The 56184-nt window shown below is 65.5% G+C and carries 54 protein-coding genes and 2 pseudogenes (1 of these 56 only partly in view); 29 read left to right on the top strand and 27 right to left on the bottom strand.

Features of this window, described 5'->3' with window-relative positions; all coding sequences use genetic code 11:
* On the top strand, window positions 1–835 hold the 3' portion of the coding sequence (locus HY058_22800) for a hydantoinase B/oxoprolinase family protein (protein MBI3500132.1). The gene continues 956 nt to the left of window position 1, outside the view; 835 of the gene's 1791 nt are visible here — the last part of the coding sequence; the start codon falls outside the window, past its left edge; it ends in the stop codon at window positions 833–835.
* A 122-nt stretch (window positions 836–957) separates the two neighbouring features.
* On the opposite strand, the gene acpA is transcribed toward HY058_22800, so the two are convergent.
* From acpA to HY058_22780, 4 genes and pseudogenes are all read right to left on the bottom strand, one after another.
* Complete coding sequence (acpA, locus tag HY058_22795) at window positions 958–2325, bottom strand: acid phosphatase (protein MBI3500131.1); 1368 nt, start codon at window positions 2323–2325, stop codon at window positions 958–960.
* Window positions 2326–2621: 296 nt separating this feature from the next.
* Window positions 2622–3362, bottom strand: coding sequence for a HipA domain-containing protein (locus HY058_22790; GenBank protein ID MBI3500130.1), 741 nt, complete (start codon window positions 3360–3362; stop codon window positions 2622–2624).
* Window positions 3363–3431: 69 nt separating this feature from the next.
* Window positions 3432–4118, bottom strand: a pseudogene (locus HY058_22785) (HipA N-terminal domain-containing protein).
* Window positions 4115–4408: a helix-turn-helix transcriptional regulator gene (locus HY058_22780; GenBank protein MBI3500129.1), complete on the bottom strand. Its 294-nt coding sequence runs from the start codon at window positions 4406–4408 to the stop codon at window positions 4115–4117. Before HY058_22780 ends, HY058_22785 begins: the two are co-directional and overlap by 4 nt.
* A 173-nt stretch (window positions 4409–4581) precedes the next feature.
* Between HY058_22780 and HY058_22775 the strand changes: the two are divergent.
* A pseudogene (locus HY058_22775) lies at window positions 4582–4889 on the top strand (hypothetical protein).
* 307 nt (window positions 4890–5196) lie between these two features.
* Here HY058_22775 and HY058_22770 read toward each other — a convergent pair.
* Complete coding sequence (locus HY058_22770) at window positions 5197–5367, bottom strand: hypothetical protein (GenBank protein MBI3500128.1); 171 nt, start codon at window positions 5365–5367, stop codon at window positions 5197–5199.
* A 356-nt stretch (window positions 5368–5723) separates the two neighbouring features.
* Window positions 5724–6899 carry a pentapeptide repeat-containing protein gene (locus HY058_22765; protein ID MBI3500127.1) on the bottom strand — a complete coding sequence of 392 codons (1176 nt, stop codon included), beginning with the start codon at window positions 6897–6899 and terminating at the stop codon, window positions 5724–5726.
* An 834-nt stretch (window positions 6900–7733) separates the two neighbouring features.
* On the opposite strand from HY058_22765, the gene HY058_22760 reads away from it, so the two are divergent.
* The 3 genes from HY058_22760 (at window position 7734) to HY058_22750 (ending at window position 9782) form a co-directional block, all read left to right on the top strand.
* Window positions 7734–8066 carry a GYD domain-containing protein gene (locus HY058_22760; GenBank protein MBI3500126.1) on the top strand — a complete coding sequence of 111 codons (333 nt, stop codon included), beginning with the start codon at window positions 7734–7736 and terminating at the stop codon, window positions 8064–8066.
* Window positions 8067–8119: 53 nt separating this feature from the next.
* Window positions 8120–8416, top strand: coding sequence for a hypothetical protein (locus HY058_22755; GenBank protein MBI3500125.1), 297 nt, complete (start codon window positions 8120–8122; stop codon window positions 8414–8416).
* A 106-nt stretch (window positions 8417–8522) separates the two neighbouring features.
* Window positions 8523–9782, top strand: a complete 1260-nt coding sequence (locus HY058_22750) for a pentapeptide repeat-containing protein (protein MBI3500124.1) — start codon at window positions 8523–8525, stop codon at window positions 9780–9782.
* Between the two features lie 182 nt (window positions 9783–9964).
* On the opposite strand, the gene HY058_22745 is transcribed toward HY058_22750, so the two are convergent.
* From HY058_22745 to HY058_22730, 4 genes are all read right to left on the bottom strand, one after another.
* Complete coding sequence (locus tag HY058_22745; protein ID MBI3500123.1) at window positions 9965–10120, bottom strand: hypothetical protein; 156 nt, start codon at window positions 10118–10120, stop codon at window positions 9965–9967.
* Between the two features lie 152 nt (window positions 10121–10272).
* Window positions 10273–13461: a glycosyl hydrolase gene (locus tag HY058_22740; protein MBI3500122.1), complete on the bottom strand. Its 3189-nt coding sequence runs from the start codon at window positions 13459–13461 to the stop codon at window positions 10273–10275.
* A gap of 192 nt (window positions 13462–13653) precedes the next feature.
* Window positions 13654–13890: a hypothetical protein gene (locus HY058_22735; GenBank protein ID MBI3500121.1), complete on the bottom strand. Its 237-nt coding sequence runs from the start codon at window positions 13888–13890 to the stop codon at window positions 13654–13656.
* Between the two features lie 210 nt (window positions 13891–14100).
* Window positions 14101–15012 carry a hypothetical protein gene (locus HY058_22730; GenBank protein MBI3500120.1) on the bottom strand — a complete coding sequence of 304 codons (912 nt, stop codon included), beginning with the start codon at window positions 15010–15012 and terminating at the stop codon, window positions 14101–14103.
* Between the two features lie 158 nt (window positions 15013–15170).
* Between HY058_22730 and HY058_22725 the strand changes: the two genes are divergently transcribed.
* Window positions 15171–16445: an alpha/beta fold hydrolase gene (locus HY058_22725; protein ID MBI3500119.1), complete on the top strand. Its 1275-nt coding sequence runs from the start codon at window positions 15171–15173 to the stop codon at window positions 16443–16445.
* Window positions 16446–16466: 21 nt separating this feature from the next.
* Here the strand turns inward: HY058_22725 and HY058_22720 are convergent, their stop codons facing one another.
* Window positions 16467–17090 (bottom strand): TetR/AcrR family transcriptional regulator, encoded by a 624-nt coding sequence (locus tag HY058_22720; GenBank protein MBI3500118.1) that lies wholly within the window; start codon window positions 17088–17090, stop codon window positions 16467–16469.
* Window positions 17091–17275: 185 nt separating this feature from the next.
* On the opposite strand from HY058_22720, the gene HY058_22715 reads away from it, so the two are divergent.
* Window positions 17276–18559, top strand: coding sequence for an MFS transporter (locus HY058_22715; GenBank protein ID MBI3500117.1), 1284 nt, complete (start codon window positions 17276–17278; stop codon window positions 18557–18559).
* Between the two features lie 39 nt (window positions 18560–18598).
* Here the strand turns inward: HY058_22715 and HY058_22710 are convergent, their stop codons facing one another.
* The gene (locus HY058_22710) at window positions 18599–19861 is read right to left on the bottom strand and encodes a hypothetical protein (GenBank protein ID MBI3500116.1); all 1263 of its coding nucleotides are present in this window, start codon (window positions 19859–19861) and stop codon (window positions 18599–18601) included.
* A gap of 171 nt (window positions 19862–20032) precedes the next feature.
* Here HY058_22710 and HY058_22705 point away from each other — a divergent pair, with 171 nt between their 5' ends.
* A complete protein-coding gene (locus tag HY058_22705; protein ID MBI3500115.1) occupies window positions 20033–20725 on the top strand; it encodes a glutathione S-transferase family protein in 693 nt (230 codons plus the stop codon).
* Window positions 20726–20767: 42 nt separating this feature from the next.
* On the opposite strand, the gene HY058_22700 is transcribed toward HY058_22705, so the two are convergent.
* A complete protein-coding gene (locus tag HY058_22700) occupies window positions 20768–21109 on the bottom strand; it encodes a type II toxin-antitoxin system RelE/ParE family toxin (GenBank protein MBI3500114.1) in 342 nt (113 codons plus the stop codon).
* On the bottom strand, window positions 21072–21350 hold the full coding sequence (locus HY058_22695) for a type II toxin-antitoxin system ParD family antitoxin (protein ID MBI3500113.1): 279 nt from the start codon (window positions 21348–21350) through the stop codon (window positions 21072–21074). The genes HY058_22700 and HY058_22695 overlap by 38 nt, the downstream gene beginning before the upstream one ends.
* Before the next feature lie 232 nt (window positions 21351–21582).
* Between HY058_22695 and HY058_22690 the strand changes: the two genes are divergently transcribed.
* Complete coding sequence (locus HY058_22690; GenBank protein ID MBI3500112.1) at window positions 21583–22722, top strand: cobalamin-independent methionine synthase II family protein; 1140 nt, start codon at window positions 21583–21585, stop codon at window positions 22720–22722.
* 84 nt (window positions 22723–22806) lie between these two features.
* On the top strand, window positions 22807–24384 hold the full coding sequence (locus tag HY058_22685; GenBank protein ID MBI3500111.1) for an ABC transporter substrate-binding protein: 1578 nt from the start codon (window positions 22807–22809) through the stop codon (window positions 24382–24384).
* A gap of 31 nt (window positions 24385–24415) precedes the next feature.
* Here the strand turns inward: HY058_22685 and gltA are convergent, their stop codons facing one another.
* Window positions 24416–25750, bottom strand: coding sequence for a citrate (Si)-synthase (gene gltA, locus HY058_22680; protein MBI3500110.1), 1335 nt, complete (start codon window positions 25748–25750; stop codon window positions 24416–24418).
* Between the two features lie 88 nt (window positions 25751–25838).
* On the opposite strand from gltA, the gene HY058_22675 reads away from it, so the two are divergent.
* Complete coding sequence (locus HY058_22675) at window positions 25839–27101, top strand: MerR family transcriptional regulator (GenBank protein ID MBI3500109.1); 1263 nt, start codon at window positions 25839–25841, stop codon at window positions 27099–27101.
* A 35-nt stretch (window positions 27102–27136) separates the two neighbouring features.
* Here the strand turns inward: HY058_22675 and HY058_22670 are convergent, their stop codons facing one another.
* Window positions 27137–27568, bottom strand: a complete 432-nt coding sequence (locus HY058_22670; GenBank protein ID MBI3500108.1) for a VOC family protein — start codon at window positions 27566–27568, stop codon at window positions 27137–27139.
* Window positions 27569–27748: 180 nt separating this feature from the next.
* Between HY058_22670 and HY058_22665 the strand changes: the two genes are divergently transcribed.
* The 3 genes from HY058_22665 to HY058_22655 all read left to right on the top strand — a co-directional run bounded on the left by HY058_22665 (window position 27749) and on the right by HY058_22655 (window position 32084).
* Window positions 27749–28822 carry a substrate-binding domain-containing protein gene (locus HY058_22665; GenBank protein MBI3500107.1) on the top strand — a complete coding sequence of 358 codons (1074 nt, stop codon included), beginning with the start codon at window positions 27749–27751 and terminating at the stop codon, window positions 28820–28822.
* Between the two features lie 236 nt (window positions 28823–29058).
* Window positions 29059–31281 carry an ABC transporter permease gene (locus HY058_22660; GenBank protein MBI3500106.1) on the top strand — a complete coding sequence of 741 codons (2223 nt, stop codon included), beginning with the start codon at window positions 29059–29061 and terminating at the stop codon, window positions 31279–31281.
* On the top strand, window positions 31278–32084 hold the full coding sequence (locus tag HY058_22655; protein MBI3500105.1) for a sugar ABC transporter ATP-binding protein: 807 nt from the start codon (window positions 31278–31280) through the stop codon (window positions 32082–32084). Before HY058_22660 ends, HY058_22655 begins: the two co-directional genes overlap by 4 nt.
* Window positions 32085–32089: 5 nt before the next feature.
* Here HY058_22655 and HY058_22650 read toward each other — a convergent pair whose 3' ends face one another.
* Window positions 32090–32953: an MBL fold metallo-hydrolase gene (locus HY058_22650; GenBank protein MBI3500104.1), complete on the bottom strand. Its 864-nt coding sequence runs from the start codon at window positions 32951–32953 to the stop codon at window positions 32090–32092.
* 128 nt (window positions 32954–33081) lie between these two features.
* Window positions 33082–33483 carry a hypothetical protein gene (locus HY058_22645; protein MBI3500103.1) on the bottom strand — a complete coding sequence of 134 codons (402 nt, stop codon included), beginning with the start codon at window positions 33481–33483 and terminating at the stop codon, window positions 33082–33084.
* A 161-nt stretch (window positions 33484–33644) separates the two neighbouring features.
* On the opposite strand from HY058_22645, the gene HY058_22640 reads away from it, so the two are divergent.
* The 7 genes from HY058_22640 (at window position 33645) to HY058_22610 (ending at window position 39298) form a co-directional block, all read left to right on the top strand.
* Entirely contained in the window at window positions 33645–34457 is an 813-nt protein-coding gene (locus HY058_22640) for a helix-turn-helix transcriptional regulator (protein ID MBI3500102.1), read from the top strand.
* Window positions 34458–34725: 268 nt separating this feature from the next.
* Window positions 34726–35136, top strand: coding sequence for a response regulator (locus HY058_22635; protein ID MBI3500101.1), 411 nt, complete (start codon window positions 34726–34728; stop codon window positions 35134–35136).
* A gap of 80 nt (window positions 35137–35216) precedes the next feature.
* The gene (locus tag HY058_22630; GenBank protein MBI3500100.1) at window positions 35217–35867 is read left to right on the top strand and encodes a TetR/AcrR family transcriptional regulator; all 651 of its coding nucleotides are present in this window, start codon (window positions 35217–35219) and stop codon (window positions 35865–35867) included.
* Between the two features lie 47 nt (window positions 35868–35914).
* Window positions 35915–36547, top strand: coding sequence for a glutathione S-transferase family protein (locus HY058_22625; protein MBI3500099.1), 633 nt, complete (start codon window positions 35915–35917; stop codon window positions 36545–36547).
* Between the two features lie 33 nt (window positions 36548–36580).
* Window positions 36581–37390, top strand: a complete 810-nt coding sequence (locus HY058_22620) for an alpha/beta hydrolase (protein ID MBI3500098.1) — start codon at window positions 36581–36583, stop codon at window positions 37388–37390.
* Window positions 37391–37545: 155 nt separating this feature from the next.
* Complete coding sequence (locus tag HY058_22615) at window positions 37546–38721, top strand: gamma-butyrobetaine dioxygenase (GenBank protein ID MBI3500097.1); 1176 nt, start codon at window positions 37546–37548, stop codon at window positions 38719–38721.
* Window positions 38711–39298: an HD domain-containing protein gene (locus tag HY058_22610; protein ID MBI3500096.1), complete on the top strand. Its 588-nt coding sequence runs from the start codon at window positions 38711–38713 to the stop codon at window positions 39296–39298. Before HY058_22615 ends, HY058_22610 begins: the two co-directional genes overlap by 11 nt.
* A 40-nt stretch (window positions 39299–39338) precedes the next feature.
* Here the strand turns inward: HY058_22610 and HY058_22605 are convergent, their stop codons facing one another.
* Window positions 39339–40139 (bottom strand): hypothetical protein, encoded by an 801-nt coding sequence (locus HY058_22605; GenBank protein MBI3500095.1) that lies wholly within the window; start codon window positions 40137–40139, stop codon window positions 39339–39341.
* 320 nt (window positions 40140–40459) lie between these two features.
* Between HY058_22605 and HY058_22600 the strand changes: the two genes are divergently transcribed.
* Complete coding sequence (locus HY058_22600) at window positions 40460–42871, top strand: penicillin acylase family protein (protein ID MBI3500094.1); 2412 nt, start codon at window positions 40460–40462, stop codon at window positions 42869–42871.
* A gap of 8 nt (window positions 42872–42879) precedes the next feature.
* The gene (locus HY058_22595) at window positions 42880–43512 is read left to right on the top strand and encodes a LysE family translocator (GenBank protein MBI3500093.1); all 633 of its coding nucleotides are present in this window, start codon (window positions 42880–42882) and stop codon (window positions 43510–43512) included.
* A gap of 80 nt (window positions 43513–43592) precedes the next feature.
* Here HY058_22595 and HY058_22590 read toward each other — a convergent pair whose 3' ends face one another.
* The gene (locus HY058_22590; protein ID MBI3500092.1) at window positions 43593–43922 is read right to left on the bottom strand and encodes a FliM/FliN family flagellar motor switch protein; all 330 of its coding nucleotides are present in this window, start codon (window positions 43920–43922) and stop codon (window positions 43593–43595) included.
* A 309-nt stretch (window positions 43923–44231) separates the two neighbouring features.
* On the opposite strand from HY058_22590, the gene HY058_22585 reads away from it, so the two are divergent.
* Entirely contained in the window at window positions 44232–44786 is a 555-nt protein-coding gene (locus HY058_22585) for a hypothetical protein (protein ID MBI3500091.1), read from the top strand.
* A 49-nt stretch (window positions 44787–44835) separates the two neighbouring features.
* Here HY058_22585 and HY058_22580 read toward each other — a convergent pair whose 3' ends face one another.
* From HY058_22580 to HY058_22570, 3 genes are all read right to left on the bottom strand, one after another.
* Window positions 44836–45372, bottom strand: coding sequence for a hypothetical protein (locus HY058_22580; protein ID MBI3500090.1), 537 nt, complete (start codon window positions 45370–45372; stop codon window positions 44836–44838).
* 124 nt (window positions 45373–45496) lie between these two features.
* Window positions 45497–46291 (bottom strand): fumarylacetoacetate hydrolase family protein, encoded by a 795-nt coding sequence (locus tag HY058_22575; protein ID MBI3500089.1) that lies wholly within the window; start codon window positions 46289–46291, stop codon window positions 45497–45499.
* Window positions 46292–46300: 9 nt separating this feature from the next.
* A complete protein-coding gene (locus tag HY058_22570; protein MBI3500088.1) occupies window positions 46301–47008 on the bottom strand; it encodes an RraA family protein in 708 nt (235 codons plus the stop codon).
* A gap of 74 nt (window positions 47009–47082) precedes the next feature.
* On the opposite strand from HY058_22570, the gene HY058_22565 reads away from it, so the two are divergent.
* From HY058_22565 to HY058_22555, 3 genes are all read left to right on the top strand, one after another.
* Window positions 47083–47889 (top strand): hypothetical protein, encoded by an 807-nt coding sequence (locus HY058_22565; protein ID MBI3500087.1) that lies wholly within the window; start codon window positions 47083–47085, stop codon window positions 47887–47889.
* A gap of 89 nt (window positions 47890–47978) precedes the next feature.
* Window positions 47979–49346: a pentapeptide repeat-containing protein gene (locus HY058_22560; protein ID MBI3500086.1), complete on the top strand. Its 1368-nt coding sequence runs from the start codon at window positions 47979–47981 to the stop codon at window positions 49344–49346.
* Between the two features lie 20 nt (window positions 49347–49366).
* Complete coding sequence (locus HY058_22555) at window positions 49367–49813, top strand: MmcB family DNA repair protein (GenBank protein ID MBI3500085.1); 447 nt, start codon at window positions 49367–49369, stop codon at window positions 49811–49813.
* A 141-nt stretch (window positions 49814–49954) separates the two neighbouring features.
* Here the strand turns inward: HY058_22555 and rfaE1 are convergent, their stop codons facing one another.
* From rfaE1 to HY058_22540, 3 genes are all read right to left on the bottom strand, one after another.
* Window positions 49955–51421 (bottom strand): D-glycero-beta-D-manno-heptose-7-phosphate kinase, encoded by a 1467-nt coding sequence (rfaE1, locus tag HY058_22550; GenBank protein MBI3500084.1) that lies wholly within the window; start codon window positions 51419–51421, stop codon window positions 49955–49957.
* Entirely contained in the window at window positions 51418–51996 is a 579-nt protein-coding gene (locus tag HY058_22545) for an SIS domain-containing protein (GenBank protein ID MBI3500083.1), read from the bottom strand. The genes rfaE1 and HY058_22545 overlap by 4 nt, the downstream gene beginning before the upstream one ends.
* Before the next feature lie 77 nt (window positions 51997–52073).
* Complete coding sequence (locus HY058_22540) at window positions 52074–53018, bottom strand: SDR family oxidoreductase (protein ID MBI3500082.1); 945 nt, start codon at window positions 53016–53018, stop codon at window positions 52074–52076.
* Window positions 53019–53196: 178 nt separating this feature from the next.
* Between HY058_22540 and HY058_22535 the strand changes: the two genes are divergently transcribed.
* Entirely contained in the window at window positions 53197–53814 is a 618-nt protein-coding gene (locus HY058_22535) for an exonuclease (protein ID MBI3500081.1), read from the top strand.
* Here the strand turns inward: HY058_22535 and HY058_22530 are convergent.
* On the bottom strand, window positions 53811–54515 hold the full coding sequence (locus HY058_22530; protein ID MBI3500080.1) for a serine/threonine protein phosphatase: 705 nt from the start codon (window positions 54513–54515) through the stop codon (window positions 53811–53813). The two genes, HY058_22535 and HY058_22530, sit on opposite strands and share 4 nt — an antisense overlap.
* Before the next feature lie 290 nt (window positions 54516–54805).
* Between HY058_22530 and HY058_22525 the strand changes: the two genes are divergently transcribed.
* Window positions 54806–56047 (top strand): hypothetical protein, encoded by a 1242-nt coding sequence (locus tag HY058_22525; GenBank protein ID MBI3500079.1) that lies wholly within the window; start codon window positions 54806–54808, stop codon window positions 56045–56047.
* The last annotated feature ends 137 nt before the right edge of the window (window positions 56048–56184 follow it).

Raw genomic sequence — 56184 nt, 5'->3', positions numbered from 1 at the left:
GAGCCGATCGGTGGTATCGGCCGAGCGGCCGGCGCCGGTCTGCATCCGCTACCACACCATGAAACGGATCGCCGACACCCTGATGGGTGCCTTGGCCACGGTCCTGCCCGAGCGGATCCCGGCCGCGCCGCACGGCTCCGACCTTTGCGGCAGCTGGGGCATCGTCGACCCCGCCACCCATGAGCGGTTCGTGTTCATGGACATCTTCTCCGGCGGCGTCGGCGCCAGCCTGCGGAGCGACGGCGTCGATCAGCTAAGCTGCGACATGGGCAACGGGCGCAACATTCCAGCCGAGGCGGTCGAGCTCGAATACCCGATCCGGGTCTGGAAGCACAGGAAACGCATCGATTCCGGCGGCGCCGGCCGCTTTCGCGGCGGCCTCGGGGTGGAGCGTGAGCTCGAGCTGCTGCGCGGCGAAACCTCGATCAGCGCCCGCGGCGACCGGCACCTGACACCGCCATGGGGGCTTCATGGCGGCCGGCCCGGCGCCCGCAACGTCATTGTCATCGAACGCAAGGACGGCCAGCGGGAGATCGTGCACGGACGCATCATGCTACAGCTGAAGGCCGGCGACCGCTTCATCGGCATGACCGCCGGCGGCGGCGGCAATGGCCCCCCCTCGGAGCGCAAGATTGAGGCGGTGTTGGACGACGTCGCGGACGGCAAGGTCAGCCGGGGTAGGGCCGCGGAAATCTATGGCGTCGTCATCGCCGAAGACATGACGGTCGACCATGCGGCAACCGCCCGGCGTCGGGCCGAGTTGGCTGCGGCCGGCCAGGGCCCGGCGATCGACCGAGGGAAGGATGGCCTCGGCCTAGAGCTAGCGGCCGACTGATCGGGTGCCTCAAACCGTCAGTTTGGCGACCCAGTTCTCTCCTTCGACCAGCAGGGCACGCCATTTCCGAGCACGGGGCGGGAACCGCCGCCATCGAAGATGCGAGCGGTCGCGCTCGGACCTCAGAACTGGAACGCATTGAACATCCCGACGGCTTTGGCGTCGGCTTCGTTCAAAGGCACCAATCCGAACCGGCTCTCGATCAGCTTGAGCAGGGACAAGGTGTCGTATTGCGTGTGGTCGACGTAACCCTTCTTAGCAAAGGGTGAAATGACGATGGCCGGCACCCGCGTACCCGGCCCCCAGCGGTCGCGCTTGGGCGGCGGCACATGGTCCCAGAAGCCGCCGTTCTCGTCATAGGTGACGATCACCGCCATCTTCAACCATTGTGGGCTCTTCTCGAGCCGATCCAGAAGGTCCGCGGTGTGGGCATCGCTTGTAGCCATGTCGCTGGCGCTGGGGTGTTGGTTGATGCCGCGCCGCGGCTTGTAGATGGCGATCTGCGGCAGCGTGCCCTTGGCGATGTCGGCCATGAAGTCATCGAGATCCTGAATTTGCAGGGCGCGGTCGGGACGGCCTTTCTGGAATCGCTGGAAGAAGGCGAAGGGCTGGTGATGGTAGCTGAAGGTGCCCTCCTTCTCCGTGCCGGCCTCAGCCTCGTTCCAGCCGCCCGAGTACCACCTCCAGCTCACACCTTTCTCGGTCAATCGGTCACCGATAGTCGGCATGGTTTGAACCGGCAGCAGCAGGTCCTTGTCGATAGTCCGTCCGTGCGGACCGCCGATCGGCTCCATGGTGTTTACGCCATAGCCGTCGGGTGTAACGAAGCCATCCCGCAACAATTTACCGTTGGCATCGAGCCTTGCGACGATCTTCTCCGGTGCGTTCGGATAGACCGGCGTGCAGGCGCAGACGAGCCAGAAGTGATTAAGGAACGAGCCGCCGAAGGCTCCGTGGAAGAAGTTGTCGGCGAGCGTATAGCGTTTGGCGTAGTCGTAGAGGCGAAGGCTGCTCGTATCCCAATAAGCCATGGCATAACCGAGCGCGTCGGAGGCCATGGCAAATTTGTTCATCCTGCCGCCGTTGATCTGCTCCTGCTGCTGGTAGAAGGCGTGGATCAGGCTGCCCATGACTTCGTCCAGCTTGTAGTAGTCGTTCAGCTTGAACGGCTTGTTCGGCAGCGTCGGTGGTAGTTTCACGTAGCGGACATAGGGCTTCGTGCGGAGATCGAGCGGGTCGGGCAAGGCATCGTAAGGCTTGCCGTTGGCATCGACTTGGATCGCAGCTTCGCCGGCATTGGCGAGACCGTCGGCTCCCGGGAAATTGCCGTAGGCGTGGTCGAAGCTGCGGTTCTCCATGTAGAGCACGACGATGTGCTCGATCTTGCTCAAGCCTGCGGGCGTGCCTTGCGCGACGGCGATGCCGGGCGATGACAGGCAGGCAGCGAGAACGAAGATCGGTGCGATACGCCACCCCGTCCCTGACGACATGAAGCGCCTCCGAATGTCCAATCGGGATTCCCGGCAGATTAGCATTCGACTGCGGTACGCCGAAGTCCAGAAACGGTAGTCAGGGCGCATCGGGCGCCGGGCACGGCCCCGATTGCTCTTCGCAGGCACTGCAGAACGGTTACTGCAGCCTGGCTTTGCCATTGCCTTGACCGAGTCGAAAGCTGACGCGCGCGGTGAGGCACTGTCACACCCTGAGGGTTGCGATCCAGTTCTCGCTTTCGACCGATACGCCAGGCCATCTCAATTTAAATTTTCGTTCTCGCGGGCACTGCTGCCTAACTATCGCTCTCGAATGGCGTCTGCGAGAGGCGTCGGGAACACTCCTTCGCCCTTTCGACCAAGGCGTCAGTGAGCCTAGTAAAAATGGGATGGTTTAGCCCATTCTCTGCGGCGTGCCTTATTTCGGTCGAAAGATGGTCCGGTAATGAATCGGCCATCGCGCGCACCCGTTCAACGACTGTCCCCACATCCAGCCGCAGTTCTGCCACCAGTTTCCGCCACTCTGCCGGGCCAATGTCGCGCAGCCGATATGCGCCTCCGATTTTCATCGCGAGCTTCGCTTTCTTCGGGTCGATGTCTGGATAGGCGAGGATGCTCGCCAGATCGTACAAGGGGGCAAGTCGCACGAGCCCACTGGCGCCAAGGAGGATAGAATAGTTCTTGGCATGGGCATCCGTTCCGCCGATGAGCCAGTTGAAAATCAGGGCGTCGACGAACGTCGTGACATCTTCGTCCGCTGCGGATTTGTCACCCCGTTTTCGGTCGATCTCGCCGCCAAACGCAGTGACGCGAAGGAGATTGACGATCTCGGATGGACCTGGACCTCCCTCGCTCTGGTATTTGTCGCTAGGAAGCCTGCCAAGGGCTTGGCAGAAATCCTCTTGGTGAACACGATACACTTTGGTCGTGTTTGCAAATGCGCTGAGGCTTCGGGCGCTTGCGGCAGCCTCGACGGCTTCGCCAGCCGCACGCGCCGCAAGCGCGGCGCGCTCTGGTGAATCGGAGGCGGCATGCATTGCCGCTTCAGCCGCCTTCGCTGCCGCCCTGGCGGCGGTCGCGGCCGCGAGTTCGGGAATGCGGACACGATCGTAGCGTTCCACGACGATGGCGCTGATGCCGTCGAAACGGCGTACCTCCGAGCGAGCCGCCGGCAATCCGAGCGCCCGTGCAAGCTCGAGGCATAGATGTTCGTTCTCGACGTGACCATCGAGATCGCCTGTGGGCGGTTTGAGAATGTGGGTTGTCGGTGTGCGGCCGGAAGGAACACCCCAGCGCTGCCCATCGAAAAAGAGTGCTGTCTTTGGCTGCGCTCCAGCGAGGCTGAATTGGCCCGTATCGCGAGGCGCTCGCCAGGCTGCGACGTCGGCTTGAAGTCCATGCAGTCGTTCCGCGACCTCGGCCTCGGTCAACCACGCGATGTCGCTGTCTCCTTGCACCTTCCACAACCTGAGCCGATCGGGCGTCACGAACTGAACTGCTCCGGCACAGTCTTCGCCAACCGCGCTGATAAGAGCAAAGGGGTTGCGTGCCGAAACGTGAAAGCGCTTGGCCCAGCGATCCAGAACGAGTTCATTGTCGGGGAGCAGGCCCCATAGAAATGCATTGATCGCCGTGTGGCCATGGTCGCGTGCGGCAAGTGGTAGTGAGAGCGAGAGCGGATAGGCGCCGGGCGCGGAACGCCAAGATTCTTCATAGCGAAACGAGAGGCGACCTTGTGCTTGTCGAACCACGCCGACTTCACGGCCTTCGAGGAGCGCGACCAGAATGCTCATGGCAGCTTCTTGGTTCGCGCTGCTTGCACAATAGCGTTGATGTCTGGAGTAACGACGGTGTCGGCGTCTCCGCGTAGGTGTTCGCCGGCGTCCGCGGTCAGCTCTATTCCCACCGCAGCAAACGTGCGAAGCACGAGGTTGAGGCTCGCCCCCGGCTTGCCGCGCTCCACCTGGTTGATCCAAAGTCGGCTAACGCCCACTTTCTCGGCGAGTTCGCCTTGATCGAGCCCAAGCGAGCGACGACGTTCCCGGATGACAGCGCCAATGTCTCTTGGGGTGCGTAAGCGCATGTTTTCCCGGACAAACAAGCAACGTCTACGATCGCTTACATTTCTGAATGTATGCGATAGCATACAAATATAGATGTAATCAAGAGCTTACATTCCGAGGGTCGGCGGCGAGGGGATGGCAAGCTTAAGGCTTCGATGGACACCTTGCGGCGTGTTAGCTGCTCAGGCCGGTAATCGCACTTCGATCCCGAAATTCGATCGCGCGCGGCGCCCCACCGCCGAACGCCGACCCTGCGCTGGCGCCCTGGTTCCAGGGCCTCCGCCAGCCCGAGACAGGGATCTCATGCTGCTCGATCTCCGATTGCCGGCAGGTCGACTACCGCATCGTCGACGCAACTATGAGGTCCGGATCGAGGACAAGTGGATGGTCGTGCCGCCGAAGAAGATCCTCATGCGCAAGGACAACCCGCTCGGCCGCGGCGTCGTCTGCTATACGCCCCAGCAGGGCATCATGTGCTTCGTGCGGACGACGGAGACATAACCCAGGCGATGGGATGAGACCGGCCTTGCTTAACCCGACGACAGTGGACATACGTGACGTGGGGCCGGCTCAATCCTGAAGGAGTTGACCATGCCGAGAAATTCAGAGATCGCTCGCCTCGAGCGCGAGCTTGTAGCGACGCGAGCGTGGGGAGCGATTGCCCGGCGGATGGATGCGACGGCAAAGGAAGATCTAGTAAATCGAGACGCCGCGTGGGATGCTTGGTGCGCTCTCGAGAGCGCGCGGAGACGACGCGCCAGCGAGAGATAGTTTGATCGCCGCGCCGCGCCGTTGTTAGGCGCCGGGTTTACTGTTTCAGCGGCCGCCAGCCGTTCTGGAAGAAGCAGGCGCGGATATCCTGGCCACGCGCATCCTCGCTGTCGTCGACGATGATGATGGTCGGCACTGCTCGCAGGCGTTCGACCAGGCTGAGCAACGCCCCGTGTCGGAGCGAAAGCGCCACATGCGAACACCACATGCGCCGGCATCTCGTTGATGCTCCTCGTTAGCCCCTCACTTCCTAATCCTGGGGCCGTGGGTTCGAATCCCGCCGGGGACGCCATCCCAAAACGCCCAATTTTATTGGCGTTTTGCATGCCGCTCTTGGCACGGAGCGACAACCTGGCCACTCCCAGCTTTGGTTTCCGCTGCTATGGATTCCAACGACTGCGGCGGGGTGTTCCGGGCAAACGTCCCCACGCGAAAGGCCATTGGTCCGCGAACGCCTGGTCGCGCGCCATCGCCTGAACCGGCCGGTGCTGAGCCGAGCCGATCGCCGCACCGATTCACCATCATCGACAGGTCGAGGGGAGCGCCCTGTGGCGAGAGCGCGTCTTAGCGAGCGGCTTCTTCTTCCATGCTGAACGCCGTGCCGTCCTTGATGGCATTGTCGAGCTTGGCGCCGGTCAGATTGGTATCGAGCAGGTTGGCTTTGGTCAGGTTGGCACCGGTCAGGTCTGCGTGGCTCAGATTGGCGAAGCGCAGATTGGCCCCGGTCAGATTGGCCTTGTTGAGCTTGACCCCGGTCAGGTTGGCGGGCCAACGCCGGCCGGTGGACTTGCCGTAACCGTCCTTGAGGTCGACGGCGCCGAAGATGGCGCCGACGAGGATGGCGCCGCTCATATTCGCTGCGGCGAGATTGATCCCGTCCAAGGTGGCGCCGCTCAGGTTCGCCTCCTTGAGCGAGGTGGCGGATAGATCGGACATGACCAGGAGCGACTTCGCGAGCTTGGCGCCGTCGAAGATCGAGCCGCGCAAATCGGCGCCCGAGAGATTGACCCCCGACAGGTCGATATGGCTCAGATCCGCCTTGACCAGGCTGGCGCGGGCGCCGGTTTTCCCGCCGGTGCGGATCCAGTCATAGTGGTTTGCCAGCACCTCGCGGATGTCGGGGGGAAGCGAAGCCTCGCTGCGCACGATATTGGCGCCGGTCATATCGGCCTGAGAAAGGTCGACGCCATCCAGCTTGGCGCCGTTGAGGTCGGCATGCTTCAAGATGGCATTGGCGATCACCGCGCCGGCGAGGTTGGCCCCCTTGAGCGAGGCGCCGGTCAGGTCGGCATCGACCAGCATGACGCCGGCGAGGTTGGCCCCGGCGAGATTGGCGGCTCTCATGCTGCAGCCGGAGAGATTGGCCCCCGCCAGGTTGGCCCCCGCTAGGTCGCAGTTGTTGAGCTCGGAATGCGCCATGTCCGCGCCGTCGCGATTGGCGGCGCGGAATTTCGCCGACTCGTCGGCGCTGTCCGGCCCGGCGGAAAAGAGCGTGCCGCCGCGGAAATCCGCACCCTTGAGCGAGGAGCCGGAGAAACGCACCTCCCGCAGCCGCGAGCCGCGCATATCGGCATTGTCGAGCTTGGCCTTGCGGATCGCCGCTCCTTCGAGGTTGACGCAGAACAGATCGGCATTCTCGAGATTGGTGCCGTCGAGCTGAGCGCCGTGCAAATTGGCGCCCGAAAGCTTCGCCTGGCTCAGGTTCATGCCGGCAAAGCTCACGCCGGCCAAATTTTTCATGGACAGATCCGCCCTGGACCCGCCCGGTTTGCGCTTCAGCCAGAGATCGTGGCGTTTGATGGATTCGAGTATTTGCTGCGGCGTCATGGCGAGGTCTTATCGGTGCGGCCCCATTGGCGCCGGTGATCGGCATCCACACTACCCAAGCCCGCAAGTATACCCGCGTATGCCTGGCTAAACCGCATGTTTATTGGAGATGTCGTGGGCAATACGGCGCCCGCCGGAAGCGGCATAAGGTTAACGCCGGAAGGGTTACCGACTTCTTGCCGCGGCTATCCCGAGCCCGGGCGCCCGGGCGGATGTGGGCTTGCCGCGATCCCGGCCTCTCCCTCTGCGGACTTCGGACCCGATCGACCGGGACAGCGAATGCCCACCATTCCGACCCGATACGCTGGCATGTCGCTGAAGGTGCAGGTCAGTCTCTCAGCGTCCTGATCCTGGGGCCGTGGGTTCGAATTCCGGCGGGGACACCATCTCGAAGTTACTGATCGTCGAGATCAGGCATGCGACGTCTGTAAGGATTCGTGTCGTGCTGTCTCACGCAGGTCCGATCAGCACGCGACCCAGACCGCCGGCAGCCTCGGTCGAGAGCAGCACTCGCCCGGAGAAGTCGATCGTTGTCGTCCCCTGTCGATCCGATGTTCGCCGGACGAGCAACATCGAGGAGGCGACTATATAAAGTTTTCAACAAATGCTAGCCACTCCTGCGAGCGGATGTTAGCGTTGCTGCCGCGACCGACGCCGAAAGGCGAAGATCGCGTCACGGAAACTCGTTCCCAGAACCACTCATCGGCATTTGGAGGCTTTGTAACCATTCGAAAGAGGGAAGACTTCATGGCTTACTATTTGTTGAGCTTTGGCTTCGCACCCGAAACCATCAAGAATCTCGTCGCCAAGCCCGAAGACCGGCGGGCGGCCGCTTCGAAGGCGCTCGAAGCGCTTGGCTGCAAGCTGCACCAATACTTCTTCGCCTTCGGCAAGCATGACGCGATCGTCATCGTCGAATGTCCCGACAACACAGCAGCAACCGCCGTTGCCATGCTCACGGGATCGACGGGCAGCTTCAGCCACGTGGAGACCACGCCGCTCATCACCATGGATGAAGCGGTCGCGGCCATGAAGAAGGCCGGCAAGGCGTCCGCTTCCTATCGTCCGCCCGGACGCTAGCATCCTGTGCTCAGCAGACTCTCAACCACATACAAACATCGGGAGGAAGAACAATGTCGGTCACGATTCTGTCGCGTTGGAAAGGCAATCCGAAGGATGCCGCGCGGGTCGGCAAGAAGACGAAGCCAATCTTCAAGAAACATGGCGCCGAGATGATGCGCATGGCGACCTTCTACTCCGGCCCATACACCGGGCAAATCTTGGTGGCGATCCGGTATCCGGATTGGAAGACCTATGGCAACGCCATGCAGGCGCTCTCCACCGACGCGCAGTATCAGAAGATTATCGAAGAAGTGCGCAAGGTTGCTGAATTGCAGAGCCGCAGCATTGTCGTCGGCCTCGATCTTTGATGAGCGGTTCGGCGAACATAGCCGCCGCACTGGGCATGTCGGGCGTTGGTACGCCCGACATGCTGCGAGGGGTGGTCCAAGCCATTAGAACGATAGGTACCCCAAAATGACCAGCACGAGGTCGTATAACAAAATATCGTCCACACTCGAGATGTTCCTGACGCAACACGCTCAATACCTCGCATCGCGTCAGGGCGCGCGGTTAGTCGCCAAGAATCACAATTTTACCGGCCTCCTGCTGAACGACATCAATTTTTCCGATGCCGTTGTCGCGGGTGCCGTATTTCGAGAGTGTTCGGCCGTCGGCGCCAAGTTTGTCCGCGTCGATGCCTTTGGCGCCGATTTTGGCCGCGCGAACCTCATGAAGACCGACTTCACCAATGCCGACCTGCGCGGCTCGAATTTTCAAAAGGCGCTTCTTTGGGCTGCCGTTCTCAGTCGGGCCGACATGCGCTCCGGCATCATCATGGACCATGGCGGCAAGAAGACGCCGCGGGTCGTCAATTTGTTTCGGGCGGACCTTGGGCAGGCATCGCTCAAGGGCTCGCTGCTGGACGAGGCGAACATGGCGGAAGCCAGTCTCAGGGATGCCGATCTGTCGCGCGCGTCGCTCGGAAAGGTAAACCTGCGTGGTGCCGTCCTCGTCAACGCCGTGCTGACCGGCGCCAAGCTCGTGGGCGCCATTCTCGATGAAGCCAATCTCAAGAACGCGAAGCTCGCTCAATGCGACCTGCGCGATGCATCTCTCCTTCATGTCGACTTGACCTCGTGCGATCTCACCGGTGCCGACCTCAGAGGTGCGACGACCGAAGGGCCGAAAAAGGCGGATCGAGTGACCCGCGTGAAGGAGATCACGACTTCACATGCCGAGTGGCTCGCGACAAATGGCAATGCCGGACAGCAAGCGAACTTCAGCGGCTTCGATCTGTCCAACTTGGATCTGTCGGCGCTCGATCTCAGCGCGGCGATCCTAAAAGACGCCAATATGAAGGAGGCAAATTGCCAGAAGACGAACTTTAGAGGGGCGGACATGTCGAACTGCGACGCCAACGGCGCGAATTTCAAGAACGCCGATCTTGCCGGTGCGAGGCTGCGAGGCGCTCGTCTATCGTCGGCGATGCTCGATGGAGCCGATCTATCGGCTTTGGATATTTTGACCGGCGCCGGTCAAAAGACCGGGCGCATCTTGGCGACGGATTTGAGTGAAGCCGATTTTTCGCACGCCAGCCTGGTCGGCGCCAAGCTTCGGCACGCCATCATTGATGGCGCTTTCTTCGTCGATGCCAACCTCAGCAACGCCGAGCTTGGCGACACCCAGACGGCAAACGCCGACTTTCTTGGCGCGAAATTGGACAACACGAAATAACGCACTTCGATTTCGAGTGCGCTGCCGGTCAATTTCGAGAAAGCCGACCGCCGCCGCGGTCAATGGCCCGAGGAGGATAGGCTCGATACGATCCGCGCCGGGGCAGCCGACTCTCTGGCACAGCCGCCCGGCAGCGATGTGGCGTCTAACCGACGTCCGCCCTTAGCCCCGACGGGCTTCGGCTACTGCGCGGCCTTCTTGGAATTGCCGCGCCGTGTCTTGATCCGGACCGCGACCACCATGGCGACGGCCGCAAGGATGGCGATGATCCACATCATTTCCGTGGAACCGTCGCCTCCGTCCGGGGATACGCCGAAAATTCGCTCGATGAAATCCATGACCGTCTCCTCATTGGAAGGGCAGCCGTCGACCCGGTTTGCCGGTGGGGTGTTTAGTCAGTGACCCAGGCTCCACGAGGGAGCCACCATGCAATCGGCGCTCCTATCCAGTCAAGTCTCCGGCCCAATGCGGCTCTGCCGGCCCGGTCGCGTCACGTCGCGATGCCGAGGAGCTCGATGCCGGCGGATCTGAGCAACGCGTTCACCGCGGCCACGTCCTCTTTGATCGCGGCGTCGAGCTTACCGATCTCGGCATCGGCCTTGGACATGATCTCGTCGGCAACCTGGCGGGCTTGCTGCGTGGGTTCCGCATCGGCGATGGCGACGACGCCGATCACATCGACCAGAGTATCGTTGAGACCCGCCGGGTTCCGAAGCACGTCTCTTGGCGTTTCCCGCTTGATGTCCACCAAGACCCCTTCGATCGCTTCGAGCCGTCCAACCAGCGCTACCGCCTGATCGCCAAGGGGCTTGTCTTTATCGCCGAGCCGCTTCTGCAGCTCGCCCGCTTGCCGCTTAAGGAGACGGATCCGGTTGACCGCGTCGTTCACCGCCGAGAGCTTTCCGTAGAGCGTCTGCAGCAGGGCGAACTGCTCGGCGAAGGCCTTCTCCGTAGTCTCGACGCGCGGATCCTTCACCACGGCGAAGCTCGCCGCATGGGATTCGCCGCCGGCCTCCAGCACCACGCCATAGGAGCCGGGCACGACCACGGGTCCGCTGGGATCCTCGCCTTCGCTCGCGAACGGCTTGTACTTCCTGACCAGGAGCGACGGGTCCAGCTTATTCGGGCCCTGATGCTTCAGGTCCCAGACGAAGCGGTTGAGGCCCGCCTTGGTGCCCGGCCGCTTGTGGTGCGGGGCGTCCTTGTTGTCGCTCGCGAAGCGAATGACGGTCTGGCCTGCTGCATCCCGGAAGGAGAGGCTGACCGGCCCGTCCGCGTCCTTGGGAAGCCAGTAATAGACGATGGCGCCGTTGGGCGGGTTCTCGCCGACGTCGAGATAGGTGCGAAGGCGGCTGCCGTCCGCCTTCTCGAACGATTCGGTGCTGGCGCCGATGCCGAAGGCGGGACTGTAGCTGATGCCGGTCTTGGTGAAGTACAGACCGGCACTCCAGGCGAGCTTCGTGCGAATGGTGGGGCGCGGGGTCAGGAGCCGCATCGCCTGCCGATCTGCGGCCATTTCGCGCAATGGCGTCACATCGTCCAGGATCCAGAACGATCGGCCATGGGTCGCGGCCACGAGATCGCTTCCCTTCAGCTTCAGATCGTAAACCGGGGCGACCGGAAGCCCTCCGCCCATCCGCGACCAATTGACGCCATCGTCGAGGCTGAAAAAGATTCCGGTTTCCGTGCCGACATAGAGAAGCCCCGGCCGAACCGGGTCGGCGCGCACCACGCGGGTGATCTCTCCCTTGGGAAAGTCGCCGTCGATCGACTGCCAGCTCTTGCCGCCGTCCTTGGTTCGGAAGAGGTAGGGCTCGTAGTCGGCGAGCTTGAAGCGCGTGGCGGAAACGTAAACGGTGTCCGCATCGTGCGGCGAAATCTCGACGCAGCCGACATAAGCCAGCTCCGGCATGGTCTTCGGCGTCACGTTCTTCCACTGGGCGCCGGCATCCCTTGTCACGTGCACAAGACCGTCATCGGTGGAGGCCCAGATCTCGCCCTGGCGATGCCGGGACTCCACGACCGAGGCACAGGTCGCATGCACCTCGGCGCCGGCCGTGTCGTGGGTGAGTGGTCCGCCGGAATAATCCTGCCGGCTCAAATCGTTCAGGCTGAGATCGGGAGAGATGCGGGTCCAGCTCATGCCCTCATTGCGGGTTCTGAAGACGCAGTTGCCGCCGGCGTAGAGCGTCTTCGTGTCATGGGGAGAGAAGACCAGCGGAAACGTCCAAGCGAACCGGTATTTCATGTTCTTCGGCGCGATCCCGGTCGATTCCTCCGGCCAGACGTTGACGAGCTGCATCTGCCGGGTTCGATGATCGTAGCGCTGCAGCGCGCCGGCGCCGCCGGGACTGGAGCCGACCGCCCCGCAATAGACGATGTTGGGGTCGTCGGGGTGAACCGCGATGAAGCCGCTCTCGCCGGTGCCGGGATAGGTGCAGTCGCCGAGCGTGATGACGCTCCACTCGGACGCGCTCGGCACCGAGATCGAGGTGTTGTCCTGCTGGGTTGCATAGACCCGGTAGGGATGCTGATTGTCGATGTCCATCCGATAGAATTGAGCGGTCTTCTGGTTGTAGATCGACGACCAGCTGCGGCCGCCGTTGAAGGACACGCAGGCGCCGCCGTCATTGCCCTCGATCATCCGCTTCGGATCGGCAGGATCGATCCAGAGATCGTGATTGTCGCCGTGCGGCGTCGTCACCTCGAAGAAGCTCGCCCCGCCGTCGGTCGACTTCCACATCTGATAATTGGTCACATAGACCGTATCGGCTTGCCCGGGATCCGCGAACACATGGGTGTAGTACCAGGGCCGGTGCATGAGATCGCGATTGGGCGAGATTTGGACCCAATTGTCGCCGTAGTCGTTGGTTCGGTACAAACCGGTCTTCTCGCCTTCCGCCTCGATCAGCGCATAGACGCGGCCCGACTGCGCCGGCGAAACGGCAACGCCGAGCTTGCCGAGAAGGCCCGTGGGCAAGCCGTAGCGTCCGGAGATCTCTTCCCAGCTATCGCCGCCGTCGAACGACCGGAACAGGCCGCTTCCGGGGCCGCCGCTGTTCAGGTTCCAGAAGCTGCGCCGAGCCTGCCAAAAGGCGGCGAACAGAATCCTGGGATTGTTCGGATCCATGGCAATGTCGACGGCGCCGGCATCGGGGCTTCGATACAGCACCTTTTCCCAGGTCTTGCCGCCGTCCTTGGAGCGAAACACGCCACGCTCCTCATTGGCCCCGAAGGCGTCGCCCAAGGCCGCCACATAGACTAGATCCGGATCATTGGGGTGGACGCAGATCTTGCCGATGTGCCGGGTTTCCTTGAGGCCGACATGGGACCAGGTTCGCCCCGCATCGGCCGACTTGTACACACCATCGCCGTAGGAAACATCGAGACGGATCGTGGTCTCGCCGGTGCCGGCGTAGATGACGTTCGCATCCGATCGGGCAACCGCGATGGCACCGATCGTGGCGCTGGTGAAATACCCGTCGGAGACGCACCGCCAATAGACGCCGCCATCGACGGTCTTCCACACGCCGCCGGCACAGGCGCCGAAATAGAACACCATGGCATCGCTTGGATCGCCGGCGACCGCCACCACGCGGCCGCCTCGGGGGGGCCCGATGCAGCGCCATTTCAGGGCCTCGAGGCGTCCGGAATCAGTCAAATGGATTTGCGTCGACATCTGTTTCCTGCCGATGTTTGGGATTGCGGTTGGAGAACGGCATTCGGGGCGTCAGGCGCAGCCCACGGGCTGTCATCGCCTGCAGGGAGGGAGCTCGATCGGCCTCCATCGGGAGGTCCGGGCGGAATGTTAGTTCATGGTCGGACTTTGATCCAGCCGTCGCGTGGCCGGCGGGCTGGGATTCTGGGCGCTTCAGCCGCCCGGTCGTGCCGAGGGCCCGTCCTTGAGCTTGGACCGCAGCGTCTCCAGGATCTCCTCGGAGAGCGCCAGGTCGGCTTCCTTGACGCCGCGCGCCCGTTTCTTCGCGCGCGACGCCGTCCGTCCCGATAGCTGGCGCCCCGATGGCCGGATCGCCTGGCCGAGGGCATCGAAGTAGCGCCGCACCCCTTCGGCGAAGCGCCGGCGGATGACGACAGCAAATCGACGCACCGCGGCCTCGATCTCGGCACGATCAACCCGATGACGCTGAAATACGATCGGGGGTCCGATACGGCGTCCTACGTCACCGATCGGGCCCGGGGCCGTCGCCGGCAGACTTTCGATGTGAACCGGCGCGGCGCTTTGACCGGGTTGGGGTCGAGCGCCGCGCCGATCCGCATCGTTCGGGTTGAAGACCGTCCCGTCCGCCGGCTTTCCGCCTCAGCAGAAGCCCGGCGCGATCTGCTGCAGTTTGGCGCCGCTTTCCGGGCTGAGCGCGCGGACGGTTCCGAGATAGTTCGGATGGCTCATGCCCGACCCGATGAACGTCCAGCGCTGCGCCTGGTGTTGCTGCTGGGTTAGCTCCTCGCGCTCCGCCTCGCTCAACAGCCGGCCGGTTGCCTCGGTGAAGGCTTCGAGATCGAAAGCGACCTGCTGCTTGAGGCCGCCATCGATCATGCCGCCGATCTCGAGATAGCCGTCGACCGCCTTCGCGATCTCCTCCTTCGAGCAATGGCCGGCCAGCTCCTCCACCATCAGAGTGTCGAGCTTGGTGTGCTGCGCCTCCTCCATCCAATGGTGCTTGAGCAGGCTCTTGAATTGCGCGTCCAGCGCCGTGTCGTCCTTCACGCTGTCGACATAGTGCCGCTGGGTCATCCATTCGATGTGCAGGGTCAGCAATGCGACCGATAGCGGGTGGTGGGCGAGCACCGCCTTGGCGATCGCGTCGGGCGGCCCGATCACCTTGCACATGGTGCCGAAGCCGGCCTCGAACTCGGACCGGAACCGCTTGAACAGATCGATATGCTTTGCCTCCTCGCCGGCGAACTGCAGAAAGGCGCGGGTGCGCATGTCGTCGCCCGCGAGCCGCGGGCGCGTATGGTCGAGGACGAACGGCAGGATGAACTCCTCGACCAGCCCGAAGATGTAGAGATAGCCATTGCCCCGGATCTGGTTCAGGACCACCTTCTCGTCTTCGCCGAGGAAGGCGATGGGCGCGATGCGCGCCAGCGACTCCGGCAGGAACGGATTGCCGAAGCTGAGCCGCTTGTCGCCGCCGATGATGTCCTCGATGCGCCAATTGATGCGCTGGGACGCAGCGAGCGTCGCCGCGTAGCTGTAACCGTGCTGCATGCTTGGGCCTCCTTCGTTGGTCCGCCCGTGGGGCGGCAGCGATGAGGCTAGGCCGCAAGCGCGCCGGCTTGCTTGCAGAGCTCCTGGAGAAATCATGGAGATAGCGAGTTATTTTGCCTCCGATTGTCATTCGGTAGCGCTTGTGGAAGATTGCACCGATGGCCAGCTCGACGCCGAAGGGGCCCGGGTCGTCGGCGCCCCGCATCTGTTTCGGGACCTGCGAGCTGGACCTCGAAGCCTACGAGCTGCGGCGCAACGGCCAATCGCAGCCGATCGAGCCGCAGGTCTTCGATCTGCTGGCCTATCTGGCGCAGCATCCCGGTCGCCTGATCACCAAGGACGAGCTCATCGAGCAGGTCTGGCGTGGTCGGATCGTATCCGATGCCGCGCTATCGAGCCGCATCAAGTCGGCGCGGCGAGCGATCGGCGACGATGGGGAGCACCAACGCCTCATCCGCACCGTGCATGGACGCGGCTTCCGCTTCGCAGCGGAGCTAGCTGCGTCGGAGCCGATGCCGGCCGTGCCGAACGAGGCGCCGCCACCGGCGCCGACTGCGATGGGGTCGCCTGCCGGTCGAGACCCCGAATTGCCCAGCGGCGCGCAGGAGATTCGCTTCTGCCGAACCACGGACGGCGTGAGGCTTGCCTATTCGCAGATCGGAGCGGGTCCGCCCTTGGTCAAGACCGGCAACTGGCTGACCCATCTCGAATATGACCTGCAGAGCCCGATCTGGCGGCATCTCTATCGCGAGCTCTCCCGGGACCACACCCTGGTGCGCTACGATGCGCGAGGCAATGGGCTTTCCGATCGCGAGATCGAGGTGAGTCTCGAGGCGTTCGTCACCGATCTGGAGGCGGTCGTCGACGCGGCGGGCCTGGAGGAATTCTCTCTCTTCGGCATATCGCAAGGCTGCGCCGTGTCGGTTGCCTACGCCGTCCGGCATCCCGACCGGGTGAGACACCTCATCCTTTACGGCGGCTATGCGGAAGGCTGGAACAAGCGATCGCGAACCGCGCTCGAGAGCGAGCAATACGCCGCCATGCTGACCTTGATCCGCGTCGGCTGGGGCCAGGAGCACGCCACCTTCCGCCAGCTCTTCACCTCCGAGTTCATTCCCGGCGGCACCAAGGAGCAAGCCGACTGGTTCAACGAGCTGCAACGGATATCGACCTCGCCTGCGGATGCCGTCAGGAACCAACAGGCGTGCGGCGATATCGACGTTACGGGCCTCTTGTCGAAGGTGACGAGTCCGACCCTGGTGATGCATGCGCGCGACGACGCCTGCGTCCCCTTCGAGCAGGGCCGCCGGCTCGCCGCCGGCATCCCCGGCGCCCGCTTCGTCACCTTGCAGAGCCGCAACCACTTGATCCTCGAAAGCGAGCCGGCCTTTTCGTGCTTTCTGCACGAGATACGAAGCTTTCTTGGCGGCTAGGGCCGACGGCGGTTCGGCGCCTCAGCCGCCCGGCGGTGCCGAGGGTCCGTCCTTGAGCTTGGACCGCAGCGTCTCCAGGATCTCGTCCGAGAGTGTCAGGTCGGCTTCCTTGACACCGCGGGCCAGGAGGAGGCCGCCGACCAGCATGGCGAGCGCGGCGATCGATTGGGCGCGCACCTGCTGCTTCTCGCGCGCGGCCATCCGTCCCGGCGGCCGGATCGCTCGGCCGAGCGCATCCAAGTAGCGCCTGACACCTTCGGCGAAGCGCTGGCGGATGGCCGGTCCCTGGCGCACGGCATCGTTGCTGAGCGCCACCATCGGGCAGACCACGGCGGCATCGCGGTTTTTCTCCGATAGGTAGCGCCGGACATAGTCGGCGAACGCCGCCCGGCGTTCCGGGTCGGGTTTGTCGGCGACATTGCGGAGGAGTGCGGCGACCGCCTTATCGAAGACGAGGTCGCAGGCGGCCGCTTCCAGCTCCTCCTTGGAGGCGAAGTGGTTGTAGAAGCCGCCATGGGTCAAGCCCGCTTCATTCATGAGATCGGCGACGCCGACCCCGTCGAAACCCTTCTCGTTGAAGAGCTGCGCCGCCGCCTCGACGATCCGCACCCGGTTGCCGGCCGCCTCTTCTCTGGTGATGCGCAAGTCGCCGCCCTCCTTGGCAAAACCCGCTCTTGACAGCAATGATGACGATGGTCATCATTGCAACGATGATGCACGTCATCATTAAATACAGGAAGCGGCTCCCTCCGGCAATCGGATTGCGGCAGGAACGGCCGCCGGACAGCACTTTCCCGATCGTCCCCGATCGCCACTAGAAAGGCATCGTCATGCTTGCCCGGCGCTTCGCTGCCCTGCTCGCCGGCCACGACGTCCACTATGCCTGGGTCGTCGTCGCCGTCACCTTCTTGACCACGCTGACGACGGCGGGGGCGGTCGGCATCCCCGGCGCGCTCATCCTGCCGCTCACCCAGGAATTCGGCTGGGACACGGCGGAAATCTCCAGCGCGCTCGCCTTGCGGCTCTTGCTGTTCGGGCTGATGGCGCCGTTCGCAGCCGCACTCATCGAGCGCTATGGCGTGCGCCGGGTGGTGGTGGCGGCGGTCGTGCTGATCGTCGTCGGCCTCGCCGGCGCCTTGGTGATGACGCGGGTCTGGCATCTCGTTCTTGCCTGGGGCCTCATTGTCGGCATCGGCACCGGCATGATCGCACTGGTGCTCTCGGCCATCGTGTCGAACCGCTGGTTCAGCCAGCGCCGCGGGCTGGTCATCGGCCTCCTGACCGCGAGCTCGGCGACCGGCCAGCTGGTCTTCCTGCCGCTCGCCGCCTCGCTCGCCGCCTCGGTCGGCTGGCGCGCCGCGCTGGTGCCGCCCTTGGGCGCGCTCATGCTGGCGGCCCTCTTGGTCGTCCTCTTCCTCCGCGACCGACCCTCGGATGTCGGCCTGGCGGCCTTCGGGGACACGGGCCCGGCGCCGCCGCCGCCCTCAGCCCCGCCCCAGGCCGCCATCCGGCGGGCCTTCCAGGTGCTGGCGGAAGCCTCGGCCAGTCCCGTCTTCTGGATTCTGTTCGCCACCTTCTTCATCTGCGGGCTCTCGACCAACGGCCTCATCCAAACGCATTTCATCCCGCTCTGCGCCGATTTCGGCTTGGCGCCGGTGGCCGGCGCCACGGTGCTGGCGGCGATGGGGATCTTCGACATCATCGGCACCATCGGCTCGGGCTGGCTCTCCGACCGGGTCGACCCCCGCAAACTGCTGTTCTGGTATTACGGGCTCCGCGGCTTGTCGCTCCTCTACCTGCCGTCGTCTTCGTTCAGCCTCTACGGCCTGTCGCTGTTCGCGGTCTTCTATGGGCTCGACTGGATCGCGACCGTGCCGCCGACCGTCAAGATCGCCGCCACTGTCTTCGGCCGCGAGCGGGCCGGCATCGTCTTTGGCTGGGTGTTCACCGCCCACCAGCTGGGAGCGGCGACCGCCGCCTTCGGTGCCGGGCTGTCGCGCACACTGCTCGAGACCTATCTCCCCGCCTTCTATCTTGCGGGTGCGGCTTGCCTCCTGGCCGCGGTCCTGGCGCTTGGGGCCCGCTCCAGCCAACGCCCGGCGGCGCTGGCTTAGGACGTTCGCTCGATCCGCCGCGGGCGGTCTGGTGTCCGATCAGGTCCTATCGGAGCGCAGGCCCGACATCATCGCCTTGACCTTGCGGATGTCGATGCCGGCGGCGGCCTCGGGGGTTTGCTCCTCGGCGGGCGGGTCGGCCGGGGCCGGCTCCGGCGTCGCTCCGGCCGCGGGCGAGTCAGTCGCCGGCGAGGCGGCGGGAGCGGCGTCAGGGCCGGCGGCGGGCGTCGACGCTTCTGGGTCGGTCGGCAGAAGACGGGCGAGTGCCGCCCCCGGCTCCAACTCCGTCTTTCTCGCCGGTGCCGGTTTGCGCGACGGTTCCTTCGGGCCGGCGACGGCGGCGCTGGGGACGGCAGCGCCGCCGATCTCGCTCGGCGGCAGCAAGGTGGTCCGGAACCCCGCTGCCTTGTCGGCGGCCGCGGCCTTGGCCGCCTTGGCGGCGGCCAAGCGGTCGAGCTGCTGGGTCAGCGTATCGCGGCGGTCCTGCGGCTCTTTGGCGGCGGCGGCGGCCTCCGGCTTTACCGACTGCTGCTTGGCGGCGCGTCCGGCGGCACCCTTGCCGGAGACGATCTCACCGGTGGCCTTGTCGATCTCGATATGGGTCAAATCGATGAGCTCGATGTGGTCCACCGCCTGGGCCGTCGCCTCGATGGCGGCCCGGGTCAAGGCCTCCGCCATCCTTTCGGGGTCGACCCGGGCATAGGACGAGCGGATCACCGCTTCCGCCGCCGCGGTGAGGAACGGCCGCAAGGTCGCGACCGTCTCCACCACCGCCTCCACGTCCCGGGCCTTACGCACGACCAAGCTTATATGCAGGCTGTAGCGATGCTTCGTCGTGAGCCCGGCTTCGTCGATCATCACGATGACGGGGTTCTTCAGGCGGATTTTCGGCATCTGCCGGGCCTTGGCCGCCTCTTGGATCCGGGCTTGCTTGCGTCGCTTCGCCCACAGCATGACCAAGTTGAGCAGGATCAAGAGGCCGACCACCGCAACCGCGAAGATGAGCGCCCCGAACACGGAGTTCTTCAAGAGATCGACGAGGCCCCATTCGGCCAGCAGCCCCAGGCTCAGCTCGACATTCTTGTTGCCGGCGAAGAGCCAGATGCGGATCTCCTCCGTCAGCCAATCCGGAAGGTAGTCGCGGAACACGGCAAGACCGGCCAAAATCACCGCGAAGACGTAGACGCCGACGCCGGCGACGATCAGGACCCAAAGGCCGATCGCCGGCAGCCGCTTCTCCATGCCGCGCCAACCCCGGCCGAAGGCACCGCCCATCCGGTCGAGAAGCCGCGCCGGAGTCATGGCTGCAACGGCCGCGAGCGAAGCCCGATCGCCACGCTCATGTCCACGGTGTGATCCCCCATCCCCAAGGGTGTGCCGCAGGGGCAGACGGCCGAGCGCTTGACAATCCGCCCGTCCGCTCCGCTCAATGCGGCACGCCAATTCTGCCTAGATTAGCGCGAGGAGGCCGCCATGGCGACGTATCTGCTTGTCAGCTTCAAAACCTGCCCCTGGGTGCAGCGGGCCGCGATCGTGCTCCGGGAGAAGAAAGTCGCCTTCGAGTTCCGCCACATCGACCCCGACAACCGGCCGGATTGGTTCCTCGCCATCTCGCCCCATAAGAAGGTGCCGGTGCTGCGCATCGACGACCGGATCTCGCTATTCGAATCGAACGCCATTGCCGAGTACCTGGACGAGACGACCCAGCCCCGGCTGCATCCTGACGATCCGGTCGAGCGCGCCGTCAACCGCGCCTGGACCGACTACGTGCCCAGCTTCGCCGAGGCGGTGAGCGGCATCGCCTACGCCGAAAGCGAGGCCGACTACGACAAGGCCGCGGAGAAGATCCCGGTGCCGTTCGAGCGGCTGGAGAAGGCGCTGGAGAGCCGGGGCAGCGGACCCTTGTTCAACGGCGCCCAATACTCGCTGGTTGATGCCGCCTATGCGCCGTTCCTGCAGCGCCACTTCTTCCTCGAGCGGCTGAAGCAGCTCGGCCACATCGATAAATTCCCGCGGCTCAAGGCCTGGGGCGAAACCTTGGTCAAGCGCGCCTCCACCCACTCCTTCCCGCCGGCGGAATTCGAGACGATGTACCGGGACAATCTGAAGCGCCGCAAGCGCTGGGTCGCGCAGTTCGCCGAGGCTTCCAAGGTCGCCGCCGAGTAGGCGGGATCACGTTGGCGGTGAAGCGCCGCTGAGGCCGCCAAGTCACTCGTCGCTCGGGTGCTTTAGGGCGCGTTCGAAGTCCTGTCCGCCATAGAAAATGCGGACGATGGTCACGTCTTCCGTCGATACACGGAACACGATCGTTGCTCGGCGCTCGAACCCCATCGTCCGCAACCCAGGACGAATGTCGTCCCGCGCCGTACCCCGGAGCGGGAAGATTTCGAGCGCCAAACACGCCTTCTCGATGCGCTCGATATAGGCCCCCGCCACGGCGAGGCCCGCTTCGTTGGCGATATACTCGTATAGACCGAATAAATCGGATTCCGCCTGCGGCCGAAAACCGACCTTAAGCCTTTTGCCGCTGGGTCTTCGTTTGCCGGCCATGATGATCGCGAAGCCGCTTGAACACCTCGCGCGCCGGAATGCTGGGCCGCGCGTCGTCGAGCGCCTCGTCCACGCGTTGCCTTAGCCAGTCGGTGACGGCGGCCTCTTCACGATCAAGCGCGCGGACCGCCGCCCGAATGACCTCGCTGGCCGAGGCATAGGCGCCCGACTTCACCCGTGCCTCGACACGTCGTTGAAGATCGCCCAGCGTGACGGTGATCGGTCGGCTCGAACGGGGCATCGAATGCGTTCCTATGCGGGTCATCCTAATATGACACTGTCATACTAAGATCTACGGCGAGAGTACTCAAGGATTCTGGCCGGGGAAGCGGCGTTCGGGGTCGAGCATTGGGGGAGCCCATTCTTGATCCGGCTCCTCCCCGGGCGCACCTTGTCCGGCGCAACCGGGGGAGGAGCAGGGGTAAACCGGGCGTGATGCCTGCACCCGGGCGCCCATGCGGACCGTCATCGCCATGAAGCTATCGACCGATCGCATCCTTACCACCCATGTCGGCAGCTTGCCGCGCTCAGAGGCGGTCTGCGATCTCGTCTTCGCCAAGGAGGCCGGCCGTGCCGTCGATTCGGCCGCCTACGAGAAGACCATCTCCGAAGCCGTCGCCGATGTGGTCAAGCGCCAGGCCGGCTCCGGCGTCGACGTGGTCAGCGATGGCGAGATGAGCAAGATCAGCTACGCCACCTACATCAAGGATCGGCTGACCGGCTTCGAGGGAGACAGCCCGCGACGCATTCCCGCCGATCTCGAAGCCTTCCCCGGCTATGCGGAGCGCGCCCTCAGAGGCGGCGGTCCCCTTTACCGCCGGCCGCGCTGCACCGGGCCGATCCGGATGAAGGACCTCGCCCCGGTGCGCGCGGACATCGCAAACCTGCAGGCAGCGCTCGGACGTGAGCGCGTTGTCGAGGGCTTCATGAATGCGGCCTCGCCCGGCGTCATCGCGATGTTCCAGCCCAACGACCACTATCCGACCCACGAGGCCTATTTGGCCGCACTCGCCGATGCCATGCAGGCGGAATATGAGGAGATCCACCAGGCAGGCCTGGTGCTGCAGATCGACTCGCCGGATCTGGCCGTCGGCCGCCACATGATGTTCAAGTCCGACAGCGAGGATGAGTTCCTCCGCCATGCCGAGCTTCATGTCGAGGCCCTCAACCACGCCTTGCGCAACGTGCCGCCATCCCAGGTCCGGCTGCATGTCTGCTGGGGCAACTACGAGGGGCCGCATCATTGCGACATCGATCTCGACCGCATCCTGCCGATCGTGCTGAAGGCCCGCGTGCAAATCCTCTCCTTCGAAGCGGCCAATCCCCGCCATGCCCATGAATGGGCGGTGTTCAAGGAAATGAAGCTGCCGGACGACAAGGTGTTGATGCCGGGGCTCATCGACTCCTGCACCAACTACGTCGAGCACCCGAAGCTGGTGGCGGAACGGATCTGCCGCTTCGCCGAGATCGTCGGCCGCGAGCGGGTGTTGGCCGGGACCGATTGCGGCTTTTCCACCTTCGCCGGCGTCGGCCGCGTCGATCCCGACGTGGTCTACGCCAAGCTCAATTCATTGGCCGAGGGAGCCGCCATCGCCTCCGACCGGTTGTGGTGAAGGGCGCTGCAGATCGGCAAGACCGAGGCCATGCTAGTGTCCGTCGCCCGCACGAATGACGACATCGCTTGGGGGAGGCGTCCCATGCAGCTGAAATCGGCAGTCGTTGGCGGCGTCGCTCTCCTCGCCCTGATGACGGCGATGGGCGAGACAAGCGCCGACACCAAGGTGATCAAGGTGGTGCCGCACGCCGATCTCCGCGTGCTGGACCCGCATCTGGCCACACCGCTCATCACCAAGATGCATGGCGCGCTCGTCTACGAGACGCTGCTCACCTGGGACTCGAAGCTCGCGGTGAAGCCGATGGCGGCCGAGTCGATGATCGTCTCCGCCGACCGCCTCACCTACACCTTCACGCTACGCCCGGGCATGAGCTTCCATGACGGATCGCCGGTCCGCTCCCAGGACGTGATCCAGTCCTTGAAGCGCTGGATGGCCCGCGACACCTTGGGCACAAGGCTCAACCGCGTCATCGCCGGCTTCGAAGTCGTCAGCGAAAGCACCTTCCGCGTGAAGCTGACCGAGCCTTATGGCTTCGTCGAGTTCACGCTTGGCGCGGTCGGCGCGCTGTTGCCGCAGATCATGCGCGAGAAGGACGCGCTGACCGATGCCAACACCCAGGTGAGCGAGATCGTCGGCTCGGGGCCGTTCAGCTTCGCGCGCGGCGAATGGGTCCCCGGCGCCAAGGTGGTTTATCTCCGCAACCCCGGCTATCAGCCGCGGAGCGAGCCGACGGACGGGCTCGCCGGCGCCCGAATCGTCCAGGTGGACCGGGTGGAGTGGATCATCATTCCCGACCCGGCGACGGTGGCGGCCGCGCTCGGCGCCGGCGAGGTGGATTTCTGGGACACCGTCGCCCTGGATCAGCTGCCGACCTTGGCCAAGAACAAGGACATCGTCATCGGCAAGCTGGTGCCGCTACCCTATGTCGGCAATATCCGCATGAACCAGATCGAGCCGCCCTTCCAGGATGTCCGCATTCGCCGGGTGGTGGCGGCGCTGGTCGATCAGGGCGAGTTCATGGCCGCGGCGGTCGGCGATCCCGCCTGGTATTCGACCTGCCTTTCCTATTTCGTCTGCGGCTCGCCCAACGCGACGCTCGCCGGCTCCGAGCTCTACGCCAAGCCTGATCTCGCCCGGGCGAAGCGGATGCTGGCGGAATCCGGCTACAAGGGCGAGAAGGTGGTGATCCTCGGCACCAAGGAGCTGGCGCCGATCGGCGGCATGGTCGAGGTCTTGACCCAGCGCATGAAGGAGGTCGGCTTCAGCGTCGAACTGCAGATGATGGCCTGGGGCGTGCTGACGACGATGATCAACAAATACCCGCCCGACTCCGGCAGCTGGAGCATCTTCGCCACATATTCCACCGGCGGCGTCATGCACCATCCGCTGACCAACATCTTCGCCGACACCAATTGCGAGGCGAAGAACGTCGCCGGCTGGCCTTGCGACCGCGAGGCCATGCGCCTGAAGACCGAGTATCTCGCGGCCAAGGATGCAAGCACTGGGAAGGCGGCGCTGGAGGCCCTCCACCGCCGGCTCTGGGAAGTGGTGGTCTATGTGCCGAGCGGCCAGTTCGACGCGCCCTTCGCCTGGCGGAAGACTCTCGATGGCGTCGGGCTGATGGCGCTGCCGGTGTTCCGGAACATGACGAAGAACTAGGTCGGCCCCGGCTGCCGCCGATGAGCGCAGGTCACCCCACCTTCGGCTGGTGCCGGGTTCGGGCGTCCGGGGGAACGAAAGCGCGCTCGGCTTCGCCCATATAGAGCTGGCGCGGGCGCACGATCTTGCTGTCGGGATCGGTGATCATCTCGATCCAATGGGCGATCCAGCCCACCGTGCGGGCGACCGCGAACAAGGGCGTGAACATCGCCGTCGGCAGCCCGATGGTCCGGAGGATGATGCCGGAATAGAAATCGACATTGGGATAGAGCTTGCGCTCGACGAAATACTCGTCCTCGAGCGCGATGCGTTCCAGCTCCATGGCGAGCTTGAAGAAGGGATCCTCGCGCTTGTCATAGGCGTCGAGCACCTCGTAGCAGAATTGCCTGAGCACCTTGGCGCGCGGGTCATAGCTCTTGTAGACCCGGTGGCCGAATCCCATCAGCCGATAGGGATCGTTCTTGTCCTTGGCGCGCCTGAGGATCTCGGGGATGCGCTCGACGCTGCCGATCTCTTCGAGGGTCGCGAGGACTCCCTCATTGGCGCCGCCGTGGAGCGGGCCCCAGAGCGAGGCTATGCCGGCGGCGATGCAGGCATAGGGATTGGCGCGGCTGGAGCCGACGGCGCGCACGATCGAGGTGGAGGCGTTCTGCTCGTGATCGGCCTGGATGATGAGGAAGGCGTTGATGGCCCGCGCCGCCGCCGGCGGCACATGGTAGGTCTCGCAGGGCACCGCGAACAGCATGTTGAGGAAGTTCTCGGCATAGCCCAGATCGTTCCTGGGATAGATGAAAGGCTGGCCGATAGCGTATTTGTGCGCCATGGCGGCGATGGTCGGCATCTTGGCGATGAGCCGGTGCGCGGCGATCTTGCGACTGCCCGGATCGAAGATGTCGAGACCGTCGTGATAGAAGGCCGACAGGGCGCCGACCACTCCGCACATGACCGCCATCGGATGCGCATCGCGGCGGAAGCCGCGATAGATGGCGTGCAGCTGCTCGTGCACCATGGTGTGGTGGGTGATGTCGCTCGCGAAGCGTTCTTTCTGCTCGGGCGTCGGCAGCTCGCCGTTGAGGAGAAGCCAGGCGACTTCGAGATGATCCGCGTTGGCGACGAGCGCATCGATGGGATAGCCCCGGTAAAGCAGGAGCCCCTTCTCGCCATCCACATAGGTGATGGAGGAGCGGCAGATCCCGGTCATCGTCAGGCCGGGATCGAAGCTGTAGTGCCGGGCGGAGCCTTGCTGCCGGCGGAGATCCAACATCGCCGGCCCCATTCTCGGCTCCAGCACGGGGAGCCGCGCGGTCGTTCCCGTGCTGGGATCGGCGATCTCGGCGGTTCGCGGGGGGCTGATCGCGTCTTGCATCGGCGGCGTCCTTCGGATCATCGAAACTAGACGGCGGCCGGTCCGGTGTGTCAATATTGATTATATTGATCAATATTGGAGGCGGGAGATGCTGATCAACGCGCGCGAGGCCTGCCGCAGGCTGGGGGTGAAGCCGGCGACGCTCTATGCCTATGTCAGCCGCGGCTTGATCCAGTCCTCCCTGACCCCGGGCAGCCGCGAGCGGCGCTACCGGGCGGACGAGGTCGAGCGCTTGAAGCGGCTGCGCCACACCGGGCGCGCCCAGAGCCTGGCGCTCAGGCCCTTCGATGCCGATCTGCCGGTCTTGGATTCCGCACTCTGCCTGGTCGAGGACGGGCGCTATTACTATCGCGGCCTGGATGCGACAAAGTTGGCCGCAACCGCCGACCTCGAAGGGATCGCGCGGCTGCTTTGGGGCGTGGGCAGCGGGTCGGATCCCTTCGCCAAGGTCGCGCTGCCCCCGGGCATGGCGAAGATGCTGCGGGGCCTGCCGCCGGCGAGCGCACCCATCGAACGCGCCCGGGCGATGCTGGTCCGGTTGGCGGAGAGCGATCTCAAGGCAGTCGATACCGAGGCCGGGGCGGTGATCCAGACCGGCGCGCGCCTGCTGAGCGCGTTGGTGGCGGCGATCTCAGGGGGTGGATTTCGGGAGGGGGTGAGGATCACCCCCTCCCAGGCCCTCCCCGGGGAGATCGCTGGGGAGGTGCCGGCGCATCTGGCCCTGGCCGGCGCCTGGAAGCTCGATCGAAGCGGCGCCGATCTGGTGCGGCGCTTTCTCGTGCTGATCGCCGATCACGAGCTCAATGTCTCAACCTATGTGGCGCGCTCAGTCGCCTCCGCCGGCGCCACGCCCTACGCGGTGGTGATCGCCGCCTTGGGCGCGCTTTCCGGTCCCCGCCATGGCGGGGCCACGGCCAGCGCCGAGGCGCTCATTGCCGAGCTCATCCGGAGCCCGGATCCCGGAGCGGCCTTGGCCGAGCGCCTGCGCCGCGGCGAAAGCGTGCCGGGCTTCGGCCATCCTCTCTATCCCGCGGGCGATCCCAGGGCGAAGGCGGTGCTGGACGCGCTCGCCGTGGGCCCGCAAGGCCCACGCGTCCAGCGCGTCAATCGGCTGCGCGGCGTGGTTGCGCGCTACGTGGCGAAGCCGCCCAACGTCGATTTCGCCGGTGCTGCGGTCGCCTCCGCTCTCGGCTTGCCCCGGGGTGCCGCGCTCGGCCTGTTTCTGATCGGCCGCTCGGTCGGCTGGATCGCGCATGCCATCGAGCAATACGCGACGGGGCAGCTCATCCGCCCCCGCGCGCGCTACGTGGGCGTGCTGCCGGGCGAGGCGGCCTCGGCCGTGTCGGCGTGACCGGCGCGCTCCTTTCGCTCAGTCACGTGCCTCCTTCAATCATGCGCCCCGGGATCGTAGGTGCCGAAGGTCCAGACATGCCCTTCGGGATCGCGGCAGGTGTAGTCGCGCCCGCCATAGTCCTCATCGACGAGATCGCGGACGATCTTGGCTCCCGCCGCCTTGGCTCGGGCATAGTGAAGGTCGGCGTCGGCGACGACGACATAGATGCCGTGGCTGGAGGCGCCGCCCTGCTCATGCGGCGGCTTCACCATGCGGCCATACTCGTCGTCCCGCGCCGATCCCAGCATGACCATGCCGTTGCCGAAGGAAAGCTGCGCATGGGCGATGGTTCCGTTCTCGCCGGGGACCACGAGATGCTTTTCGAAGCCGAAGGCGCGGCATAGAAACTCGATCGCCGCCGGCGCATCGCGATAGCGCATGGCGGGAATGACGGTTGCGCGCGTGTCCTTCGCCATACCGGTCATCGGCTCCTCCTATGCAAGACGTGTCATCCTAGAACAAAACCAGAACGTGTCGCAAGCGACACAAGAATGACGTCCGCGTGACGGCCGGGGCCTCGCGCTGGTGGCCTCGGCCGGAACATGCTTCGATACCCGCGCTCGTTGAGCCAAGAGCATCGGCATACAGCTCACAGGGAGGAAGACATGTTGCTGTCCATTCGGATCACCGTCGCCGCCGCCGGCATGACGCTGGCTGCGGCTACGGCCAACGCCCAGTCCGGCGCGCTCTCCAAGGCCGTCGGCGGCTACAGCTTCGAAGATGCGGTCAAGGAAGCCCCCACGACCAAGAAAGGCGGCAAGCCGCTCACCTTCGCCATCGTGACCCATACCGCGGGCAACGGCTTCTTCGATCCGACCTATGTCGGCGCCAAGGTCGCGGCGGACGCCGTCGGCATCAAGCTCGTCATGCTGGGCTCGGAAGCGCCGGTCGACGACATTCCGCGCGAGATTCAGATCCTGAACCAGATCATCAACGATCCGACCATCGACGGTGTCATCATGACGACGCCGCAGTCGGGCGCCTATGACGACATCGTCAAGAAGCTGTTCGAGCGCGGCGTCCCGGTGGCGACCACAAACTCCTTCGATCCGAACATCCTGAACCGCTCGCAGATCAGCCACACCGGCCAGGATGCCTCGGCCGCCGCCATCGGCGGCGAGGCCTTGGTGCAGTGCCTGATCAAGAACAATGTGAAAAGCGGCTCCATCATCTTTCCCAACACCACGACCTTGGGCAATGTCGAGGTCAACAACCGCATCACCGCGGCCTTCCAGGCGGTGCTGAAGGGGCTCAAGGCGGCCAACCGCCTCGCCGACTTCAAGGTCGATGCCGGCCCGCAGAACATCGGCATCGACGTTGACAAGGACAACATCGTCGGCTCGATCGTGAGCTTGATCGAGAGCCGCAAGGACGTGGTCGGCGCCTTCGCCGCCAACGGCTTCACCACGCCGGCGCTGGGCGACGCGGTGACACAGCTGAAGCTGAACGGCAAGGTCTGCGCCTATGGCTTCGACCTCGGCCCGAAGCAGCAGGAGCAGCTCAAGTCGGGGGCGCTTGCGGGCGCGCTCGGCCAGCAGCCCTTCCTGCAGGGCTTTTGGCCGGTCATGCAGCTCTATCTGCAAATCGATCGCCATATCGCGGCCGCCAACCTCGACACGCGCGCGCAGCTCGTGACCAAGGAGACCGTGGGCCAGGTGGGCAAGCGCTTCGAGAATTGAGGCGGAATGGATCGGTCGAGCCGGCGGCAGACGATCTCTCGTGTGATGATTCCGAAGTTCGTCGGCGAACTTCGGAATCTGAATCACACGAGATTCAAATGATTAGTGGCCCGCTTGTCCCAGAAATTCGCTGACGAATTTCTGGGGCGGGACACTAGGCCCGCCGCCGGCTCCGCCGGCACGGATTTCGGATGAACGCGCTCTCGAGCCTGGACGGTGCTGCGCCCGCAGCGCGGATGCGCGGCCAAGGTCTCTTCGTCGGCGGCTGGGAGCTGGGCCTTAGCCTCTTCATGGTGCTCCTCTACCTGGCGGGCATCGCCATCAATCCCGGCTTCTTCGGCACCACGGACGCGGTCTCAGCCGTGCTCCGCGATGCCGCCCGCTACGGCGTGCTCGCGGTCGGCATGACCTTCGTGATCGTCAACAAGGAGCTTGATCTCTCGGTCGGCTCGACGCTGGGCATGACCGCCACCGTGTTCTCGATCCTGTTCGCGCCGTCCTATTTCGATCTCGGTGCCGGATCGGCGATCCTCGTCTGCATTGCCGTCGGCCTTGGCGTCGGGCTCATCAACGGCGTGCTGGTGACCATGCTCGAGGTTCCGGCCTTCATCGCCACGCTCACCATGCTGTTCATCGGCCGGGGCATCGTGCTCGGCCTGACCGGCGGCCAGACCATCGCCTACGGCGCCAAGGCGAAGGACTTCGCCGTGTTCTTTCAGCTGGGCGAGACCAACGGACTGGGCTTCAACAATCAGATCCTCGCCTTCTTCATCGTGGCCGCGCTCGGCGCCGTCGCCCTCGCCGCCACGCGCTTCGGCTGGGCCGTCTATGCGACCGGCGGCAATGAGCAGGCGGCGCGCTATGCCGGCATCCCGACCCGCCGGATCCGCATGGGCTCCTATGTCATCTCCTCGCTCGCCGCGGTGCTTGCCGGGCTCATGAACGTCGCCCAGGACAAGGGCATCACCTCGCAATACGGCCAGGGGGCGGAGCTCATCGCCATCGCCGCGGTGATCGTCGGCGGCGCTTCGATCGCCGGCGGCCGCGGCCGGGTTCTCGGCTCGTGCCTCGGCGCCGCCTTGGTGGTGCTCATCGACAAGGTGCTCCGCGAAGGCGTGCCGACCATGCGGGAGATCGACGTCGGCGGCGAGAAACTCCAGGTGGCGGCGCTGGCGCAGCTGCCGCCCGGCGCCGTGCCCGCCTTTCTCGGACTCATACTGATCATCGCGGTGCTGATCGAGCCCTGGCTGCTGCGCGGTCGGGCTCTGCAGCGGTTCTGGGCGTATCTCAGGCGGCGAGCCTTACCGCCGCGCCTGTTCGAAGGCGTGGCCCTGGTCGGCCCGCAGACCAGGGGCTCGGCGGCGCCGCTGGACGCCGGCGAGGCCAAAGGCATCGCGGCCTTGCTGCGGCGGCGGGATGCCGCAGCGATCTTGCTGATGGTGGGCCTCTGGGGCGTGGGCATGTGGCTGAGACCGGATTACTGGGGCGGGCTCGACAACAGCTTCGCCATGCTGCTGGCGTTCTCCGAGGTGGCTTTGCTCGCGGTCGGCCTCACCTTCGTCATGGCTGCCGGCGACATCGATCTTTCCGTCGGCTCGGTGCTGGCGCTGTCGGGCGCCACCGCGGCCTTCCTGATGAAGGAGCTGGGCGCCGACCCGCTGACCGCCGCCGGCGCCGGGTTTGCCGCGGGCGTCGTCGCGGGCCTCGTCAATGGCGGGCTCGTCACCGGTTTCGGGCTGCCCTCCTTCGTGGCGAGCCTCGGCATGTTCTATGTCGCCCGCGGCCTTGCCGCCTGGCTCGTTGCCGGGCGGCAATTGTCGGGATTTCCGGAAACCTTCATCCTCATCGGCCGCGACCTCCACACCGTCCTCGGCGCTGCCGGTCTGGCACCGATGGCCGGCGCCTGGCTGGCGATCACCAAGGCGGTCAGCGTGCAGACGATCTTCGCGCTCCTGGTGGCCGCGCTGGCCGCGCTGGTGCTGGCCATGACCAGCTTCGGACAGATGATCTACGCGACCGGCGGCAACGAGCGCGCCGCCGGCTATGCCGGCATCGACACCAAGCGCGTGCGCTTCATCTCGCTGGTGATATCGGCCGCCGCAGCCGCGGCCGCGGGCATCATCTACGTCGCCTATTACCGCAGCTTCAATCCATCGGCAGGCCAGCTGCGCGAGCTCGACGCCATCGCCGCGGCGGTCATCGGCGGCGCCTCGATCTTCGGCGGCTATGGAACGATCGCAGGCTCGCTCGCCGGCGCCGCGGTCATCACCTTGATCCGCTCGCTCCTGTCCCTGCAGATCATCCTGCCCGACGGCACGTCCTTCGTCATGCCGCAGCATTGGCTCAACGTCTATATCGGATTGATCCTGATCTCGGCGGTCGTCGGCGATATCTGGCTCCGGCAGCACAACGTCGTCGGCCGCTGGCTGGCGTGGTCCCGCAAGCTCGTCTCGGGATGACACAAGTGAACGACGCCGCCGCCCCGCCGCCGCCGCCGATCGTGTCGATGCGCCGCATCCGCAAGAGCTTCGGTCCGGTGCGCGCGCTCTGGGACGTGGATCTCACGCTGTTTGCGGGCGAGGTGCTGGGTCTCGTCGGTGACAATTCCGCCGGCAAGTCGACGCTCATGAAGATCCTGACCGGCGCCTATCAGAAAGACGAAGGCGAGATCGGCATCGACGGCGCGCCGGTCAACTTCAGGAACCCGCACGAAAGCCGCGGGCGCGGCATCGAGATGATCTACCAAGACTTCGCGCTTTGCGGGAACCTGGATGTCGGGCAGAACATCTTCCTCGGCCGCTGGCCGACGCGCTTGGGGATGTTCGTCGACCGCGCCCGCATGTACCGGGACGCGAAATCGGTCCTGAACCGGCTCAGGGTCGATGTGAACTCGGTCTATCAGAGGGTGGAGAGCCTGTCCGGCGGGCGCCAGCAGTCGGTCGCGATCGCGCGCGCGATCTCCTTCCATCCCAAGGTCGTCATTTTCGATGAGCCGACCGCCAATTTGTCCGCGGTCGCCACCCAGCATCTCCTGGAGACCATCCTCGAGCTGAAGCGCCAGGGAGTGGCGCAAGTCATCATCTCCCACCGCCTGACCGACATCTTCGAGGTCGGCGACCGGGTGATGGTCCTGAAGCGCGGCGTCAATGTCGGCGACCGCTCGGTCGCCCGCACCAGCGAAAAGGAGATCCTCGAGCTCATCGTCTCGGGCTCGCCCGAGACCGCGCTCGGCGCCGAGGCGGCGTCGCGGCTTGCTCAGTAGACCTGCTAGGCCAGCCGCCAGGCTCCGCCCTCGTTTACGGCCAAACCTTCCTCGGCAAGCTCGATCAGGTGCGCGGTCAGCGAGCGCGCGGCTGCCGCCACCAGCGCCTGGTCCAGGCCCGGATAAACGCTGGGCACCAGGGAGGCGGGCGTTGCGGGATGCGGTCCGAGCTGGGCCAGGATGGCGCGGCGGCGGGCTTGCCGATGCTCGATCAAGCGGCGCACATGCGCCCGAGGGTCCCGGATCGGGCCGCCATGGGTCGGCCAATAGACGGCATCATCGCGGCGGCCGAGCCCGGCGAGCGAGCGCATGTACTCGGTCATGTTGCCGTCGGGGGGTGCCACCACCGTGGTCGACCAGCCCATCACCTGATCGCCGGAGAACAAGGCCCGTTCCTCAGGCAAGGCGAAGCAGAGATGATTGGAGGCGTGGCCTGGCGTGTGCAAGGCCTGCAGGCGCCAGCCCGCGCCCTCGACGACATCGCCGTCGGCCAAGACGCGGTCGGGCTTGAAGTCGAGATCGGCGCCGGCTTCTCCGGTCTCGCCCACCCGACCATGCGGACCGAAACCGAGCGTGGGTGCTCCGGTCGCGCGCTTGAACGGGGCGGCGGCCGGCGAGTGGTCGCGATGCGTGTGGGTCACCAGGATGTGGGTGACGGTCTCTCCGGCGAGCGCGGCCAAGAGCGCATCGACATGAGCCGCCAGATCGGGGCCGGGGTCGATGACCGCGACCTTGCCCTGGCCCACGACAAAGGTGCCGGTGCCGCGGAAGGTGAAGGGGCCGGGATTGTTCGCCACGATCCGGCGAATGAGCGGCGATACGGTCTCGAGAATTCCGTAGGCGCAGGTGAAGCCGAGGTCGGTCTGCATCGAGGGCTCATGCTCGGATCGCTGGTAATCGCCGCGATCATAGGCGCCGATTGCGGCAAAACCCACCGGTTGAGGCGAGGGCCTCTTCCGGTGGGCCTTGGGTGTGCGGAGATTGAGCGGGCGCGGGCTCAGGCCGCTTCCGTCATCGAGCGTCTGAGCGCCACATATTCGATTTCGGCGAAGACCGCGACCCAGAGCCCTTGCGCCACGACCAGGGCGAGCCCGAAATTCGTCGGCGCGACCCAGCCGGTCGCCGGCAGCAACAGGCTGTCCAGGGCCCAGAGCGCGTTGAAGGCGATGATCGCCCACACCGCCTTGGGGGCGATCGCCGCACGGGTGGCGACATAGAGGACGAGACCGGCGAAGGGCAGCATGCTGAGGCCGGCGAAGAAAAACAGGTCCGTCGGGATCGCGAGCGAGGTTCCGAGCGGCTCGGCGGCGAGCATCAGCAACAGGCCGGCGCCGGCGCTGCTGGCCGCATCGGCGGCGAGAACCCAGCGAAGCGAGAACGAAGGCTTGGTCAGACGCATGTCATCTCTCCCCATTGTTCGAGCACGGGGGCTCGCGGCATCGGGGCCAACCCCTCGGTCGCCTGGCGATGCACGGCGGCGATGATCGCTTCGGCACCGGCGCCAGTCGATTACCTCGAGGGTAATTGGATGAGCGTTGGCGCTTGGGCTAACCTCGAACCATGATCGGCGCGCTGCAACCGGTGGGCGGACTCTTGCGCGAATGGCGGCAGCGCCGGCGATTGAGCCAGCTCGACCTGGCACTGGAGGCGGAGATCTCGACCAAGCATTTGAGCTTTCTCGAGACCGGGCGCGCGCAGCCGAGCCGCGACATGGTGCTGCATCTGGCGGAGCGGCTGGAGGTTCCCTTGCGCGACCGCAATCAGCTTCTGGCCGCGGCGGGATTCGCGCCGGTGTTTCCCGAGCGCCGCCTCGACGATCCGGCACTCGCCCAGGCGCGCAAGGCCGTCGACCTGGTGCTGGCCGGCCATGAGCCCTTTCCCGCTCTAGCGGTCGACCGGCACTGGACCTTGGTCGCCGCCAACAAGATCGTGCCGTTGCTGCTTGCCGGCGTCGATCCCATGCTGCTGCAGCCGCCGGTGAACGTACTGCGCTTGAGCCTGCACGAAGCGGGGTTGGCGCCCAGGATCGTCAATCTGGCGGAGTGGCGCCAGCATCTCATCGAGCGCCTCAGGCGCCAGGTCGAGCTCAGCGCCGACCGGGTGCTGGCGGAGCTCTTGGGCGAGCTTCGCGACTACAAGATGCGAGGGACCCGGCCGAGCCGCCCGATGAACGGGCGGGAATTCGCCGGCGTCGTCATCCCGTTCCAGCTTGCGGTCGAGGGCGGCGTCCTGTCGTTCTTCAGCACGACCACGATCTTCGGCACGCCCGTCGATATCACCTTGTCGGAGCTGGCGCTGGAAGCATTCTTCCCCGCCGACGCCGCGACCGCCCTGGCCTTGCGGCAGCTGGCGGAGGCGCGACCCACCCCATGAGCATTAGGGGAATTCCGCAAACGGACATTCCTCCGGTGGCGAATTGGACTAGAATGCCTGAGGTTGTACTTGGGGAGGCGAATACCATGGAATGCGCGAGCCCGCGGCACGTTGGGCGGCGAGGTCCGTGGTTTGCGGGAACTCCCGCATCGCATCGCTGAACCGCGGCGGTGGCCGAAGGTTCTGGGCATGGGGCGTTGCATTCATCTATCTCTCTTGACCTTGCTCTCTTGACCTTGGCCGCCGTCGCGGCGCCGCGGAGCCACGCATGACCGACGCCTTCAACCCTTATGAGAAGTTCGTGATCCTGGTCGTCGAGGATGAGCCGCACACGCGCGGCATCATCAAAGGCATGCTGAGGCAGATCGGCGTGCGCTCGGTCGTGGAAGCCGCCGAAGGCAGGGCAGGACTGGACGAGGTCATGCGGGCCAAGCCCCATCTGGTGTTCTGCGACATTCACATGCAGCCCGTCGACGGCCGTACCTTCCTCAAGCTGCTGCGCCAGGCGAAGCTCGAGCACATTCGCCGCACGCCGGTCGTGTTCCTCACCGCCGATGCCCAGCGCGACACGGTGATGTTCGCCAAGGAGCACCACATCGACGGCTATCTGGTGAAGCCGGTTTCGCTGGGCGATCTCAAGTCCCGAATCGACGCGATCCTCAAGCCCGCGCCGGCCTGACCGTTCGGCGCGCAGCCCCAGCGCCCTTGACTCATACCCACTGGTCGGTATATTAAAACCGACCAGTGGGTATGGTAACAATGGCGCAGTCACAGCACGAATCGAAAACCAAACTCCTGGATGCGACGCTCAGGGTTGTCCGCGCCAAGGGCTACACCGCGACGCGGGTTGAGGACGTCTGCGCCGAAGCCGGGCTGACCAAGGGAAGTTTCTTCCACCATTTCAAGAGTAAGGACGATCTTGCTCTGACTGCGGTAGCGCATTGGAACGACTTCACAAGAGGGTTCTTCGCCGGTGCGCCCTATCACATCCCGGACGACCCGCTGGATCGTTTGCTCGCCTATGTCGACTTCCGCAAGGCGATGCTGACCGGCGAGCTGCCGGAATTCACCTGCTTCGCCGGGACCATCATTCAGGAAGCCTACGGCACGCACCCGGAGATTCGAGACGCGTGCGAAAGAAATATCAGCGGACATGCAAAGACGCTCGAAGCCGATATCAGCGGGGCGATGCGCAAATATGGCGTCACCGGCGATTGGACCGCTGAAAGTTTGGCTCTGCACTTGCAGGCAGTGATCCAGGGTGCCTTCATTCTCGCCAAGGCGAAGGGGAGCGCCGCAATTGCGGCCCAGAGTCTCGACCATCTGCGCCGCTATCTCGAACTTTTGTTTGCCGGGCCAGGCAAGCGCCGATCGCCTCGACCCCGGCGCGGCCAGACTGCGGCGGGTTAGCCACGCCATGCCGCTTTCAGGCGACGAAACGCCATCGGAGAGCTGATATGCGGGTCTATTGGATCAAGGCGCAGGCCCCGCGGCGCGTGCTCGCGCTGATCAAGCATCTGGGTGTGAAGGCCGAGTTCGTAGAGGTGGACATGAAGGCCGGCGGATTCAAATCGCCGGACTACGTCGCGCTCAATCCCAATATGAAGGCGCCCACGCTGGTGGATGGCGATCTTGTGCTGTGGGAGGCTTCGGCAATCATGGCCCATCTCTGCATCAAGGAGGACTCGGACATGTGGCCGGTGCGTAATCCGGTCGAGCAGGTCGAAGTATTGCGCTGGCTTTCATGGAATGACTGCCACTGGTCGCCGGCGATCTCGCCGTTCTACTTCCAGCACATCGTCAAGGCGACTTTTGGATTAGGGCCGCCGGACAGCGAGTCGCTTAAGCCGAAAGTCCCGGACCTCATGAGGTTCGCCGGAGTGCTCGACGGCCATCTAGAGGGACGGAGCTATGTGGCTTGCGACAGGCTCACCATCGCCGACTTTCAACTGGCCTCGATGGCGACCTACTGGCGGGAGTCGGAGATGCCGCTGCGGGCATTCCCAAACATCGTGCGCTGGATCGACGGGCTGATGCGCATTCCCGCCTGGGCTGATCCCTGGCCGGCCGACGCGCAAGCTGCGGCGTGAGCGTCAGGCTTGTGTACTGTGAGTCAGATCAATATGGAATCAAACGACGACGACCTTAAGAATTTCGAAGCGCATGGTGCCGCGCCCCTGCCGGCCACAAGCGATCAAGGCTACGTGGACCACGACGGCGCTCGAATCTGGTACGCGACATACGGATCCGGCTCTCCTGTGATCTTGCTGCATGGTGGCCTCGGCCATAGCGGTAATTGGGGTTATCAGGTTCCAATGCTGGTCAGCTCTGGCCATCGCGCCGTGCTCATCGATAGCCGCGGCCACGGCCGCAGCACGCGCGACTTGCGGCCTTTTACGTATGAGCTGATGGCATCCGACGTTCTCGCCGTGATGGACGCATTGCACGTAGAAAAAGCAGCAGTTGTGGGCTGGAGCGACGGCGCGTGCATCGCTTTGATCCTCGCCATGAAAGCCCCGGCACGTATTGCGGGTGTATTCTTCTTTGGCTGCAACATGGACCCCAGCGGCACAAAGGAAATCGCACAGCCCAATCCGATCCTCGCCCGGTGTTTTGGCCGGCACACCAAGGACTATGCTGAGCTGTCGGCCACGCCGGACCAATTCAAGACATTTGCCGCGGCGGTCGGCCACATGATGAAGACGCAACCCAACTATTCCGCACGCGATATGGCTGATATCCATGTGCCCGTCGCAATCGTACAAAGCGAACATGATGAGTTTATCAAACCCGAACATGCCGAATATCTCGCTCGAAGCATTCGCGGAGCGGAATTGATCCTCCTGCCTGGCGTGAGCCATTTCGCACCGCTGCAAAGGCCGGAGCAATTCAACGCCGTGATGCGTGCTTTCCTCGGCAAGGTTTGTTCTTGAAGGAAGATAACCTCGGCGGCGCCGCGCTCGCGATCCGAACGAGTCGAGCCCTCCATGCCTGGCACGTCCGCGCGGCCGCTTGAGTTTCCCCGCGAGTGTCCGCACTCTGTGGGGATGAAGGTGCAAAGGGGCGCGTGTCGGGGCGGAGTGTCTCCATGATCGCGGGCGCGGTCAGGATCGTTGGCGCCGAAATCATCGAGGACGGCAGGGCCGTTCGCCTCGCATGGCAGGACGGCCGCATCACGCGCTTTCACGCGATCTGGCTGCGCGACAACGCGCGAGATGCCGAGACCCGCTCGCCCGGCAACGGCCAGCGGCTGATCACCATCTCGGACATTCCGCCCGGCACCACCATTGCCGATGCGCGGATCACCCCGGCGGCCGATCTCGCCCTCCGATTCCTCCCGGAGCGGAAGGAGGTCGAGTTCCCCGCGTCCTGGCTCGCCCAGCGCATCTACGATCGAGCCCCGCGCAATCGCCTGGGATGGACTCCCTCAGGGCTTACGCGCTGGGACTCCCGGCTGCAGCCGGAGCTGCCGACTGTCCGCTATGGCGAGGTACGCTCGAGCCGGAAGGCGCTCGGGCGCTGGCTCGGCGATGTGAGGCGCTACGGCTTTGCGCTCATGACCGGCGTGCCGCAGGCGAGCGGCCAGCTGATCGAGGTGGCGGAGCTCTTCGGCTATGTCCGCGAGACCAACTATGGGCGCTGGTTCGAGGTGCGCAGCGAGGTGAATCCGAGCAATCTCGCCTTCACCAATCTCGGCCTGCAGGCGCATACCGACAATCCCTATCGCGACCCCGTGCCGACTTTGCAGATCCTCGCCTGCCTGGAGAATGACGTCGAGGGCGGAGAGTCGATCGTCGTCGACGGCTTCAGGGCGGCCGAGCTCTTGCAGGAGGAGTGGCCGGAGGGATTCCGGCTGCTGTGTGAGCATTGCGCCCGCTTTGAATATGCCGGCAGCCCGGGTGTGCGCCTCGAGGCGAAGCGGCCGATGATCGAGCTCGGGCCTGATGGCGAGCTCATCGCCATTCGCCTCAACAGCCGTTCGGCCGCCGCCTTCACCGATGTCCCCTATGAGCGGATGGCAAGCTACTATGCGGCCTATCGCCGCTTCACGGCGCTGATCGAGGATCCGGGGCTCGTGGTCAGGTTCCGGCTCCTCCCGGGAGAGCTGTTCATCGTCGACAACACCCGCGTCTTGCATGCGCGCACCCGGTTTTCGGGCGCCGGCACCCGCTGGCTGCAGGGATGCTATCCCGACAAGGACGGACTGCTTTCGACGCTGGCGGCGATCGAAGAGGAGAACGAGGGAAAGCGGAATGAGGCCTGAGCGATTGGACCACGGAACCATCGTCGCCTTCATCGCCGACATTCTCGAGCGGCGGGGTGCCGATTCCTATTTGGGCGAAGCCGTCACCATGTCCCAGCACATGCTGCAGGTGGCGCTCTTGGCCGAGCGCGAGGGCGCCGGCGAGGAGCTCGTCGCCGCCGCCTTGCTGCACGACATCGGCCACTACACCAGCGAGTTCGGCGCCGATGCCTCCGATCGCGGCCTCGACAACCGCCATGAGGAGGCGGGCGCTCGCGTGCTGCGAGCGTACTTCCCCGATTCCGTCAGCGAATGCGTGCGCCTGCATGTGCCGGCCAAGCGCTATCTTTGCGCGGTCGAGCCCGGCTATTTCGCCACGCTCTCGCCGGCCTCGGTGCACTCGCTCGCCCTCCAGGGCGGCCCGATGCCGGCCGATGAGGTCGCCGCCTTCGAGCGGCAGCCGCACCACCGGGAGGCGGTGAGGGTGAGGCAGTGGGACGAGGGCGGCAAGCGGGCGGGTATCAGCACGCCCGGCTTCTCGCATTACGCGCCGCTCCTCCGGCGCGTGGTGGCGCGGCACCGCGCGCAAAGCCGCTGAGCCGTCTTCGAGGCGGCCGTCCGCTGGCGTCGCGTCGGCCTCAGGCGGCCTCGGCCGCCTGAGGCGTCTGGGCGGGCTGGGCGCCGTCTTGCGGCGCCTGCGTGTACAAGACCTTGCCGGCCTCGTCGACGAGGGAATAGGCGGTCGCGCGCAGCTCGACGCGGGCGACGCGCTTGTCGCTCACCCTGCGGGCGGCGTGGCTCAGCGCGCGCGCCATGTCTTCGCCGCTCACCTGGGTGAAGGAGCCTTGGATGACCGCCTTGGCGACGTTGGCGAGATCGGGGAGCAGGGTCGAGAAGCCGGCGATCACCGGCTGTACGTCCGAGTAATTGACCAGCACCAGATCGACGAACATCTCATAGCGATGCATGTGCCCTCCCGGCGCCGGGATCGTTATCTTCAGCGATCGCTTGAGCGGGATGCGCGGGACGGGAACGGCCCGGCCCGCGGCAAGCTGGCGCTGCCAGTCGCGGACCTTGACCCATTGCTTGAACTGCCCCATCAGCAGCAGAGCCGAGTAGAGACCGCCGCCCAAGAGGACGGCGCCGACGAGCAGGTGCCACACGACGTCGTCGAGGCCCCAGCGCAACAGGTAGTCGAGCGTCAGCTCGGCCTTTTGTCTTCCGGAAAGCATCAGCCAGGTGGCGTTCTCAAGGAGCCAGTCGGGCAATTGCGTCCTGAAGCCGGTGATGAGGGTGACGACGACGATCACGAGGAAGCATGCCGTGCCGAAGATGGTGACCGACGATGCGCCGATGGCCGCCAGCTGCCGCTCGATCGTATGCGCGATCCGGTTCGACGACCGCGCGGCCCAGTCCAAGATCGGCTCTAGAAAATACATGACCTAGCCTCCCACGGTGCCTGCCGCGGTATCCGCTCGACGAGCGAGCGGTCGGACGGGACGCGGTGTCGGAGCGGCCCGCAGCCACGCTGCGCGCCCGCACCCGTCGACCGGGGGTGGAAGCCGGGCGCTGGATGAACGGTAGCTCGCATTCTCTTGAAATGCTCTCAACCGAAAGTATGAGGGAGTGCGCCCGGCTGATCGGGCCGGGTGCGAAGGCGAATGCTCGCCGGCGGCCGATTCCGCTCTAGCATCAAGCATGACAGCGGCGCCTGGCTCGCCTAACCTTCCCCAAACGACCATTGGGAATGGAACGCGCCATGACGGGACTTGCAGCCGAGATCCTGCGGCAACTTGGCCAGGGCCGCGCCGTGGCGGACGTCTGCGCCGGCGCCGGAATGACCCGGGCGCGTTTCGATGCGCGCTGGCAGGAGGAGCTGCGCCGCCGACTGCCGCTTCTTTCCGGAGCCCGCCCCAGCCCGATCGGCGGACGGGCGGAGATCACCCGTGACCGCTGGGGGGTTGCGCATATCACCGCCAATAGCGATGCGGATCTATTTTTCGCGCTCGGCTACGCCGTCGCCCAGGATCGGCTGTTCCAGCTGGATTGGTATCGCCGCCGGGCCTTGGGCCAGGTCTCCGAGATCCTGGGCCCGAGCGGCCTTGCCGACGACACCGTGGCGCGCGTGGTCGGCCTCAACCGCATCGCCGCGGCGCAGGCGAAGGCGCTGCCCGCGGAGAGCCGCCATCTGGTCGAAGCCTATGCCTGGGGCATCAATGCGCATTTGGAGGCCGCGCAGGCGGCCTTGCCGATCGAGTTCGCGCTGCTCGACTACAAGCCACGGCCCTGGACGGTCGAGGACAGCGTCGCCGTCGCCCTGGAGTTCTCCTACTATCTGACCGTCCGCTTTCCCGTCATCGTGCTGCCGGAGATGGCAAAGCGCCACCTCAAGGATGCGACGCTGGTCGATGCCTATCTCTTTGGCGAGATGGGCGATGAGACCATCGTGCCGCGCGGCGCCTATCCGGCCGCCCCGGCGCCGGTTAGGCCGGTCTCCCATACGGCAGGCGACCCCGACTCTGGCGTCGGCAGCAACAACTGGGTCGTCGACGGTAGCCTCGCTGAGGCGGGCAAGCCGCTGCTTGCGAGCGATCCGCACATCGCCTTTCGCACCACCTCGCATTGGTACGAGGTGCACTTGAAGGGCGGTAGCTTCGATGTCGGCGGCGTGCACTTCGTCGGCTTTCCGGGATTCCTCATCGGCCGCAATGCGAGGGTCGCCTGGGGGCTTACCAACAATGCCGGCAGCTCCCAGCGCGACCTCTACCAGGAGCGCACCGACCCGAGCCACCCCGGCTGCTTCCTCTTCGACGGCATGTGGGAGAAGGCGCGCAAGGTCACCGAGACCATCCAGGTGCGTGGTGCCGCTCCAGTGGTTAAGACCGTGCTCTATTCCCGCAACGGGCCGATCGTCGACGAGCTTCTCGGCATCGGCGCCAAGACCGGACCGATCAGCCTGAAATGGCTCGGCGATTGCCTGGCATCCTGGATACCGCCGGTCCTCGACATGAACCGGGCGGACTCGGTCGACGCGTTCCGCGCGTCCCTCAAGCCTTGGGTGTGCCCTTCCAACTGCCTCGTCATCGCCGATGTCGAGGGCAATATCGGCTATCACTGCACCGGCAACATTCCCTTGCGCCGCACCGCCGAGCGCGGCTATCGCGCCGGCTGGGATCCCGGTCAGCAATGGATCGGGACGACCCCGTGGGAGGGCATGCCGCAGCTCAAGAACCCGCCGCGAGGCTGGATCGCGACGGCGAACAATCCGACCGCACCGCCCGATTTCCCCTATCCCTTGTCCGGCACCTGGGCCAGCGACGAACGGGCGCGGCGCTGCCGCGAGATGCTGGAAGGCCGGCCCAGCTTCGACATCGAAGCCTTCAAGGACATGCAGCACGATACGCTGTCGCTTCGCGCCCGTCGCGCGGCGCCGATGCTGGCCAGCCTTCTCGGACGCCATTCCGATCCGCTGATCGGCGAGGCGGCCCGCCATTTCGTCGGTTGGAACCACCGAATCAGCGTCGATTCCGTTCCCGCCCTCCTCTTCGAGGTGTTCACGCGGCACTGGAACCTGCGCGTGGCGCGGGAGCGCTTTCCCGCCGACCTCGCGCCGACCATGGCCGGCGCCATCTTCGGGCTTGGCATGCAGCTCCTGCACGAAGACCAGTGGGGCTGGTTCGGCCCGGGCGGCCGCGATGCGGCGCTGGCCGAGACGATGCGGACCGTCATCGACGATCTCGGCCGGCGTCTTGGGCCGGACATGGCGGAATGGCGCTACAGCCGCCTGCATGTGCTGCGCCTCAAGCACTACCTTGCCGGCCACGGCGAGCTGGGCCTGCTCCTGGACCGGCTCGGCCCGCCGACCGGCGGTTCGGCGATCACGGTTTGCAACTCGCATTTCGACGACAACTACGAATCCGACGGCGGTGCCACCTGCCGGTTCATCGCCGACATGTCGAGCGCGCCGCCCGCCTTCTGGAACGTGCTGCCCCAGGGTCAATCGGGCAACCAGGGCAGCCCGCACTATTGCGATCAGTCGGCTGCGTGGGTGAACCGGGTCTACCACCGCGTCGGTTTCGAGGGGCCGGATGCGAGCCAAGGCGGAATCGACCGGCTCATCCTCGAGCCTGAGCGGATCGGCAGCGCGCTGGCCGCGGGTGGCGATGAATGATGGGGGCGATGCCTGACGGGATGGGCGTCGGGCTGTTTCTGGCGGCAGCGCTGGTCATCGCGCTCACACCCGGTCCCGGCATCTTTTACGTGGCCGCGCGCAGCATGGCCGGGGGGCGCCGGGAGGGCCTCGCCTCCAGCCTCGGCACCGCCCTCGGTGGCCTCTTCCATGTGCTTGCCGGTGCCTGCGGCGTCGCGGTCTTGCTCATGGCAAGCGCCGAGGCCTTCGCCCTCTTCAAATTCCTGGGCGCCCTCTATCTTGTCTATCTCGGCATCAAAACCTGGCGCGAGGCCGGGGCGGCACCCCTTGCCTTCGCGCTCAGCGCCACCGGTTTTACCCGCGCCTTCAAGGAGGGGATCGTGGTCGAGGCCCTCAACCCGAAGACGGCGGCGTTCTTTCTCGCCTTCATTCCGCAGTTCGTCGGTTTGGGCGATGACGGTGTGGCGCTCCGCTTCGTCCTCTACGGGCTCACCTCAGTCGTCTTGAACACCGGCGTCGACGTCGTCGTCGTCCTCGCCGCCGCGTCGTTCCGCGATCGGCTCGCGTGCCGGCCGGGCCTCGTCCGCCGCTTGCGGCGGGGCGCGGCTGCGATCCTCTGCGGCCTCGGCCTCTCCCTCGCGTTCGCCCGACGTCCGGGTTAGCACGTGCCCTCACCGCCCCGTTCGGTCACGCGGGTGTGGTCTGATCGGACTTTCTCAGGGCCGTCGACGCCGCAAAGCCGTCAGTGATCGCTCATGGACATGACCATGCGGGTCAGCGTCACTGCGAGCTTCTCCTCGACGATGGTGACTTCGCCGCGAGCGATCAAGACGCCTTTGACGAACACGTCCAAGGGCTCGCCCACCATGCGATCGAGCGGCAGCACCGCGCCGCGGCCGAGCTTCAAGACCTCGCCGATCGGCATGCTCGAGCTGCCGAGAACGACGCGCAGCTCGACCCAGGTATTGTGAATTGCCAGATGCTCGTCGGCATTCGGCCGCGCCGGGGCAGAAGCAGCAGGCCGTGCCGGCGCAGGTGCCGCAGCGGGCTCGGCGTCCTTGTCCTGATCCAATCGGCACTCCAGATGACGCGCCCTATCGGGCAATCTCGCACCATTCCCTACCCTTGGCTACGGCTTTTGCGGCGCTCGCCCCGGCCGACCGATACCGGCAATCGCCAGCGATGGCGCACACGCGTGGAGGCGTCCGCGGCCTGCAGCCGCTAAGCCTCTGCGGCACGGCCCTTCGATCGATTCGGCGGCGCGGAGAGGTGTCGGCGCAACGAGGCTCGAGGCCGTAGCCAACGCGGGATCCGGTGCGCAGCCGACGCCGGCTGTGGCAGGATGCGTGCGGCCGGTGACCGGCGGTTGGATGGTCTCGCAATGCCGCGTGATTCGGAAACGATCTGCACGGTCTCCGCCGCGCTTCGGCGGGCGCGGCGGGCGCTCTTCTGGGTCGCCTTCGTGGCCGGTCAGGCGCTGGTTTCGCCCGGATCCGGCCAGGGTCTCGATCCCACCATCCTCGAGCTGACGCGCCTGGCGCCCCGGGTGACGCCGATGCCGCTTGCCTTCGACAAGGCAGGTACGCGGCTCGTCATTACCGTGACCGGGGATTTTCGCGCGGGCGACCGGCGTTCCGATCGGGCCGAGACCCGGGTCGACCTGAAAGAGATCAATCCTGACGGCATCGAGCTCATGAAGAGCCCGTTCATCATGCCCGGGGCCGGGCCGGTGATCGACCGCTTTCTCAAGATCGCCTGCCAGCGCCAGAAGCGCTGTGTCGAGTTCGGTGCGGTGGATCGCGCCACAGGCGACTTCCTCGGCCGGCCCGACCGCCACGACTCGGTGGTGATCGATGTCATGGCCGAGGCAGCCTTCGAGGACGTGGACGCCTTCGTGCAGGCGTTTCAGCGCCTGGTGCTGCAGCAGATTCAGTGAGGCGGGATTCCCATGCCAGCGGTGGCCGGCACGGCGCAGGAACGCGATGCTATGCGGCCAGGGGCTGCGCCGTTCGCGCCGGAGGCATGCTGAAATCGGGAATGTCGGGCGAGCGGCGGATCAGATCCAGCAGGCCTTTGCGCTCGCGCTCGACCCGCTCGAAGATCATCTGGTCCTGATCCGGCTCCAGGCTGGTCGCCTTGACCTGACCCACCAGCCGGTCGAGCCGGCGGAGCGCCTGGTTGAATAGCTCGCGGCCGAACAGCGGTATTTCCGCTTGCTCATACTGGCGCTGGGCGAGCCGCGCCTCGGCGGCAAGCGCCCGATGGGCGACGTCATAGATGAGCCGGTCGAGCCAGGGTTTGAGGGTCGAGGCTGCCTCGCGGTCAAGCGTGGCGCGGCGCGCCTCGACCATGACCGACAGCGATTCGAACTCGGTCAGCCTCGCACGGAGCGTGATCCATTGCCTGGAGTCGAGGCGCCTCATGGTCCAGTCGACCGCCTCGAAAAGCGTGCGCAGATCGGCTCCCAGCGCTTCGAGCGCGTCGGTGAGCTTCACCAAGTCAATCTTTGGAATGATCGCCATGAACCTACGCCTGCCAAACGTCGGTGCCGAATGCGCGGTATATAGATAAAAATTGCTACGAATGAAACTAAATTATTCTAGCGGCCGCACTTTCCAGATAAGACATTGATCTAAAATACTTAACTCAGATGAAGGCAATACTGGCTTCCCCCAAACCGTCGATGGCGATGACCACCTTGTCGCCGGCTGCCGCCCAATGCGGCAAGGTCAGGCTTCCGGTCATCACGACTTGGCCGGCGGTGAGCCGCTCGCCGATCTCGGCCAGGCGATTGGCGAGCCAGGCTAGCGAATTGAAGGGATGGCCCAGCACATCCGCACCGCGCCCGCGCTGCACCTCGAGCCCGTTCACCCGGGTGACACCGGCGGCGGCGGCGAGCTCGAGCCCGCGCCAGGCGCTGACCGCCGGACCCAGCACGATCGCCGCATGGAAGAAGTCGTCGGCGATCATGGTGTTGGTGCCCACGGCCTGGAAGTCGCCATAGCGGTCGTCGACGATTTCGATCGCGGGGTAGAGCACGTCTACCGCCGTCTCCACGTCGCTTCGGTCGATGGGACGGCTGGTCGGAACAAGGTCGCGGGCAAGCCTGATCGCCACTTCGCATTCGACGCCGACACGGCGAAAGCCGCTATGGGCGAGCGCGGCCGGGTTCTCGAGCACGCCCTTGGCCAGGATCGCGCCGGCCGCGGGCGCCGGCACGCCCAGGAGCTTCCGCATCGCCGCGGTGGTCGAGCCGATTTTCCAGCCGACATGCGCGCCCGATCCGGCCTCGCCCAAGAGACGGCGCAGACGCGCTTGGATGGCGTAAGCCTCGGCTTGATCGGCGGGTGCCAGCTCGGGCGGCAGCCTGACCGTCGGCCGCGGTTTCAGCCGCTGATCGGCAATGAGCCTAGCTGCCCGATCGAGACGCGCATCCGCCATCGTCCGCTCCTAGTGGATCTCGTCGGCCTTGGCGAGCGCCTGCTTCAGCTCTTCGACCGAGAAGCCCTTCTTGCGCGCCGCTTTCAGGATGACCGCCTCCTTCCGCGTCAGGAGATCGCAGGCGGCCGGCACCTTCTTCGCCACCGCATGCGGGATCACCACGGCGCCATGGCGGTCGGCGTGGATCAGATCGCCGGGGTCGACGATCATGCCGGCGATGCTCACCTGGCAGGCGACGTCGACCAGGTGCACATGGGCGTGGGAGGGCATGATCGAGCCGGCCAGCACCTGGAACCCCGACGCCATCATGTCGATGTCGCGCACGGAGCCATCGGTGACGGTGCCGATGCAGCCCAGCGCCTTGTGGATCGTCGTCTGCACCTCGCCCCAGAACGCGCCGAAGCCGCGATCGGGGCCGTCGATGTCCTGAATCATCGCGAGCGAGGGCAAGGGGGCGGCCGCGATGTGCTCGTAATAGGCGACGCGCAGCTGCCTGGCCGCGGTCTTGGTGCGCGAGTCCGGCTCGCGCGAGCGGATGGTCGCGGTGCGGGCATAGCCGACGATCGGCTTCATCTCGGGAAACGGGCAAACCAGCGGCCGGCGATTGAAGCCATGGGCGCGGCGCTCCGGGGACACGATCTCGAGCGCGTTGCAGATGGTCGGGGTATCGAATTTGGCGAGCTGGGCCAGCTCCGCCTTGGACAGCGTCTCGGGCATTTCTGGGGCATTCCTCCTGTGGAGGATGTGCCTGTAGCATGCACCGGGTACGACGATCCAGTAGGCGCCCACGCATGCTGGTGCAGTGGATCAAGTATCTGACGCGCCGTGCCGCGCCCGAGCTGCGCGCTCTGGGCTATTTGCGCGAGAGCATCGCCATCGAGGCGCGCTGGCGCCGTTGCCACGCCGCCTGGGAGCCGCATCTCATCCAGAGCCAGAAGGCGGTCGGCGAGGCGATCGGACGCGCCAGGCGCCACCGCACCGCGGTCATCCTCGGCTCCGGGCTGCTGCTCGATGTGCCCTTGCCGGCGCTCGCCCGGGCGTTCGAGCGCGTGGTCCTGGTCGATGCGCTGCATCCGCCCCGGAGCCGGCGGCGGGCGCGGGCCTACGCCAATGTGGAGCTGCTCGCAGCCGACGTGACCGGCACGCTGGCCAGCCTCCACCGCCTCGATCCCAGCCGCACCTTCGCCGCACCCCAGCCCGGGGCTCCGCCCCTGCTCGAGGATCCCGCCGTAGATCTGGTGGTCTCGCTCAATCTCTTGTCGCAATTGCCGGTGCTGCCGGTCGCGTATCTCGATCGGAAATGGGGTGCGGTCGCCCAGAGCGCGATCGCCGCCTTCGCCCAGAGCCTCATCGCGCACCACCTGGACATGCTGGCGCGCTGTTCGGCGGCGACCTTACTCGTCAGCGACGTCGAGAGGCGGCTCGTGGCCCCGGACGGCGCCGTCATCGAGCGCCACTCCACTCTGGCGGAAGTTGCGCCACCCAAGGCAGCCCGCTCCTGGACCTGGCAGATCGCGCCCAGGGGCGAGCTCGACTCCAGCCACGCCGAGGAGCGCCTCGTCATCGCCGCCTACGATCTCGCGCGGGTCGGACCTTAACCGGCGTCGCAGAGCGCACGCGTGCTTTTGCGGCGGCAATCGACTAGCATAAGAACAGAACTGCAACAGATCTGCCGAAAGCCTCGACTATGGCGGAACCCCATCCGCTCGATTCCGACGCCGACGACAGCGGCATCAGGTTCAAGAAGCTGAGCCAGGGCGAGCTCGAGCAGGCGGTGGAGCTGCACAAGAAGTTCCTGGAGGGCAAGACCGGCGGCGTCAGGGCCAATCTCGGCACCTGCGATCTCTCCTATCTCGACCTGTCGGAGTGGGATCTGACGAATGCGGAGCTGAGCGGCTCGCGCCTGGTCAACGCGAAGCTGCACGCAACCAAGTTGGTCGCCGCCAGCCTGTTCTCCTCCGATCTGCGCAAGGCCGATTTGACCAACGCCGATCTCAGCCGCTCCGATCTGCGCGGGGCCTGCCTGCGCGGGGCGAACCTCACCGGCGCCACCATCATCGAAGGCGATCTCCGCGACGGCATCCTCTTGCGCGCCGACGGCAAGGGCAACCTCGTCACCATGGCCTTCGACATGTCGGTCGGCGACATGAGTGCGGCCATCGTGCGCGGCGCCAATCTGTCGAACTCGAAGATGTCGAATGCCTTCATCGTGCAGACCGACCTGACCGACGCCATCCTGCGCAACGTCAAGCTGGTCCGTGCCGATCTCAGCCACTGCAACCTGACCGGATCCATCCTCGAGGGTGCGGATCTGTCCGAAGCGAATCTGACCGGCACCATCCTGCATGGCTGCATCCTCTCGGGCGCGTTGCTCTCGGGCACGAATTTCGAGGGCGCCGACCTCGTGGGCGCGGTGCTCGACTCGACCAATCTCGACGGCGTCGATCTCACCCGCGCGCTGTTGCCCCGCACGCTCGCCAGCCTCGGCGCCGAGATGAAGGAGCTGCTGCAGCGCCACCTCGATTGGATCCGCACCGCCGGCAAGAAGGGCCGCCGCATCGATCTCTCGCGGGTCGACCTCGCCAACGAGACCCTGTCCGGCGCCAACTTGGCGGCGGGCAATCTCGAGCATGCGATCCTGACCGGCGCCACCATGGAGAAGACCGAGTTCATGATGGCCGATCTCGGCTTCGCCGATCTCAGGGGCGCCAACCTGTCGCGCGCCGATCTCAGGGGCGCCAACCTCAAGCGCGCCAACCTGACCGACGCGAAGCTCATCGGCGCCCGCATCGGCCCGGTCAATCTCCTGGGCTCGATAACGCAGATCTGGCCCGCGAATCTCGAGCGGGCGCGCTTCATCGCCGCCGATCTCGCCGGCGCCAATCTGCGCAAGGCCAACCTCGCCGGCTGCGACTTCACCAATGCCAGCTTGCGCGATGCCGATCTGCGCGAGACCAATCTGCAGGACGCCGAGTTCGACGGCGCCGATCTGCGCGGCACGCTTCTGGAGAAGGCGGATCTGCGCGGCGCCAAGGGCCTCAAGCGAGAGAGCTAACCGTGGCGGAGGTTCAGCAGGTGGCCGCTGCGCTGGCGGAAGCAGAGAACCGCATCGCTCTCGATATCTCCCTGGGTGTGTGCCGGGCCTTCCTCGACCGGGGCTCGGGCGTGCTGACGGAATTCACCCTCGCCAATGGAAGGCGCGCCGACGTGATCGCGCTCGACCGCGACGGCAGGCTCACCATCGTCGAGATCAAATCCTGCCGCGCCGACTTCCAGAGCGACCGCAAATGGCAGGACTATCTGGAGTTCTGCGACAGCTTCTATTTCGCCGTTGCCGCCGATTTTCCGATCGGGCTCCTGCCGGCCGAGACCGGGCTCATGATCGCCGATCGCTGGGGCGCCCATATCGAGCGCCACCCCGAGCCGGTGCCGCTCGCCGGCGCCCGGCGGAAGGCGGTCTTGCTCCGCTTCGCGCTCAACGCCTCGCAGCGGCTCCGCCAGCTCGTCGATCCGCCGATCTGAGAACCCTCACCCTTCGCCATGCCCCCACCCCCAACCCTCCCCCACGCTGACGCATGGGGGAGGGAGCAGGAGGTCCGACTCGACTCCCTCCCTCGCCATTGGGCGGGGGAGGGCTGGGGTGGGGGCCGTCTGGCTCTTTGCTTACGCGCTTTTCGCCAGGCGCTTGATCGTCTCGGTGGTGGAATGGCCCGGGGCAAGCTCGGCGAGCAGCACCTTGCCGCCATAGCTCTGCACCACATCGGCGCCGACGACGTTGTCGACCGTGTAGTCGGCACCCTTCACCAGGACGTCGGGCCGGATCGCCTCGATGAGCTTCAAGGGCGTGTCCTCGGCGAAGCCGACCACCAGATCGACCTTCTCCATTTCGCCCAGGATGGCCGCACGGGAGGCCTCCGACTGCACCGGGCGCCCCGGTCCCTTGAGACGCGCGACCGAGGCATCGCTGTTCAAGCCGACGACGAGCCGGTCGCATTGGGTGCGGGCCTGGGCGATGAGCGCCAGATGGCCGGGATGCAGGAGATCGAAGCAGCCATTGGTGAAGCCGATCTTGAAGCCTTGATGGCGCCAGCCGCGGATCCGCTCCAGCGCCTGATCGAGCGAGAGGGATTTCGCCTCGGCCGCATGCAGTTCCTCGGTGTGCAGCGCCGCCACCATCTCGTTGAGGGAGAGGGTGGCGGTGCCGCGCTTGCCGACGACCACACCGGCGCCGAGATTGGCGAGCCGTGCGGCATCGAGCATGGTGAGCCCGGCGGCCAGCGCTGCGCCGAACACCGCCAGCACCGTGTCGCCGGCACCCGACACGTCGGCCACCTCGCGGGCCTCGGATGTCAGATGGTGCGCCTCCTCGGCGCTGACCAAGGACATGCCGTCCTCGCTGCGGGTGACCAGCACCGCGGCCACTCCGGCCTCGGCGATAAGCCGGCGCGCCGCCTTCTCGATCGACTCGGAATCGCCGATCGGCATGCCGGTCGCCTCGGCGAGCTCGCGCCGGTTCGGGGTCAGCACCGTGGCGCCGCGATAGCGGCGGAAGTCGCGGCCCTTGGGATCGACGACGACCGGCCGGTTCTGCTTGCGGGCCGCCTGGATCAGCCGCTGGACCACCTGGTCGGTCAGCACGCCCTTGGCATAGTCGGACAACAGCACCGCCTGGCTGAAGGCGATGTCCTCCTCGGCGCGGTGGATGAGATCCGCCTCGACCATGGCGCCCGGCGCCAGCACGCTCTCGCGGTCGGCCCTGAGGAGCTGCTGTCCCTGCGCTACATAGCGCATCTTGATGGTGGTCCGCCGCCGCGGCTCGACCAGGAGGTGGGCCTCGACGGTGGGCTCGCGCCCGACCATCTCCGTCACTTCGCGCCCCGCCGGATCGTCGCCCACGACCGAGACGAAGCAGCAGGAGGCGCCGAGCGAGGCCAGGTTGCGCACGACATTGCCAGCACCGCCGAGCATTGCCTCTTCGACGTCGACGACCAGGATCGGAATCGGCGCTTCCGGGGACACGCGGTCGACGCGGCCGCGCACGAAGCGGTCGAGCATGACGTCGCCGATGCAAAGGAGCCGCGCATTCGAGAGCAGCGGAACCTTGGCGGCGAGCTCGGAGCGCTCGGTCATGCGAGCCCGAGCTCGCGCTCGACCGCCCCGCACAGCATCTGGCCCAAGGTGATGTGCATCTCCTGGATGCGGGCCGTGGTGTTCGAGGGGACGATCAGGAGCGGATCGGCCAAGCCCGGAAGATCGCCGCCGCCCTTGCCCGAGAGTGCCGCCGGCACGATGCCCATCGCGCTGGCCGCCTTGAGCGCCAGGATCACGTTCGGGCTCTTGCCCGAGGTGGTGATGGCAATCGCCACATCGCCCTTGCGGCCGATCGCCTCGATCTGGCGGGCAAAGAGCTGATCGAAGCCGAGATCGTTGCCGATGGCGGTCAAGGCGGAGGTATCGGTGGTGAGCGCCACGGCGGCAATCGCCTTGCGATTGGTGATGTAGCGGACGGTGAGCTCGGTGGCCAGGTGTTGGGCGGCGGCGGCGGACCCGCCATTGCCGAAGAACATGAGCTTGCCGCCGGCCTTGAGCGCGGCGACGCTCGTCGCCACCAGGCGGCGGAACGGCCCGGCCATCGCCGCTGCGGTCGCTTCGGCAACGGCGCGATGCTCCTCGAACTCGGAGCGGTAGTAGGCGCCCACATCCATGCTGCTTGGCTATGCCAACCGCCTCGGCAGCGCAAGCGGATTTGAGGGGCCGCCCCGCGCGGGCGGTCCCGCCAAGGCTACTGGTTCATGCCGCGGAAATACTCGATGGTGCGGCCGAGACCCTCCTCCAGCGGCACCTTGGGCTCCCAGCTCAGGATCTTGCGGGCAAGGCCGATGTCCGGGCAGCGCTGCACCGGATCGTCCTGGGGAAGCGGCTTGAAGACGACCTTCGATTTCGACTTGGTGAGCTTGATGATCCGCTCGGCCAGATCCAAGACCGGCACCTCGACGGGGTTGCCGAGATTGATCGGACCGGTGAAGTCGTCCTCGGTCGCCATCAGCCTCAAGAACGCCTCGATCAGATCGTCGACATAGCAGAAGGCGCGGGTCTGCTTGCCGTCGCCGTAGACGGTGATGGGTTGGCCGCGCAGCGCCTGGATCACGAAATTGGAGACCACCCGCCCGTCATTGGGGTGCATGCGCGGGCCATAGGTATTGAAGATCCGCGCCACCTTGATGCGCAGCCGATGCTGGCGGAAATAGTCGAAGAACAGCGTCTCGGCGCAGCGCTTGCCCTCGTCGTAGCAGGCTCTGGGTCCGATGGTATTGACGTTGCCGCGGTAGTCCTCGGTCTGCGGATGCACGATCGGGTCGCCATAGACCTCGCTGGTGGAGGCCTGCATGATCTTCGCCTTCACGCGCTTGGCGAGGCCCAGCATGTTGATGGCGCCGTGCACGGAGGTCTTGGTCGTTTGCACCGGGTCGTGCTGATAATGGATGGGCGATGCCGGGCAGGCGAGGTTGAAGATCTCGTCCACCTCGACATAGAGCGGGAAGGTCACGTCGTGGCGCATCACCTCGAAATACGGGGTTCGCATCAGCGGCGCGATATTGTCCTTGGTGCCGGTGAAGTAGTTGTCGATGCAGAGCACGTCATGGCCCTCGGCCACGAGGCGCTCGCAGAGATGCGAGCCGAGGAACCCGGCGCCGCCGGTCACCAGAACGCGCTTGCGGTAATGCATGGACGGGGCGACTCCTGGTCGAACGGCACCGGTAGGGCCGGGTTTCGGGTCCCGGCAACGCTTTAGCGGAACTCCGAGCCGGCGCCAACCCCGGAAGTCTGGGGCGGCAATGCGTCAAGCTCGGGGCGGAGACGCGGCGGAAGCGCGGCGCCGACTTTGCCGCCCGGCCGATGATAGAGTGTCCCGGGCGGGCGCGGAGTTCCTTTTGTTCATCATCTACGATCTTGAATATACGACGTGGACGGGGGCCCGCGAGCGCGGCTGGAGCGGCCCTGGCGAGCATCGCGAGGTGGTGCAGATCGGCGCCGTGCGTCTTGCCTCGAGCGATGGCTTCCCCGAGATCGCCAGCTTCGAGGCGCTCGTCGTTCCGCGCATCAACCCGGCGCTCAGCGCCTTCTTCGTGGAACTGACCGGCATCGACCAAGAGCGGCTGGGTCGCGAGGGAGTCGACTTTGCGCCGGCGCTCGCCCGCTTCGCCGGCTTCGCCGAGGGCAGCCACGGGCTCTTCGCCAATGGCGTGGACGAGGAGGTGCTGAAGGAGAATTGCCTGCTGTGCGGGCTCGCCTGGCCCTTCGCCGCCGGCGCCTGCGGCAACCTCAGCGGCGTCTTGTCCGCCGCCGCCGGTCGAAACGGACACATCGTGTCCTCGAGCTTGCCGGAGATCTTCGGTCAGCCCGCTGCCGGCCGGGCCCATGACGGGCTGGCCGATGCCCGGGCCATCGCCGGGGCTCTGCGTCGGATCCAGGAGATACGGCCGGGGGAGCCGGGTCTGTCGCGGCTCTTGGGATCGGGCTAGGTCGCAAGGAAGCTTGCCTCGTCCCCCTCCAGCACCAGCGCGGTCAAGCGCCCGGTCATGAAGGCGCCGGTGTCGATGCCGATGCGGTTCGAGAGCACCTCCGGGCGCGGGCGGATGGTGTGGCCGTGCACCACCACCTTGCCGTGCGGATCGGCAGAGTCGAGGAATTCCTCCCGGATCCACAGAAGATCGGCGGCGTCCTGCGCTTCCAAGGGGATTCCCGGCCGAATGCCGGCATGGACGAAGAGATAGTCGCCTTCGATATGGCTCAAGGCGAGCTCGGCCAGAAAGCGCCGGTGCTCTTCCGGCATGCCGCGAGCGAGCTGGGCGCGCGCGGCCGCCGGCAGGTCCTCCACATGTCCGCTCACCGCGTAGCTTCTCAGCGTCTGCATGCCGCCATTCATGAACCAGAGCCGGGCGACCGGCTCGCCGGCGAGGAAGCGCAGCAGCATGTCTTCGTGGTTGCCCCGCAAGTGCACGGTCTCGAAGCCGTCGAGGCGATGATTGAGGAGCCGGTCGACCACGGCGCGAGAATCGGGGCCGCGATCGACATAGTCGCCGAGATAAACGATCACCCGCCGGCGGGCGGTCGACCGAGTCGCATCGGCGAGGATCTTCGCTTGTAGATGGACGAGGAGGTCGACCCGCCCGTGAATGTCTCCGATGGCATAGATCCGGCTATCGGCAGTTGCGGCGGGCATTTCTGCGGCTCAAATCCGGAGCAAATGGCGGTTCCGACCAATAATAGACTGGGGATGCATCGGGCCTCCGGCAACCCGTCGCCAGGACGATGTCCCCAATATAGATTGGATTTTAGTAGAATTTCTACTGATGCTGTGGTGCTATAGTTGCTGGGGGTCCGTGGCCATCCGGGGTTTCGGTGGACGGCTGATGGACGCTGGGGCTATTTTGCTGGCCGCGGGCGCATTCGAATTCGTTGCACGGGGCCTTTCGACCGGCCGGGCCGGCGAAGGAAATGGTGACATCTACGATGGCGATGACCAGCCAAGCAGCGACCGGCACGCGGGGTCCCAGCCAGGAGTACATGCTGCTGGACTATCTCCAGCGCATGGGCCGCAACCTCGAGGGCCGGAGCGCGGTACACATCCACCTGTCGCGTCTCAGGCCGCAGAATCGCCGCGACTACCACATCAAAATCGCCGCGGCGACCTTCGAAGGCATCGTGCAGAACTTCGAGGGGCAGACCTTCATCCTCAGCAACTCCGACATCTTCTTCGTCTGCCGCGGGGCGAGCGTCACCGACATCGACACCGCGGTGATGAAGGTTCGCTTCCTTTTTGGCGAGGATCCGCTTTCCCAGGGCGACGACGAGGAGGATCTGGCCCGGTTCTGCACCTGGTACAACCTCGAGCTCCAATACGACGAAGTCTTCCAGATGGTGCAGCAGATGCACCGCGAGCGCGAGCGGCGCAACCGGCTTTCGGTTAACGCGGACGCCGAGGAAATCTCGGCCAGGCGCTCGGCAAGGAAGCCCATCGATCCGGAGCAGCTGGGCAAGCTGCAGACCTTCCTGCAGCGCGCCGATCTTTCCAATCTCATGCGCCGCCAGGCCGTCTGCGCCATAGCACCGGGCTCGAGCACGCCGCAGCCGGTGTTCCGCGAGCTCTACATCTCGATCGCCGACCTGCAGCAGACCGTGCTGCCGGACTACGACCTTGCCTCGAACATATGGCTCTTTCAGCACCTGACCCAGACCTTGGATCAGCGCATGCTGTCGCTCCTGGTGCGCAACGACGATTCGACCATCGCCAGCTCGTTCAGCATCAATATGAACGTCGCCACCATCTTGTCGCCGGCCTTCCTCAACTTCGATTCCAGCTTGAAGGCGGTGGCGCGCGGCACGGTGGTGATCGAGCTGCAGAAGGTCGACATCTTCGGCGACATCGGCGCCTTCATGTTCGCCCGCGACTTCATGCGCGAGCGCGGCTACCGCGTCTGCCTGGACGGGCTCAACCACCTCACCCTGCAGTTCATCGACCGCGAGCGGCTCGGCCTCGATCTCATGAAGATCGTGTGGAGCCCGGACATGACCGATGATTCCTCCGGCCGCCGCCAGTCGGAGATCAAGGAGCATATCGACCGTTCGGGCCGCGCGCGCATGATCCTCTGCCGCTGCGATTCCGAAGAGGCGATCCGCTTCGGCCAGGCCATGGGCATCACCATGTTCCAGGGCCGCCAGATCGACAAGATGCTGGCCGACCGCAAGATCTAGCCGATCTTCGCGGATTCGACCCGGCTTTTGGGATTGTTTTGCCTGTAAGTTGTTGAGCTGGCACAGGCTGGGTATGGCGAAACGGCTGTAGTGCAGACCAATGCTGTTTCCCCGGAGCGCAATCTGCCGATAATGAT

The sequence above is a fragment of the Pseudomonadota bacterium genome, from assembly GCA_016195085.1.
GTDB lineage: Bacteria > Pseudomonadota > Alphaproteobacteria > SHVZ01 > SHVZ01 > JACQAG01.
The sequence above is the reverse complement of the archived record's forward strand: the minus strand, read 5'-3'. Positions and strand labels throughout refer to the sequence as shown.

Coding starts and splice junctions, on each gene's coding strand:
- acpA (MBI3500131.1), bottom strand. CDS start 2,325: ATGTCGTCAGGGACGGGGTGGCGTATCGCACCGATCTTCGTTCTCGCT.
- HY058_22790 (MBI3500130.1), bottom strand. CDS start 3,362: ATGCATGCCGCCTCCGATTCACCAGAGCGCGCCGCGCTTGCGGCGCGT.
- HY058_22780 (MBI3500129.1), bottom strand. CDS start 4,408: ATGCGCTTACGCACCCCAAGAGACATTGGCGCTGTCATCCGGGAACGT.
- HY058_22770 (MBI3500128.1), bottom strand. CDS start 5,367: ATGTGGTGTTCGCATGTGGCGCTTTCGCTCCGACACGGGGCGTTGCTC.
- HY058_22765 (MBI3500127.1), bottom strand. CDS start 6,899: ATGAAAAATTTGGCCGGCGTGAGCTTTGCCGGCATGAACCTGAGCCAG.
- HY058_22760 (MBI3500126.1), top strand. CDS start 7,734: ATGGCTTACTATTTGTTGAGCTTTGGCTTCGCACCCGAAACCATCAAG.
- HY058_22755 (MBI3500125.1), top strand. CDS start 8,120: ATGTCGGTCACGATTCTGTCGCGTTGGAAAGGCAATCCGAAGGATGCC.
- HY058_22750 (MBI3500124.1), top strand. CDS start 8,523: ATGACCAGCACGAGGTCGTATAACAAAATATCGTCCACACTCGAGATG.
- HY058_22745 (MBI3500123.1), bottom strand. CDS start 10,120: ATGGATTTCATCGAGCGAATTTTCGGCGTATCCCCGGACGGAGGCGAC.
- HY058_22740 (MBI3500122.1), bottom strand. CDS start 13,461: ATGTCGACGCAAATCCATTTGACTGATTCCGGACGCCTCGAGGCCCTG.
- HY058_22730 (MBI3500120.1), bottom strand. CDS start 15,012: ATGCAGCACGGTTACAGCTACGCGGCGACGCTCGCTGCGTCCCAGCGC.
- HY058_22725 (MBI3500119.1), top strand. CDS start 15,171: ATGGCCAGCTCGACGCCGAAGGGGCCCGGGTCGTCGGCGCCCCGCATC.
- HY058_22715 (MBI3500117.1), top strand. CDS start 17,276: ATGCTTGCCCGGCGCTTCGCTGCCCTGCTCGCCGGCCACGACGTCCAC.
- HY058_22710 (MBI3500116.1), bottom strand. CDS start 19,861: ATGACTCCGGCGCGGCTTCTCGACCGGATGGGCGGTGCCTTCGGCCGG.
- HY058_22705 (MBI3500115.1), top strand. CDS start 20,033: ATGGCGACGTATCTGCTTGTCAGCTTCAAAACCTGCCCCTGGGTGCAG.
- HY058_22700 (MBI3500114.1), bottom strand. CDS start 21,109: ATGGCCGGCAAACGAAGACCCAGCGGCAAAAGGCTTAAGGTCGGTTTT.
- HY058_22695 (MBI3500113.1), bottom strand. CDS start 21,350: ATGCCCCGTTCGAGCCGACCGATCACCGTCACGCTGGGCGATCTTCAA.
- HY058_22690 (MBI3500112.1), top strand. CDS start 21,583: ATGAAGCTATCGACCGATCGCATCCTTACCACCCATGTCGGCAGCTTG.
- HY058_22685 (MBI3500111.1), top strand. CDS start 22,807: ATGCAGCTGAAATCGGCAGTCGTTGGCGGCGTCGCTCTCCTCGCCCTG.
- gltA (MBI3500110.1), bottom strand. CDS start 25,750: ATGCAAGACGCGATCAGCCCCCCGCGAACCGCCGAGATCGCCGATCCC.
- HY058_22675 (MBI3500109.1), top strand. CDS start 25,839: ATGCTGATCAACGCGCGCGAGGCCTGCCGCAGGCTGGGGGTGAAGCCG.
- HY058_22670 (MBI3500108.1), bottom strand. CDS start 27,568: ATGACCGGTATGGCGAAGGACACGCGCGCAACCGTCATTCCCGCCATG.
- HY058_22665 (MBI3500107.1), top strand. CDS start 27,749: ATGTTGCTGTCCATTCGGATCACCGTCGCCGCCGCCGGCATGACGCTG.
- HY058_22660 (MBI3500106.1), top strand. CDS start 29,059: ATGCGCGGCCAAGGTCTCTTCGTCGGCGGCTGGGAGCTGGGCCTTAGC.
- HY058_22655 (MBI3500105.1), top strand. CDS start 31,278: ATGACACAAGTGAACGACGCCGCCGCCCCGCCGCCGCCGCCGATCGTG.
- HY058_22650 (MBI3500104.1), bottom strand. CDS start 32,953: ATGCAGACCGACCTCGGCTTCACCTGCGCCTACGGAATTCTCGAGACC.
- HY058_22645 (MBI3500103.1), bottom strand. CDS start 33,483: ATGCGTCTGACCAAGCCTTCGTTCTCGCTTCGCTGGGTTCTCGCCGCC.
- HY058_22640 (MBI3500102.1), top strand. CDS start 33,645: ATGATCGGCGCGCTGCAACCGGTGGGCGGACTCTTGCGCGAATGGCGG.
- HY058_22635 (MBI3500101.1), top strand. CDS start 34,726: ATGACCGACGCCTTCAACCCTTATGAGAAGTTCGTGATCCTGGTCGTC.
- HY058_22630 (MBI3500100.1), top strand. CDS start 35,217: ATGGCGCAGTCACAGCACGAATCGAAAACCAAACTCCTGGATGCGACG.
- HY058_22625 (MBI3500099.1), top strand. CDS start 35,915: ATGCGGGTCTATTGGATCAAGGCGCAGGCCCCGCGGCGCGTGCTCGCG.
- HY058_22620 (MBI3500098.1), top strand. CDS start 36,581: ATGGAATCAAACGACGACGACCTTAAGAATTTCGAAGCGCATGGTGCC.
- HY058_22615 (MBI3500097.1), top strand. CDS start 37,546: ATGATCGCGGGCGCGGTCAGGATCGTTGGCGCCGAAATCATCGAGGAC.
- HY058_22610 (MBI3500096.1), top strand. CDS start 38,711: ATGAGGCCTGAGCGATTGGACCACGGAACCATCGTCGCCTTCATCGCC.
- HY058_22605 (MBI3500095.1), bottom strand. CDS start 40,139: ATGTATTTTCTAGAGCCGATCTTGGACTGGGCCGCGCGGTCGTCGAAC.
- HY058_22600 (MBI3500094.1), top strand. CDS start 40,460: ATGACGGGACTTGCAGCCGAGATCCTGCGGCAACTTGGCCAGGGCCGC.
- HY058_22595 (MBI3500093.1), top strand. CDS start 42,880: ATGCCTGACGGGATGGGCGTCGGGCTGTTTCTGGCGGCAGCGCTGGTC.
- HY058_22585 (MBI3500091.1), top strand. CDS start 44,232: ATGCCGCGTGATTCGGAAACGATCTGCACGGTCTCCGCCGCGCTTCGG.
- HY058_22580 (MBI3500090.1), bottom strand. CDS start 45,372: ATGGCGATCATTCCAAAGATTGACTTGGTGAAGCTCACCGACGCGCTC.
- HY058_22575 (MBI3500089.1), bottom strand. CDS start 46,291: ATGGCGGATGCGCGTCTCGATCGGGCAGCTAGGCTCATTGCCGATCAG.
- HY058_22570 (MBI3500088.1), bottom strand. CDS start 47,008: ATGCCCGAGACGCTGTCCAAGGCGGAGCTGGCCCAGCTCGCCAAATTC.
- HY058_22565 (MBI3500087.1), top strand. CDS start 47,083: ATGCTGGTGCAGTGGATCAAGTATCTGACGCGCCGTGCCGCGCCCGAG.
- HY058_22560 (MBI3500086.1), top strand. CDS start 47,979: ATGGCGGAACCCCATCCGCTCGATTCCGACGCCGACGACAGCGGCATC.
- rfaE1 (MBI3500084.1), bottom strand. CDS start 51,421: ATGACCGAGCGCTCCGAGCTCGCCGCCAAGGTTCCGCTGCTCTCGAAT.
- HY058_22545 (MBI3500083.1), bottom strand. CDS start 51,996: ATGGATGTGGGCGCCTACTACCGCTCCGAGTTCGAGGAGCATCGCGCC.
- HY058_22540 (MBI3500082.1), bottom strand. CDS start 53,018: ATGCATTACCGCAAGCGCGTTCTGGTGACCGGCGGCGCCGGGTTCCTC.
- HY058_22530 (MBI3500080.1), bottom strand. CDS start 54,515: ATGCCCGCCGCAACTGCCGATAGCCGGATCTATGCCATCGGAGACATT.
- HY058_22525 (MBI3500079.1), top strand. CDS start 54,806: ATGGCGATGACCAGCCAAGCAGCGACCGGCACGCGGGGTCCCAGCCAG.